The sequence below is a fragment of the Thalassobacillus devorans genome (assembly GCF_900176565.1).
Taxonomy (GTDB): domain Bacteria; phylum Bacillota; class Bacilli; order Bacillales; family Halobacillaceae; genus Thalassobacillus; species Thalassobacillus devorans_A.
This window is the reverse complement of the sequence record NZ_FXEH01000006.1, coordinates 1,149,748-1,206,730: the sequence shown is the minus strand read 5'-3', so window position 1 is coordinate 1,206,730 and position 56,983 is coordinate 1,149,748. Positions and strand designations below refer to the sequence as shown.

Genomic DNA, 56,983 nt, shown 5'->3' with positions numbered 1-56,983 from the left:
GACAAACTTGCGGCACACGACCGGATAGTTTGATCTGATTATGAAAAATTCTTCCCGCTCCTCTTCTTCCCGGGAACATTTCTACTTGATCAGTTATCCGGGCACCTGCAGAGTCGACAAGATAAAGCATCGGGATTTGCAATTTCAATGCCGTTTCCTGAATACGAATAATCTTCTCCACAGTCCTTGCTCCCCAGGACCCGGCTTTTACTGTCGAATCATTTGCCATGACGCATACTTTCTGGCCATTGATTTTCCCTATTCCGGTGACCACGCCATCTGATGGTAAGGAATCGTCCATGCAGTTGGCAAAGAATGCATCTTCAATATCCATTCCTTCATCAAATAATAGCGATAGCCGTTCCCGGACAAACATTTTTCCTTTTTCACTATTTTTTTGATGGTACTTGTCCGCTCCCCCCTGGGAAATCTTTTCTACACGCTCTTGCAATGTTTTATTTAATGACATGAAGCTGTCCCTCCTGTTCTATTCACCACGGTAGATAGGCTTTCTCTTTTCTTTGAAAGCTTGTAACCCTTCCAGACGATCCTTCGTAGGTATCGTGGTCTGGTAGCACTTCTTTTCAATTTGAAGTCCCGTTTCGATATCTGTCTGGAATCCCTCATGGATAGCCTTTTTTGCCTGTCTAAGTGCGATTGGTGCATTATTGGCGATCCGCTCAGCCATGGCTAATGATTCCCCCTGCAATATCGACGGGTCGTAAGCATATTCTACAAGACCGATTGCTCTCGCTGTTTCACACGTAATCGGTTTAGCAGTGAAAATCAATTCCTTCGCCTTTCCAAGTCCAATAAGCCTGGAAAGTCTTTGCGTTCCACCTGCTCCCGGAATAATCCCGAGCGATGTTTCCGTCAATCCCATCTTTGCACTGTTTGAACTAAGCCGGAGATCGCAGGCAAGCGCAAGCTCTAAACCTCCCCCAAAAGCTACTCCATTGATTACCGCAATCGTTGGTATATCCAGTCGTTCCACCCGATGGATGGTGTCACCGATCAGGCTGACCGTATCAACCACTTCCTGCTCTGTCATACCGGCACGCTCTTTCAGATCCGCACCGGCACAAAAAGCTTTACCGCCGCTTGCCGTAATCAGTAGACAGCGTGTGTTTTTATGCTTTTCCACTTCTGCCAGCGCCTCATTAATTTCATACAGCAATTGCTTGGATAAAGCATTGGCTGCATCTGGCCGGTTTAATGTTAATCTTTTGACATGATCAGCCGGCTCTTCCAGCTTCACTAATTCCCACATCGCTTAGCCTCCTTATGATGAACGGTTCATCACCTGCATTTGATGACTCGGCAATTCTTTTCCTAATTTCCTTTGGATGAAAGCAGCTGACTCGTGTAGTTTGTCCTGCTGGATCCCGGTTTCTACTCCCATTTGATGCAGCATATGGACAAGGTCATCTGTCGCAAGATTACCGGATGCTCCTTTTGCATACGGACAGCCGCCAAGACCGCCTAAAGCACCGTCAAACGTGGTTATGCCATGCTGCAGGGAAACCAGCACATTCGCTAACGCCATCCCTCGGGTGTTATGAAAGTGCATCGCTATCTGATCAAATGAAAAGTGCTGCTTCACTTCTTTTAAAACAAGATCTACATGTTTCGGGTCAGCAACTCCGATGGTATCTCCTAACGAAAGTTCATCAATCCCCATTTCAAATAACCGGTCACATACGCGGAGCACCTGCTCGACAGGTACGTGTCCATCGTATGGACACCCGAAAACAGTGGATACATAGCCGCGGACAGTTTTTCCGGCTTGTTTGGCTCCATCTACCACTTCTTGCAGGACGGGATATGTTTCCTCAATCGTTTTATTGATATTCTTTTTGTTGTGGGTTTCACTGCTGGACATGAAAATGGAAACTTCATCGATTTCCGTTTCGATCGCCCGCTCCAGTCCTTTTAAGTTCGGTACTAATGCAGCATAGGTAATCCCAGGATTCCGCTTGATAGCCTGTGCGACCTCTTTGGCATCAGCCAGCTGAGGAATCCATTTCGGATGGACGAAAGACGATATTTCGATATAGGACAGCCCTGCCTCAGACAGTTGATCTATCCATGCTACTTTATCTTCGGTTGCTATTTTATTAGTTTCATTTTGGAGGCCGTCCCTTGGACCGACCTCCTTGATGGTGACACTTTCCGGTAGTTGTAACATGCAAACAGCCCCTATTTATTCGATGATTGCGATGACATCGCCCTCATTGACGAAGTCCCCTTCGCTGACTTTCAATTCCTTGATGGTACCGTCTGCTTCTGCAGGGACCGGTATTTCCATTTTCATAGATTCCAGGATGACAATATCCTGACCATTGTTGATGGTATCTCCTTGCCCTGCTACTACTTTCCATACACTTCCTGCCATTGATGCTTTGATTTCTGTCATATCTGCTTCCTCCTCAGTTATTCGTTACTGCTGGTAAATAGTATTTCTCGACGAAAGATGTCTCTGTCGCTCCTTGTTTGAACTTATCATGTGCGATGACATCCCTCAGCATAGGAATATTTGTCTTTATCCCTTCGACCTGATAGTTTTCCAATGCTTCTTTCATGCGGAAAATCGCCTGGTCACGGTCTTCTCCATAAGCAATCAGCTTAGCTATCATCGGATCATAGAAAGGTGTAACCATCGAATTTCCTGCCACGGCGAGTTCGTGACGGATGCCTTCCCCTTTTGGAACCTCAAATTTCGTCAATTGTCCCGGCGAAGGAAAGAACCTGACAGGATCTTCTGCATAGATCCTTACTTCAATTGCATGACCATTCCGTTTCAGGTCATCCTGCCGGAAAGCTAACTCTTCTCCATAGGCTACTCTGAGCTGTTGTTCTACAAGATCAATTCCTGTGATTTCTTCGGTTACCGGATGTTCGACCTGCAGGCGGGTATTCATTTCCAAAAAGTAGAAGTTTTCCTCTCTATCTACCAAAAATTCAATCGTTCCAGCATTTTTATAGTGCAATGCCTGAACCGCCTGAATCGCTGTCTCTCCCATGTCCTTCCGGGTTGACTCGGATAAAAAAGGTGACGGAGCTTCTTCCACTACCTTTTGGTGCCTCCGCTGGATCGAGCATTCCCGCTCGAATAAATGAACAGCATTTCCATGGCCGTCCGCCAGCACCTGGATTTCAATATGCCGCGGATTCAAAATCTGCTTTTCTAAGAACATGGTGCCATTTCCGAAGAATGATTCCGCACGCTTGGAGTTTCCTTCAAATGCTTTTTCCAATTCGTCATCGCCATTGACCGCCTGCATGCCGATGCCGCCTCCCCCTGCAGCTGCTTTCAGCATGACCGGGTAACCGAATTCATTGGCGTACGCTTTCGCTTCCTCGACATCTGTCACTGCCTGATCGGTACCCGGGACGATCGGGACGCCTGCTTCTTTCATCGCTTGTCTTGCAGCTACTTTATCCCCCATGGTCGCCATCACATCTTCCGACGGGCCTATAAAAGTAAACCCGGCTTCCCTGCATCTTTTGGCAAACCCGGCATTTTCGCTCAACAGTCCATATCCCGGATGAATAGCTTCTGCGCCTGATTCTTTGGCAGCATGAAGTATATTATCAATGTTCAGGTATGATTCATTCACACGCGGTTTTCCAATTAAAAAACTTTCATCTGCTTCTTTTACATAAGTAGCTTGCTCGTCCGCTTCTGAGTATACAGCGACGGTTGCTATATTCATTTTCTTACATGTACGGATAATGCGAGCAGCTATTTCACCACGATTGGCAATTAGTACTTTTTTAAACACGGACTCTCCTCCTTCAGTTAAGATTTTGACTGTAATTTTTCCAATGCCGTTTCTCTCAGCTTAAACTTCTGGATTTTCCCACTTGCTGTCATTGGATACTCGTCAGTGAATTCGATATAACGAGGAATTTTATGTTTGGATATTTTCCCTTCACAGAATTCCCTGATATTACGTTCCGTCAGCGTCTTCCCTTCTTTCGGGATTATCCAGGCCATGATTTCCTCCCCATACTTACTGTCCGGGATACCTACTACCTGAACATCCAGCACATCGGGATGCTGATACAAAAACTCTTCTATTTCACGTGGGTAGACGTTTTCACCGCCACGGATGATCATGTCTTTGATTCGGCCGGTAATTTCAACATAGCCATCCTCATCCATGACACCAATATCACCAGTGTGAAGCCAGCCTTCTGTATCTATTGCCATCTGGGTTGCTTCTTCATTTTTATAATAGCCTTCCATGACGAGATAGCCGCGTGTACAGAGTTCACCTGGTACCCCTCGTTCCACTTCCTGGTTCATACTTGGATCGACGATTTTCACTTCCACATTCGGGTGAGCTTTTCCTACCGTACTGACACGCCGTTCGATCGTGTCATCTGTACGCGTCTGCGTAATAACCGGGGAAGACTCCGTCTGCCCATAAGCGATGGTTATCTCTTCTGCTCCCATTTTATTGATGACGTCCTTCATGACTTCCATTGGGCAGGAGGATCCCGCCATAATACCAGTTCGAAGCGAATCTGTGTTAAAGCTTTCAAAACGAGGGTGGTTCAATTCAGCAATGAACATCGTTGGTACCCCATGTAATGCCGTACATTGTTCACTCTCTACTGCATTCAGTACTTTTTCAGGGTCGAATTGCTCTAAAATAACCATCGTCGCTCCCTGGGTTACACAGGCAATCGTACTCATCACACAGCCGAAACAATGAAAGAAAGGTACCGGAATGCAAAGCCGGTCATCTTTTGTCATTTTCATTGCCTCAGCAACTTGTTTTCCATTATTGACGATATTGTAATGGGTGAGCATAACTCCCTTCGGAAAACCGGTGGTGCCAGAGGTATACTGCATGTTGATGACTTCATCATACGTCAGCATTGATTTTCTCTGTTTCAATGCTTCATCAGCTACGTCTTCCCCCATATCCATTAGCTCCTGCCATTTATAGCAGCCCTTATACTCTTTATCGCTCAGGACAATGACCCGCTTTAAATTCGGCAGTTTCGCACACTGAATATCTCCTTTCCCGGAGACTTCAAGCTCAGGGCAGACTTCTTTCAGAATATCGATATAGGATGCCCCGCGGAAGGATTCGGTCAGGATTAATGTCGTCGTATCTGACTGTTTTAGCAGATATTCCAGCTCCTGGGCGCGGTAATTGGTATTGACTGTTACTAATACAGCCCCCATCTTTCCAGTAGCAAATTGGGAGATCAGCCATTCCGGTTTGTTGTCAGCCCAAATAGCTACGTGTTCGCCCTTTTCGATGCCCATAGCCATAAATCCTTTAGCTGCTTTATCAGTCATTTCATCTAATTCTTTATATGTTTTACGAAGATTCAATTCTGGATAGACAAAAGCCTCATGATCCGGATGAGCCTGCGCCTTTTCTTCTAAAATTTCACCGACAGTTTGTTTCAATAAAGTCATACGGTTCCTCCTCGTAATTTTTTAGCAACCCAGCTGACGGGCAATGACCAGACGCTGGATTTCTGAAGTGCCTTCCCCGATTTCTAACAACTTCGCATCACGCAGGTAACGCTCTACTTCGTATTCACGCATATATCCATAGCCACCATGGATTTGAATAGCCTGGTTCGCTGATCGGAAAGCGGTTTCAGAAGCGAACAGCTTTGCATAGGCTGATTCCTTCGTGAACGGTTTGCCCTGATCTTTCAACCATGCGGCCTTCATTACCATATTCCTGGCAAGCTCCACTTCCATCGCCATATCAGCAAGTTTGAACTGGATGGCCTGGAAATTGGAGATTGTTTTTCCAAACTGTTTACGTTCTTTGGCATAAGCGAGTGCACGGTCAAGCGATGCCTGAGCGATACCCACGGCCAAGGCAGCTATAGAAATTCTGCCGCCATCGAGGGTATATAAAAACTGACCGAAGCCTTTTTCAGGGTCACCTAATATATTCTCCTTTGGAACCCTGACATCCTCCAAAATGATTTCACAAGTATTGGAAGCACGTACCCCCATTTTGTCATAGTTACTGTTAATCGTAAGTCCTGGGGTATCTGCTGGTACAATAAATGCCGAAATGACATTTTTGCCGTCCTCTCTCTTTCCCGAAACAGCGGTAACGGTAATGGAGCGCGCATAGCCGGCATTGGTAATCCAGCTTTTTTCCCCGTTGATAACATATTCATCGCCCTCGAGCTTAGCACGTGTTTGCGTACCACCCGCATCAGAACCGGCATTCGGTTCGGTAAGTCCAAAGGAAGCGAGTCCTTCACCTTTAGCAAGAGGAACCAAATATTCTTGCTTTTGCTCTTCTGTGCCAAAATAATAGATTGGGCTTGAACCGAGTGACACGGCTGCTGCATAACTAAGGCCGGTACCCCCGCAGACACGGCCGATTTCTTCTACTGCTAAGGCGTAAGTTACTGTATCGCCTCCGACCCCTCCGTATTCTTCCGGGAAAGGGATGCCAAGCAACCCGAGTTTCCCCATCTCTTTAAAAATATCTTCCGGAAATTCTGCTTTCACATCCAGATCAATCGCTCGTGGCTGAATGACATTCTCCGCAAAATCCCGTACCATTTTACGGGTCATTTCCTGTTCTTTTGTCAATTCAAAGTTCATAATGCTCCCCCTTATTATCCATTCTTTAGAGACCGACTGGTTGGTCTGTAATGCTCAAAAATTAATGTAAGCGGTTACTTTTTTTCGGTAAAAAAAGGGCGCTCAAGCATGTGGGACTGGAAATTTTCCTCGGAAACTACATTGGTAGTCAATATAGCATGAAGGATAATATCCACATAGACATCTGCGATTTCATCAATGGTATATTTCCCTTCTGGTGTATACCATTTATAAATCCAGTTGACCATTCCGAGGATTGCCATGCCGGTGATCTCCATTGGCAATTCTTTTCGGAAGTCGCCGGTTTCCTGGCCTTCTTCAATCACTTGAAAGACCATCTGCTTGAATGCATCGCGCTTACGTTTGATTTGCTCTTCATATTCAGGTTTTAAATAATTGCTTTCCTGGTAGAATACGGAGATGTGTGGTTTGTATAAGTCGAAAACTTTTACAAATGCTTTGATGATTGATTGAATCTTCTTGATGGGAGATTTGTGGATTTCATTTGCTGCATTCGCTTCTTTCAATACATATGTAATGAATGTGTCGTGAATGACGAACAACAGCTCATCTTTCGATTGGAAATGATGATAGAATCCACCTTTCGAAGTGTTAGAGGCTGCTACAATTTGGTTGACGGTCACTCCATGAAACCCTTTTTGCTCAAACAACTCAAGCGAGGTTCTAAGGATTGACTCCCTTAACCCTGCCATACATCATCCCCTTTCCCACTAGACATTTGTCACAATTTTATCACATTTTTCAGAAAACACAAAGACTTTTTGGCGAATAATATACAAAAACATCCAGGCTGCACGCCTGGATGTCAGTCAGGAATTTTGTTCTTCCGTTTCGAATGGCTTTTCGTATTCATTTTTAACCCAGGAGTCGATGACTTCCCCGCTTTGATCGGTATCGACAATATAGGAACCGTTGCTGTAGCGGTCATTTGCTTTGTATTGCATCGGGTTGATGGTTAAAACTTCTCCGTTTTCACTTTTCACTTGCAGCTCCTGGCCTGATTCAATCAGATGCATGTTGACGAGACGGTGTGGATTCTTTTTCAGCTCACGAAGCATGACAACGCCCCGTTTGGCGCGGGAGCTTTGCTCGAATTCTTTTAAGCGCATACGCTTCAATGCACCTCTATGGGTGATAATGACGATGGACGGATCGGACAAATCATCGAAAACCTGTCCTGAAACGACTTGTTCGCCTTCTTTCAAAGTAATCGCTTTGACGCCTGCAGCCCGCTGTCCTACTGTTTTCACTTCGCTTTCATGATACCAGAGGGCATAGCCTTTATCGGAAGCGATGAATATATCCGAATGGCCATCGGTTACGTGGACATCCGTCACCTCGTCCTCACCTTTTAAATTGATCGCCACAAGCGGTTTCGAATAACGCTGTGCTTCATACAGCGCCAGTTCACTCTTTTTGACCATTCCGTTCTTTGTAAAGAATAATAAACACTTATCTTCCTTGAAATCTCTTACCGGATAAGCAGCGACAATCTTCTCATCTTTGTTGATGGGAACGAGATTTGCGATATGCTGACCGAGATCCTTCCAGCGGATATCCGGAATTTCATGGACAGGTAAATAGAGATAATTTCCTTTGTTAGTGAACAAAAGAAGCTTATCCGTTGTATTGATTTCGATCAGCCGCAGCAGATGATCACCGTCTTTAATCGCAAAATCTTCCCCATTTGATGCAGCATAGGAACGAAGGCTTGTCCGTTTCACGTAGCCATCCCTGGTTACCGAGACGATGATATCTTCACTGGCCACCATGACTTCTAAGTTAATCTTCAACTCTTCGATTTCGGCCTCTATTTTAGTTCTGCGTTCATCATTATACTGCTTCTTTAACTTCTTCAGGTCGGATTTGACGACTTTTAATAATTTCCGTTCATCTGCCAGTATTTCTTCTAAGTATGCGATGCGTTCTCTTAGTTCAGCCGCTTCCTTTTCAAGTGCTGTGATATCAGTATTTGTAAGACGGTATAACTGAAGATTGACGATTGCTTCTGCCTGTTCTTCTGTGAAATCGTAAGCTTGAATCAATCGTTTTTTGGCATCCTGCTTGTCCTTGGAAGCACGGATCGTTGCAATCACCTCATCCAGAATCGAAATAGCTTTAATCAGACCTTCTACGATGTGGGCGCGTGCCTTCGCCTTCTTTAAATCGTAGTTGGACTGCCGAGTCACCACTTCTTTTTGATGGGCGATATACGATTCAAGGATCTGCTGTAAATTAAGCAGCGTTGGCGTGCGATCCTTAATTGCTACCATATTGAAATGATAGGTAATCTGCAAATCAGTATTTTTATAGAGATAATTCAAAACGCCTTCACTATTTGCTTCTTTTTTCAGTTCTATTACGATACGGAGTCCTGTACGGTCTGTTTCATCCCGCACCTCTGCAATCCCTTCCACTTTACGGTCGATACGCAGTTCGTCCATACGTTTGACTAGGTTAGCTTTATTAACTTCATAAGGGATTTCATCAATAACGATTTGTTCCTTATTTCCTTTGATGCTTTCAATATTTGCTCTCCCGCGTAAAATGACCTTACCTTTACCGGTTTCATACGCTTTTCTAATGCCTTCTTCCCCCTGGATGATTCCTCCTGTCGGGAAATCCGGCCCTTTCAGTTTAGTCATCAGTTCGCTAGTCGTCACATTCTGCTTTTCAATTTTCATGATGACAGCATCGATCACTTCACCGAGGTTATGGGGAGGAATATCTGTAGCATAACCTGCCGATATACCAGTTGAACCGTTGACCAAAAGGTTTGGAAATTTTGCAGGCAAAACGACAGGTTCATAGATGGTGTCATCAAAGTTAGGAATGAAATCTACTGTTTCCTTTTCGATATCCCGTAAAAGCTCAGAAGAAATGCTGGATAAACGGGCTTCTGTATAACGCATGGCAGCAGGAGGGTCTCCGTCGACGCTTCCGTTATTTCCATGCATTTCTACTAAGTGTTTCCGCACTTTCCATTCCTGACTCAGCCGTACCATCGCATCATAGACAGAGGTATCTCCATGGGGGTGATAATTACCGATTACTGTTCCTACTGTTTTCGCAGATTTCCGGAAAGCTTTATCATGTGTATTCTTTTCCTGATGCATCGCATACAGAATCCTCCGCTGCACAGGTTTCAACCCATCGCGGGCATCCGGCAGCGCCCGTTCCTGTATGATGTATTTACTATACCTTCCGAACCGGTCGCCAATGACCTCTTCTAAAGGTAAATCTAAGTAATTTTCCACTTCCGCCAAAAGAATATCCTCCTCTAGTTCTGAATTTTGTCATTTTCCAGGATGTTTGCTTCGTCTTCCAACCCAAATGCGACATGGGACTCAATCCATTTCCTCCGTGGCTCGACTTTATCTCCCATTAATGTCGTTACCCGTCGTTCGGCACGGGCGAGATCGTCAATCGTCACCCTGATCAGTGTACGTGTAGCCGGATCCATCGTCGTCTCCCATAGCTGATCGGCATTCATTTCACCGAGACCTTTGTAACGCTGAATAATATAGCCGCTCTTAAATTTTCTGACTGCTGCTTCCATGCCATCTTCATCCCAGGCATATTCTATTTGTTCTTTTTTCCCTTTCCCTTTGGAAACCTTATAAAGAGGCGGCAGGGCAATGAACACTTTGCCGGCTTCTACAAGCGGCCGCATATACCGGTAAAAGAAAGTCAGGAGCAATACCTGGATATGAGCTCCATCAGTATCTGCGTCCGTCATGATGACGATTTTATCGTAATTACAGTCTTCGAGATCAAAATCACCGCCGACCCCAGCTCCGATCGTATGGATGATTGTTGAAATCTCTTCGTTTTTAAATATATCGGCTATTTTCGCCTTTTCTGTATTGATTACCTTTCCCCTTAGGGGGAGGATGGCCTGGAATTTTCGGTCACGTCCTTGTTTAGCAGAGCCGCCTGCTGAATCACCTTCGACGAGGTAAAGTTCATTTTTCTTCGGATTCCTTGATTGAGCAGGTGTCAGTTTCCCACTGAGCATGGTTTCTTTCCGTTTCTTTTTCTTGCCTGACCTTGCATCTTCCCTGGCCTTTCTTGCTGCTTCACGAGCTTCCTTCGCTCTGATTGCCTTCTTGATCAGTAAAGATGCGATATCTGGATTTTCTTCCAGAAAGTACGACAACTTACTCGAAACGATAGCATCGACAGCCGACCTTGCTTCTGAGGTGCCGAGTTTACTTTTCGTCTGTCCCTCGAACTGTAATAGCTCCTCCGGAATCCGTGCTGAGACAATCGCTGTGAAACCTTCACGAATATCATTACCTTCCAGGTTCTTATCTTTTTCTTTCAACAGATTGGTCTTTCGCGCATGGTCATTGAAAATCCTCGTTATAGCCGTTTTTGCACCGGACTCATGCGTGCCTCCGTCCTTTGTCCGGACGTTGTTAACAAACGACAGCATGCTTTCAGCGAAGCCATCATTAAATTGAAAAGCAAAATCAATTTCAATGCCGTTTTGCTCCCCTTCGAAAGCGACTACCGGATGCAGGGTATCCTTTTCTTCATTCAGGTAACTGACAAAGGCTTTCAAGCCTTCTTCATACTGGTAGCTTTCTTCGATGTCTTTACGCGCATCAATCAGTTTAATTTCCACACCCTTAAGTAAAAAAGCTGCTTCTCTTAACCGTTCCGATAAAGTTTCAAAATTGTAGGTGGTAGTGGAAAAAATAGTAGAGTCCGGCTTGAAGGTAATAATCGTCCCGCTTTTTCTCGTTTTCTTCGTTTTATCAAGCGATGTGACCGGAACCCCTCCGTTTTCAAAACGCTGGACATAAGTCTGCCCATCCCGGTGGATGGTTACTTCCAGCCATTCTGACAGGGCATTGACCACCGAAGCCCCGACACCGTGCAAGCCACCACTTGTCTTGTAGCCCCCCTGGCCGAATTTTCCGCCGGCGTGAAGGACAGTCAAGATTACTTCCGGGGTAGGTTTCCCCATTTTATGCATGCCTGTTGGCATCCCTCGTCCTTCATCCTCGACTGACACACTGCCATCTTTATTCAAAGTGACGGTAATTCGGTTACCGAAACCGGCTAGCGCCTCATCGACAGCATTATCGACAATTTCATAAACCAAATGATGCAGTCCCCGATGGTCGGTGCTTCCGATATACATACCTGGACGTTTCCTGACAGCTTCCAATCCTTCCAATACTTGTATGGAGTCATCTGAATATTGCTGTGATTGTTTAACCAAAATGCCTACGTCTCCCTTCTGACTTACCTAACTGTTTCTATAATAGAACAAACGTTCGAACGTGTAAATAACTATACATATCTGCTTGTTCTATTTTAGCCTTTTTGACAAAAGACGCAAGTAACGTTTTCCATACTCAGTAAAAAATCCCTGTAAGTACAGGGATTTTTACTGGTCATTTAGCGGCTTCATTTCATAAGAACAGCATGGGCTACTTTTAAACACATATCCATCATGACGGTAAAATCATGTTTTTTCAAGTATGCATAAGCTTCCTCATCCTGGACTCCCTGCTGGGCCCAAAAAATCTTCGCATCCATTTGGACTGCTTCCTTTGCCAGGGAAGGAAGATGCTCCGACCGGCGAAAAACATTGATCATTTCAAACGGTTCTTTTACGTCAAGCAAGGAGTCATATGCTTGTTCCCCAAGCACCTGATCCACCATCGGATTTACAGGAATGATCCGGTAGCCTGCATCCTGCATTTCTTTGGCAATCTGATAAGAGGTGCGATATTCCTTATCAGAAAGACCGACAACAGCGATTGTTTTCGTATCTTTTAAAGCTTGAATGATCGTCTCATTATCGGGGTGTTGATATGCCATTATACAGCCTCCTTTACAATAATCCTTCTGCTTCCAGAAATTCTCTGGCTACTTCCTCAGGATCTACATCCTCTTCTTCTACTTTATAATTCATTTCCCGCATTTGATCGCCGGTAATCTTGCCACCCAGCCGGTTTAAGATTTCTTCCAGTTCAGGATACTTATCAAGCGTTTCCTGACGAAGCAGCGGTGCACCCTGGTATGGCGGAAAGAGGTTTTCATTATCTTCCAGTACTTTTAAGTTCAATCCTTCCACATAACTGTCTGTCGAGTAGGCATCAATGATGTCCACTTCTCCCTTTTCGATGGCACCTTCCCTTAAACCAGCATCCATCGTCCTGACTTCCCCAAATTCTAAATTATAAAGTTGTTTAATTCCCTGATAACCATCTTTTCTATCATTGAATTCAAGTGTGAAACCTGCTGTTACCTGGTCATCAATCGGTTTAAGGTCTGCTATCGTCTCTAGGTCGTATTGATCAGCAAACTCCTGCGTAGTAGCAATGGCGTAAGTATTGTTATATTGCATCGGTTCAAGATAAGCCATGTTATATTCTGATTTTAAACCATCAGCAGCTGATTGATAGACTTCCTGTTCATCTGTGCTTTCTGCTTCCCGATTTAATAAGCTCACTAAAGCGGTACCTGTAAATTCAGGGTAAATATCAATGCTGCCTTCCTGAAGCGCACTGAATACGACATCTGTCTTTCCGAGGTTTGGTACAAGCTCCACGGAGAGATCTGTCTCTTCTTCAATCATTAGCTTATACATATTGATCAGGATAGAAGGCTCCGCGCCAAGTTTTGCCCCGATTTTAATATCCGATTTGGCACCACCGCCAAAAGCAAGTGGTCCAACAGCAATCAATGCCGCTATCACAAGAAGACTGACGAGTGAACGGAAACCTGATTTGGCTGAAGTCCGTTCAAACATACGCAGGACCAAATCCAGTATGATCGCTAATAAAGCGGCAGGAATAGCCCCTAAAAGGATAAGGTTCAAATCTCCTCCCCGGTCTAAACCAAGCAGGATAATGTCCCCTAGACCGCCTGCTCCAATTAAAGCAGCAATCGTAGTAGTACCAACTATAAGAACCATCGATGTACGAATCCCGGCCATGATGACAGGCATTGCCAGCGGCAGTTCTACTCGTGATAAGCGACGGAACGAACTCATTCCCATTCCGGTCGCGGCTTCCTTTAGGGCGGGATCGACTTCTTTTATCCCGGTATAGGTGTTTCTTAATATTGGGAGCAGTCCATATGCTGTCAACGCAATAATTGCTGGTGTCTGGCCGATACCGAAGAAAGGTATCAGGAATGCTAAAACCGCCAGACTCGGAATTGTCTGCAAAATTGCTGTAAGCCCGATAATCGGTTCTGCTATCCGCTGGTTTCTAGTTAAAATTAAACCTAAAGGGAGCGAAATTAATGTCGCGATGACCAGGGCGACAATGGAAATTTGAAGGTGCTCCCAAATCGTCGGCCATAACACGTCCTGACGGCGCTCTAATACATCTAAGAATTCCCTCATGACCGTATCACCCCATTCTCTGTGGAAACGTGTTGTTTGAGGTGAAGAACGATTTCCCGATAGGAGAGGGTGCCAATTAACCGTTGGCCTTTAACTACTGGCAGCAACTCTTCTCGATGCTGTTCAAAAATATCAGCGGCTTTCTTTAGAGGAAGGTCATTCTCTAGGACAGGTAAGTCTACTTTTTCCGCTTGTTTGACACCACTCACATAATTCCCTGTAGCATCTTCCATGATATAGACGCCATAGGAATCGAATTTTCTCTGGTCGAATTCTGTTTCGGTGAGCACACGGCTGCCGCTTCTGTCGGCGATGACATCAACGGCAGACTGCCATGGCGATTTGCGATTTCCGATGAATTCTTTAACAAAATCATTCTTAGGTTCAAGTACCATGTTCTGAGGCGTATCTATCTGTACGATTTCCCCTTCTTTCATCAAACATACACGATCACCAAGAGCCAAAGCTTCGTCCATATCATGAGTGACGAACACAATCGTCTTTTTGATTTTCCTTTGCAACTCCCGGATGTCCTGTTGAAGCTTTTCACGGCTGATCGGGTCGAGCGCACTGAACGGCTCATCCATCAATATGATATCAGGGTCAGCGGCCAGAGCGCGTATGACTCCTACCCGCTGCTGCTGCCCACCTGATAATTCATCCGGCTTTCTTTTCCGGTAAGTCTCCGGCTCCAGTCCCACCATGTTCATCAATTCATCAATACGAGAGGATATATCTTTCTTTTTCCACTTTTTCATTTCAGGAACAATTGCGATATTTTCTTCAATGGTCATATGCGGAAATAAGGCAATCTGTTGTAGGACATAGCCAATATTCCAGCGCAGTTCATGGATATTGAATTCCTTGATATTCTTGTTATGTATGAAAATCGATCCTTCTGTCGGCTTGATCAGCCTGTTTATCATCTTCATCGTTGTCGTTTTACCGCAACCGCTTGGTCCGACTACCGTCAACAATTCTCCTTCTTTCACGGAGAATGTTACACCTCTTAATGCAGTCGTGCCATCGGGATACGTTTTGGTTACATTTTTAAACTCTATCATCTTTAATCCTCCACCAGACACATTTTGACTTAGTTATACCCATTTTACCTAAAAGGAAAACATCTTCATCTCCTGCCTGCTTAATCAGAAACTTCTTCTCTATTATAATAAAAATGGGGTTTGTCTCTAGACCTGATTGAATACTATTTGATTGTCAGAATGCATAAGATATAATATAAGAGCACCTGCCATGCATTGGACAAGTATTATCATAAATGAATTTTTTCATGGTCGTTGGACTCTTCCTCTTCTACCATTCTAGCGAACAAAACTGCAGAAGGGAAATAAGAGCATGATTTGATTATACTGACCAGACAATTTGCGTGGTAAAATAAGTAAGGAATAGGCAACAAAAAGGGGTTTTCGTATGGAATACATTATTTTAGCAATCATAGCGTATATTTTAGGATCTATTCCTTCTGGTCTGTTAGTAGGGAAGCTTGGCTACGGTATTGATATCAGAGAACATGGCAGCGGTAATCTCGGAGGCACCAATACTTTTCGGGTTCTTGGCAAGAAAGCCGGGCTATTTGTCACCATAGCGGATATTTTGAAAGGTACGCTTGCCACCGTGCTTGCTGTACTGTTTGTTCCAGACATCAATCCTCTGATTTTCGGTATTATAGCGGTAATCGGTCATATGTATCCGGTATTTGCAGGCTTTCGAGGTGGAAAAGCAGTGGCCACTTCCGGAGGAGTTATCCTTGGGGTGAATCCTCTCGTATTTGCTATCATGATCGCTACATTTTTCTTAATGCTTTACCTGACTAAATATGTATCCTTATCCTCTATGATCACAGGGATCGTATCCATGGCGGTTTCTTTTTTCTTAGGTGACATTGGCTTATTCATCGTTATCACTCTGCTTACATTGTTTGTGATCTATCGTCATCGGGAAAATATTAAACGGATCAGGAATAAGACAGAACCTAAAATTACATGGATGTAAAAAAGAAGCAGTTCAGACAAAGGTCTGAACTGCTTCTTTTTTATCAATAGCCATATTCCCAATCAATTTCTTCTTCTTTAAAACCGACCAGGGAAGGATAATTGATGCACTCTTTTTCCGATATATGTGTTTTTGCCATTCCTTCGATCCATGTGCGTTCGACCTCTTCTAACACGATGTATTTATTGTTTTCTAATATAACGGCTGTCCCTGTCATGGTAAGCCCTCCTTTATTGTTTGTCTCTATTATAATATTAACGGGTTAGAAAAAATATAAATATGTGAATAATTTCACATAAAATACAAAATTAAATCCCCTATTGCAAAGCTGAAAAGTCAGGAAACATATTTTAGCAGCCCAAAATATGATATTATTGAAAAGGAATAAGATAAAATCTTTAAGTGAACATGCAGTTTCCCAACTTAGCTCATAATAAGCATGTAATTGTATAATATTTTTCAGTTCATGTATACTTTGAACTATAGAAACACTGCTATGGCTTGAAAGGAGTCAAAGTTATGTCTCAAACAGAAATCAGGAATAAAAAACAATTACCTTCAAAAAAGGAACGACATAAATTATTCGGTTCAAGTGAGCCGGGGCCAAGAACAAAGCCTGTAGAAAAAGAACAAATGGTAGACTTACAAAATTCAAAACAGGACTTCCTGTTCAAAATCGATACCGTCGGAATTTCCAATGTTAAGCATCCCATTCGAATCCCGAGTAAATTGACACCGGAAATCCAGACAACTATCGGCACGTTTACATTTGGCTCATCTATCACCCAGGACAGCAAAGGGACAAACATGAGCCGCTTTACCCAGCAGCTGGACGAATACCATCAGGATGGTTTCGCTATCGATCTGACCACCTTGAAAAAATTCACGAAAGAAATGGCGGACAGGTTGAAGCAAGAGGATGCGGAAGTAGAAGTCTCCTTCCCTTGGTTCTTTGAACGAAAAGGACCGGCTTCCGACTTCGCCGGGATGAACCATGCTGACGCCGAAATGAAGGTTAAATACCACAAACAAATAGGGTATGATATCGAAGTTGGCTTGACTGCCGCTATTACAACCCTATGTCCATGTTCTAAAGAAATCAGTGAATACAGCGCCCATAACCAGCGAGGCTATGTGTCTATGTCTGTCCGGTTGACGGAAGATTTCAATGAACAGGAAAATGATTGGAAAACGGCATTGTTGGAAGCGGCAGAAAGTAATGCCAGCGCCCGAATCCACCCGGTTTTGAAGCGTCCGGATGAAAAAATGGTGACAGAACAGGCGTACGAAAATCCTCGCTTCGTAGAAGATGTCGTACGGCTGGTGGCAGCTGACTTATATGAATATGAGTTTGTGGAAAGCTTTAAAGTGACGTGCAGAAACGAAGAATCCATCCACTTGCATGATGCGATTGCCAGCCTGCACTATGATAAAAACGAGGAAAGAAACTAAGGCGGGTTAATATGAAATATATCTTCATCGGGCTGATACGCTTTTATCAAAAAGTGATCAGTCCCGTTAAGCCGCCAACTTGCCGCTTCTACCCCACCTGTTCCCAATACGGATTAGAAGCATTCCAACGGTTTGGCTTTTTAAAAGGGTTGTATTTGACTATAGTAAGGATCGTTAAATGTCAGCCATTCCATCCAGGTGGTTTTGACCCTGTACCAGAGAGGAAAAAGAAATAAAGCAGGCTGAATGATGACAGCCTGCTTTATTTCTTCTAATCAGCACCATTCAGAAGAAGCAATACATCGACCAAAGGAGTGGAGCGAATGGAAATCGAAGTAACCGAACAGGCAGCAAAATGGTATGAAGAAGAACTGGAAATCAGCAGTGGAGCAGCTATCCGTTTTCTTGTCCGCTATGGCGGTTCCGGCGGGCTGCAGCCTGGCTTTTCACTAGCAATCCAAATGGACGAACCAGAGGAACCAGCCGCTTCTACTCAAGTCAAGGGCATCACCTTTTTTGTAGAAGCTTCAGATGCCTGGTATTTTGATGATAAATCATTGAAGGTTGATTATAACTCCAAATGGGAAGAACCAGAATTTAATTATATTTAACTTTCAGTGGCAAATATGCTTTCGCATACAAGAAAGAGCACTTTCGCTTAGGAAAAGTGCTCTTTTGCTTTCACGAACTTGATTAAGTTTAAGCATCGGCCTACTCTTACATACTGAAGCATCGAAATAACGATTTTATTTAATGTTGAATCTTTTTAGTTGAGTATGAATGCCTTCGGCAGATAAGATTGTTGCCTGGACATCGCCAAATAAATCATAGTGGGGATATTGATCATCCTGGTGTATCCAGTTCGGCTGGAGGCCGTGTTTTGCTCCCCATCGTTTCAGTTTTTCGACATCCCGGCAGCCAACTTTAGTCACCGTGTCGCAACCCGGAAAACGATCGTCCAGCCAATAATGTGTCAAAAAAGCAATTTGTCCTTTACTTACTCGTTCTTTCCACTGCGTCAATTCTTCTCTGTCTACCCCAAACGCCATAGTTACCGCTCCAATGCTTTCGTATACGCTTCATGCCACTCCGGGAAGGAACGTCGAATGGATACCGGACGGAAGCTTCCTTCTTTTACAATCACATGCTTCGTAGTACCGGAAACGGCAAGTTCCTGGCTTTTATTGAAAATACGGTATCCATAGGTGATCCGGAGCCCATCGTAATCGTCCAGCCACGTTTCCACGTAGGCATCTTCCCCATAGCGGACCGGTTTTTTGAATTGAATATTCGCGTCTACCACAGGTGATACTACCCCCTGGTTTTCGATTTCATGGTACTTGAAACCTAATGCCTCTATAAAATCAGTCCGGCCCAGTTCAAACCAGACTAAATAATTAGCATGATAGACAACACCCATCTGATCTGTTTCCTGATACCTTACTCGTATCGGTGTCTCTGTTTTTGTCATCTTAAAAGTCCCCCTGTACTGTTTTCCATGCTTGTTCCATATCACTTTTGTTCAATAGATCCATGGCAGGATCCTCTTCGCCTTCAATCCGGAGTGCCTGGTATTGGATGGCTTCATTAATTAAGTTATTGACGAATCGTCCGTTCCCTTTCACATCTTCCTGCTGATAACGATCGGCAAGAAATTGCTCTACGGTATCATTCAGCCTGTATTGATAAGATGCAGCCTGGAATTTTGTCATAGCAAGCAATTCTTCCGGATTGTAATCAGGGAAATGAAAGTATTTTTTAAAACGGCTCGTCAATCCGGGGTTACTGTTTACCAACTGACGCATCTCATTTTGGTACCCTGCAAGAATAACCACGAGATTTTCATTATGTCGGGTCATTTCATCGACGAGGGTTTCAATTGCCTCTTTTCCAAAATCATCTCTCCCGCCGTTGTAAAGGGAATAGGCTTCATCGATGAATAAAACCCCTCCAAGCGCTTCTCTGACTTTTTTCTTCGTTTTGATTGCGGTCTGTCCAACATAACCAGCTACTAAATCGCTCCGGGAGACGACAACCATATGACCACGCTTCAGCAGTCCACACTGCTTTAAGATATCCGAATAAATAGCAGCAACCGTGGTTTTCCCTGTTCCAGGATTTCCAGTGAAAACAGAATGAAGCTGGATTGGTACATGCGGCAGGTTTTTATCTTTCCGTTCCTGCTGAACCCTTACAAAAGCAGAGAGTTTTTTTACTTCATCCTTTACATTACTAAGACCGATCAGTTCTTCCAGCCTCTCGTTAGGCGCTTCTTTTTCCCTGTCTGATTCATCCTCTATCTCGATGTCCTTTTTAGTGAGCCGCATATGATCAAGCCATCCCTGCTGATCGACTTCTGACTGAAACGCACTTTTGTTAAAAATGATTTTCAGTACAAGGTTTTTAACCGTTCGCGCGTTACCGAAGGATTCATCGACACGATGCTTGTCAATTAACGTTTCCAATTGTTTCAGTGCTCCATCGGTAAAGTAATAATCATTTTCGATCGCACTGATTTCAGCAATTTCCAATAACTCGCTCATTCCGTAGTCAGGCAGTTCAATATGGTTCTGTTCAGGGAAACGGCTCCGCAGTCCGGGATTCGACCATAGAAATTGACGCATCTCTTCTGGATATCCAGCAAGGATGACTGCAAACTTACCTCCATATTCTTTGCTGGTCATAGCGGAAACCAGGGTATCGATGACAGCCTGTCCATAATCATTGCCTGTTTGTCCTTCTCTGCTCAAACTGTATGCTTCATCGATGAACAAAACTCCTCCGGTTGCCTGTTTGACGTAGTTCATTGTATTTTCTTCACTTTGGCCTATATAGGCTCCGACAAGGTGTGACCGGTTTACCTCTACGACCTCTCTAGTCTCAAGCAGCCCCAGCTCATAATAGATATTTGCCAGGAGCCTGGCCAAGGTAGTTTTTCCGGTGCCTGGATTTCCCGTCATGATCATATGCAGACCGGGCTCATCTACCATTGTGAACCCAAGTCTCTTCCGCTGCTGTTGATATTTTAAATAATGATAATAGCGGTGAATATAACTTTTGACATCATGCAGTCCAATCATATTGTCCAAGGCTTCCAGGGGATCCTGCTGTTCGGAACGGGTTAAAAAATCGGGAAGCCTTTTGAACAGTTCTTCTCTATAATTACTGATTCTTCTTGTTTTTTCATTGATCGTACTGGCCGATAAGCGGATACGCCGGTTTTCTATCGACTCGATGGCTTCCTCTAATATTTCCTTCAGTTCGGTCAGATGAAAGTGAATTTCCTGATATAGTTTAAGGCGGCCGCTCGCAGCATCGACAATATCTTTTTCTACCAGTGCCTGGTCCCAGGACTTCAAAAGGTTTATGACCTGTTCATGGATCCTGTCCGCCTTTTTTACTTTTGCTGACTGATGATCTGTTTCGTGTATTGTCCAGTCATCAAAAGGCACTTCACGCAGGCTGTGATAGACCTTTAACACTTTTTTCGCTTCATTCAATTGGGATACTAAGGGGTGGTTTTGTTTCATCTCTTTAGCTTGTTCAATAAAAAAATCAGCCAGACGATCTTCCCCTGGGTGACGTTTAATCCGATGATAGGCAAGAGCAACATAAAGGTACGCTTGCATATCTGTTTTATCTTCTTGTGTTTCGTCCAGTAATTTTAAAGCCTCAGTTTCCGTAATTGGAGGTACTTGGTCGATTGAGTTCCATTGCTGCAATAGAGCTTTAATAGTTTCTGTGTCCATGAGCGCCCCTCCTTTTGTTTCATTGGTTTATTTTATCATACCTGGGTGGACTATGTAGACGCTCACGCCCATAACAAAACGTCCTTTCGTGTGAAAGGACGTTTGGCTTTATTGTTGGTTATGACGGGCTTCGTCTTTAATTTCATCTCGCATCGCATTAATGGATTCTTCACGGCGTTTATTCTTTTCTTCAATTGCCTGTTTCTCTTGTTCATTAGCCATTGGATATGCATCATGGGCATCTTCGATATTTTCAATTGTGTCCTGTACCATGTGCTGTAATTTTTCTACATTATCACTACGATCATCAGGGTTGGGATGGCGTTGATTGTTTTCCATGGTAAAACCTCCTATTTCTTCCCTTTGGTTTGAATAACTTTCGGTTCTTTATCTGTCTTAACTTCCATTTTCTTACCATTGTTAACTTCGGATTCCCTCGGCTGGGTACCCAAATGACTCGGGGTAAAAGCCTGAGCATGTTTTTTTGGATTGCTCATTACTTATTCCTCCTTTAGTACCATTCAGCAATAATATTTGCAAATGAGGCTCTTTTTATGCTTGAAATAAAAAAAGCAAGCCATTCCTCAAGGGATGGTTTGCTTCTTTCACATTAAGATGAACGTAATTTCTGATGATGACGTTCATCAATTTTCGTTTCAATTTTTGTAATCAGATCGTGGTCGGAAAGTATTTGCTTCCGGTTCTCTTTTACAAGATCCTGGAAACTGGGTTTACGCCTCTTTGCCATGGGAATCTCTCCTTTTATTAGCAAGGATTCCCTCATTCAGCAAAAATATACCTTATTTCAAATCATCTTTCATTTTTACCATGAAATCATAAGTCATGGGACCAACCTGGCGCGATTGCTGGACAGTTCCATCGGTACCAATGAAGTAGGTGGTCGGAATAGTGATCGCCTGATACTCCGAACTAACCTGGTTTCTTTTATCTAATGGTACCTGGAACGTATAGCCTTCCTGCTCTAAATACTTTTGTACATCATCTACACTCGTTTCTGTAGTGGTGACATTAACGGCAACTATTTCCACTTCATCGCCAAATTCTTCATGGAACTTTTGCATTTCAGGCATTTCTTCTTTGCAAGGCGGACACCATGTCGCCCAGAAATTAAGGAATACTTTCTTCCCCTTCAAATCGGATAAGCGAATGGTTTCACCGTCGACAGTTTCTAATTCGAAATCAGGTGCCTGCTCCCCTTCTTGTATTCCTTTTGGAGTATTAGGCGGCATCATTCCTGTTCCTTCCTGCGAGGTGTCACCAGAAACATCATATTCATTCGGGCCATTCGCTTCATCCTTACCGTTATCCGCAAAGCTATAGACAGCGTAACCAATCAATATCAGGAATAAAGCACTAACCACTATTCGCTTGATCATGGTGGAACACTTCCTTTTCCAAACTATGTATTGTAGAGGAATTTACTCTCCATTAACGATCATAAATATAGGCTTATCAAAAGTAAAGCTCCCTGTTTATAAGTGTAAGGGTAATTGGATCTGTATTTATGACCAGCAATTTCCTCCTAAATAAAAATCCGCATAACCGTTACCGGCTATGCGGATCGATGCTTATTTAAGTTAAGCTAGCTTGTTACGAAGTACCATTTGAAGAATACCGCCATGACGATAGTAGTCGATTTCTACTTCACTATCGAAACGTGCAACAACTTTGAATTCTTTCTTATTGCCTTCTTCGTCTACTGCCGTTACATCGACGAGGTCATGCGGCTTGACGTTTTCACCGATTTCCACGTTGAAAGTTTCGCGCCCAGTAAGACCAAGAGAATCAATGGTATCGCCATCCTGGAATTGCAATGGCAGCACACCCATCATTACAAGGTTGGAACGATGGATTCGTTCAAAGCTTTCCGCAATGACTGTCTTGATGCCAAGGAGATCTGTACCTTTGGCAGCCCAGTCGCGGGAGCTTCCCATACCATAATCTTTACCAGCAATGACGAGTAAGCCTGTACCATCCTGCTGATACTTCATGGCAGCTGTGTAGATCGGCATTACTTCTTCTGTCGGCCAGTAAGTAGTGAATCCACCTTCAGTGCCTGGAGCAAGCTCGTTACGGATACGGATATTGGCGAATGTTCCACGCATCATCACTTCATGGTTACCACGACGGGAACCATAAGAGTTGAAGTTACGAGGAGAAACACCTTTGTCCTGCAAATATTCACCTGCTGGCATGTCTTTCGGAATCGCACCCGCTGGTGAAATGTGGTCCGTCGTTACGGAATCACCGAATTTACCGATCGCTCTCAAGTTATTCAACGGCTTGACGGTGTCAGGATCGGCAGAAAGTCCTTCGAAGAATGGCGGGTTCTGGATGTAAGTTGACTCGCTGTCCCAATCGTACAACGGCTCATCCGTTGTATCGATTTCATTCCATTTTTCGTTGGAGTTAAAGACATTTTCGTATTCCTTTCGGAAGATTTCAGGAGTTACAACACTTGCAACTTCTTTTTTGACTTCTTCCTGGGATGGCCAGATATCATCGAAGAAGACATCGTTCCCATCCTTGTCTTTACCGAGCGGTTCGTTTCTCAGATCGATATCCACTGTACCAGCTAATGCATAAGCGACAACCAATGGTGGAGAAGCAAGGTAGTTCGCTTTTACAAGTGGATGGATACGTCCTTCAAAGTTACGGTTACCGGAAAGTACAGAAGATACGGTCAAGTCACTGCTTGCAATAGCTTCTTCGATTTCCGGCTTCAATGGACCGGAGTTACCGATACATGTTGTACAGCCATAACCAACCAGGTTGAAGCCAAGCTGGTTCAAAGGTTCCATCAAATTGGAATCTTCCAGGTAACGTGTAACTACTTTTGAACCTGGAGCCAGGGATGTTTTAACATAGTCAGGAACTTCCAAGCCTTTTTCAACTGCTTTCTTAGCAAGCAAACCGGCACCCAGCATAACATGCGGGTTGGAAGTATTCGTACAGGATGTGATGGCTGCGATCGCCAGCGCACCTGTCTTCATTGTTGTAGTCTTACCATTATCCAGGTCGAAAGTGACTTCCTTTTCGATTTCGTCTTTATCCAAACCGAAACCTTGTGGCCCGGTAGGTGCAGTCAACGCTTTGTTGAATGATTCCTTCATTTTAGAAAGTGGAATCAAGTCCTGTGGACGCTTAGGACCGGAAAGGTTCGGTTCCAGCTCGGAAAGGTCGATTTCGACAAGCTGTGTGAACTCTGGATCAGGCAATTCTGGAGAATACCATAGATCGTTTTCTTTGCAATACTTTTCGACGAGTTCAATGTGTTCCTCGCTGCGTCCAGTAAGGCGCAGGTAGTCGAGAGACTCCTTGTCAACAGGGAAGAAACCACAAGTTGCACCGTACTCAGGAGCCATATTTGAAATGGTTGCACGGTCAGCAAGCGGCATTTCCTGCAGGCCCGGTCCGAAGAATTCGACGAATTTACCAACAACTTTCTTCTCACGAAGGATCTGGGTTACTTTTAGTGCCAGGTCAGTTGCTGTAGTACCATTAGGGAAGCTGCCATTAAGCTTGACACCCACAACTTCCGGTGCAGGGAAGTAAGATGGTTGTCCCAACATTCCTGCTTCCGCTTCGATACCACCAACACCCCAGCCCAGGATACCCAGACCGTTGATCATTGTAGTATGTGAGTCGGTACCGACTAGTGTATCAGGATAAGTATCAGTTTCTCCTTTGTCGTTCTCTACAGCATGAACAACGTTAGCTAAGTACTCTAAGTTAACCTGGTGGACGATACCAGTTGCTGGTGGAACGGCACGGTAGTTATCAAATGCTTTTTGAGCCCAGTGAAGGAACTCGTAACGTTCCGCATTACGTTCAAACTCTAATTCCATGTTCACTTGTAACGCTTTTTCTGTTCCGTATGCATCTACCTGAACAGAGTGGTCAATAACAAGATCGACTGGAACTTCAGGGTTGATTTTATCCGGGCTTCCTCCCATATCAACCATCGCTTTTCTCAGTGAAGCAAGGTCGACTACAGCAGGTACACCTGTAAAGTCCTGAAGGATAACACGAGATGGTTTGAAAGGCACATCTTCCCCTTGTGCATCCTTGGTTCCCCATTTAGCCAGACTTTCCACATGCTCGTCTTTGATGACACGGCCATCATGTTGTCGAAGCAGGGATTCCAGCAGGATACGGATGGAGAAAGGCAATCGTGAAACTTTGCCCAGCCCAGCATCTTCTAATGCTTTCAGTTGGTAGTAGTTGTAAGTCTTACCGTTGAGTTCAAATTGCTTTTTTGCATTGTAAGCATTATTGCTTGCCATATTTTCCTCTTACCCCCTCAGTTGAAATTGAATAATGCAACTCAAGTTCGATTACACTATTCTTTAAATTCGATTTGTTACTTTTTTCAGAAAAAGTTCACAAATATGCATCTACCATTGTAAATGAAAACGATTTAGAAGTAAATTAAATTGGTCAATTTTTGTCACACTATGTATATAGGAGGAGGTGACGTAAAATGACAACACGAAAAGCCAATCATATACGCCCGGGAATGAATGCGGCAAAAGCCCAGGGCGGTGGTGCTGGTTACCAGGAGGAAACACCACGGGAGCCATTGACTGCAGAAGAAAGAATGTTTAATAAAAAGCGTAAGAAAAATCAATAAAACAGTAAAACAGACGCCCAAGGTCATGAGCGTCTGTTTCTTTATAACAATTGATTTCTGATTTTGTCCAGTTGCTGTTTGTAGGATTGCAATTGCTCTTCCTGATGTTCACTGGCAACTGTCAGTGCTTTTTCGACCTGTTGATAAGCCTGGTTCACTTCTTCTTTTAAATGTGCCAGTTCTGTGCCGTAATCGGCTTCATGGATCGACATTAAGACATCATCCGCTGTACGTTCCGCTTCGTGTACTTTATTGGATGCATGCTGGAAAGCTTCCTGTTTATTCTGATGATAACTCACAAAGACACCTCTTTTTTGTGTACTTTAAAAAAGTACTTGGCGACAAGCCAAGTTTTTCTAATCAATAGCATGCACCAGACAAATGTTTTCCATACATAACTCGATGGAAAATTCCAAATCCTAAACGAGAAAGGAGCTATGATCATGACAAATTCCAGAAAAGATAAACAACCTAATCAGCCCCTGAAAGGTTCGAAAAAAGTGAAAAACCATAATCATTCCCGACAAAAAAAGAACGCTTCTCATGACATGTAAGCATTAAGCTTATTCAACGCTTGTTTCACTAGCTCGATTTCCGGTGGTGTAATCGTCCGGAAATCGAGAAAATAACTTTCCTCCAGGAATCGGCCAATGACATGGGGAGGGTTTATACGCATAAATTTTTCTATAGATTCCGGACTCATATTCTTTGAAGTAATCTTAACCCCGAAGCTTGGCAGTTCCACCTCTGGCATGGTGCCTCCTCCGATTCTGGACGTGCATGCTTTCACTTGTATTGTCAGATGATTAAGGCCCTTCATCTCCTCGATGAAGTTTTCAGCATCCTTTTTTATTTCATCTGGTTGTTCTGTAATAGCCCGGTAAACATCGTTTCCTTGTCCAATATTATCCCGTCCATATTCCTGCAGCGTACTTTCAAGGGCAGCCAGCGTCATTTTATCCACCCTTAATACTCTGGCCAATTGATGTTTCTTCAGGATATCGATATATTGTTTTCTTCCGGCAATGATCCCTGCTTGCGGACCACCTAACAGTTTATCCCCACTGAAGGAGACGATGTCAGCTCCCTGGGCTATTATAGCGCCAACTACCGGTTCCTTCCCGATCATTTGTGCTTGATAATCGACAATGGACCCGCTTCCGAGGTCTTCATAGAAAATCAAATCTTTTTCTTTTGTAAGGGGCACAAGACTTGCGGTCGACTGTGATTCTGTGAATCCTTCCATATAAAAATTACTCGTATGGACTTTCATAATCATGGCTGTCTCTTCATCGATAGCTTCTTCGTAATCAGATAAATGGGTTTTATTCGTTGTACCTACTTCGACCAGCTGCGCATCACTTTCTTCCATTACTTTGGAAACGCGGAAGCTTCCTCCGATTTCCACCAGTTCCCCTCGGGAAACAATAACTTTTCTCCCCTTGGTTAACGCCCTTAATACTAAATAGACAGCGGCAGCATTATTATTGACTACCATCGCTGCCTCAGCACCTGTGATTTCTTTCAAACGGCGTTCCAGTATATCATGACGAGAACCACGTTTTCCTTTTTCCATATCATATTCCAGGTTAGAGTAGTTACCAGCCACTTCCACTACTCGAGCGACCGCCTTTTCACTTAACCTCGCTCTGCCGAGGTTGGTATGTAGTACTGTGCCGGCACCATTTATTACTTTATGTAAAGCTGGAAGCTCCCACTGTTTTGCGTAATGGCGTGTCTTTTTTATGATGATATTCTGAAAATCGGCCGGGTCGGGATGTTCACTTTGCAGTATATCCTGACGCAGGGATTCCACTGCTTTCTGAATCCACCTGGTCCATAGACGCTTTGTCGCTTGATGTTCCATACGAATGGCGATAAAATCATCCAGCTTTTGCAGTTCGTGTACAGGAGGTATTTGTCTTAACAAATCCTTCATACCTCTCCTCCTCTCTTATCCCTTATCAGTATAGCCATATTCCTGATAAAATTAAAATGACAGACAGAGTGGCAACATTTTCTCTTTCTGTTTCTTTCTATTATACTAAGTTAACAGGAGGTGGGATCATGAGCAAAGAAGAAATCATACGACTGACCGCATTGTCGACAAAAGCCGGCTGAGGATGCAAAATCGGTCCGCAAGACCTGTCGCACGTGCTGCGGCAAATCAATGCTCCTCAACCTAATGCTGATGTTCTGGTTGGCTCTGGAACAAATGATGATGCAGGTGTATATAAACTGACAAATGAAATAGCGATGATTCAATCGGTCGATTATTTCACTCCGATTGTAGATGACCCATATGATTTTGGCCAGATAGCCGCCGCTAATGCATTAAGCGACATTTATGCTATGGGAGGCGAAGTCAAAACAGGGCTCAATATCGTCGGATACCCGATTAAGAAGCTGGGGCCGGAACTTCTTGCCCAAATCCTACAAGGGGCCCAGGATAAAATGAATGAGGCCGGCGGCGATATCATTGGCGGCCATTCGATTGATGATCAGGAACCCAAATTCGGCATGGCAGTGACCGGTATTGCCCATCCGGAGAAAATATATCAAAACTCCACGGCACAACCAGGCGACGCCGTCGTTTTGACGAAGCCTATCGGGGTCGGGATCCACACCACGGCTATCAAACGAGATTTTCTCGAAGATGCCGAAAGAGACCGGGTTACAAAAACGATGGCCTCATTAAATAAAGCAGCTTCCGAACTTTTAGCGGGTTATCGCGTACATGCCGTCACTGATGTAACGGGCTTTGGATTATTAGGTCATAGCTATGAGATGGCTGCCGGAAGCGGTGTCAGTATCCATCTTTCCTATCATCAGGTTCCTCAGTTGAAAAGGACAATAGAGCTGGCCGAAATAGGTGTGATTCCTGGAGGTTCTAAAGCTAATCATGCCTGGCTTGACGGGCAGGTGAAATATCACCCGGAACTGACGGAAGTCCAACAGCTCATCTTATGTGATGCGATTACTTCTGGAGGGTTATTAATATCCATGCCAAAGGAAGATGCTGAATCGTATGTAGAAGCTTTCAACCGTATAGGGGATACGAAAGCTTCCATCATAGGTGAAGTGAAAGAGGCAGAAGATAAACGCATCGTAGTTCATCCATAATAAAGAGGCTGAGCTAAGGAAATAACTTTTTCCTAGTCAGCCTCTTATTTAGTCGATAATATTTCGGACGGCTGTTTCAGCCATTTTCTCCGATTATCTATGCGTAAGGTCATACCTCTCTCGTCAGCATTCTCAAGCAAAGGTACAAGGTATTTACGAGAGACTTGGAACACATCCTTTGCTTCCTTCAAAGAAAAGGCTTCTTCTGTCTCATGGTAGAGTTGTTCAAAACTCTTCCGTACCGGTTTGATGTGTACCAAATGTTTCCCATCGAGCTCCCACGCCAGATCTTGCTGTAAATAAAATAGCTTTAATTCTTGGACCCAACTATCCGGTACATCCATCTCCTCCCCGTACGCGTTCCACGTTTTTACCTCCAGGCCGTCCTGCCTCCATTGTTTCTCTAATGCACGAAAGCGCTCTGCCCATTCCTTTGGAAAACAGGGTGTGAAGGAAGGGAGAGCAAAGAATTGTCCGTAAGCTTCTAGTTCACCTTTCTTCAACCAGGAGTCCATCAGACGTTTTCCAATCGATTTATTTAATGGAAGCTGAGCAATCAGTTCCGCCTTATTTTTGCCAGCGCGAAGGGGGTATTGGTCGTGGTATTCTTTTAAACTGCCAGCTGTGTCACCTAATAGCCTGTCTACTTCCTCTCTCAGCATATAGCCGTTGCTGAGTGCGATGATTCGACCATCAGCAATATTGGTTTGCAGCACATCTTGTAATTGCTTCGGATCCATTGCGGTATCTTTCCATATCCCTTGTTCATCCATCCATTTCGTTTCGAGTAACAAATGGATTAATCGTTCTTCCGGCGTCGTTTTACTCTTCTCTTTGAGCATTTCAACGGTATTAACACCAAACCGATGCTTTTCAGCACCCGCTTCAATCACCATTCCACCTCCTACTGTTTCTACAGGGGTCGGACGGCGAAGAATGAAACGGTCACTTCTTTTGGCAACAACAGGTTCGTTAAGGCGAAGCTGACAAAATATTTCCTCGCTGCTTTCTGTCACCTCATTCCGGTCGAAGAAAACGATCTTACCGGTTGCCTGCGCAGTCCCAATATAAACATTTATGGGAGCACGCTGTTTAATGGGGGAAAGAAGGTGATCGACCAGTATGAGGCGTACATCAAGGGTGCGGGTAGTAATAAAAGCATCACTTTTCACCATGACGTCCCCTCGCTTAACCTCTTCTTTTCCGAGGCCTGTGATATTGACTGCAGCACGCTGGCCGGCAAAAGCCTGAGTAACGGGCGTATGATGAACCTGAATCTGACGGATTCTGGCTTGTTGATTTTGGGGCAGAAATAAAACACGATCTTCTGTACGCAGGTTCCCTTCAAAAATGGTCCCTCTAACGATGGTACCCTGTCCTTTTATCGTAAACGATTGATCCACCGGCATGCGAAAAGCGCCTGATGCGTCGCGCGTAGGCTGGTCGGAAAGTTTCTCTCCAATTAACTGCTCAAGCTCGTGGATACCTCTTCCGGAAAGACTATCCACGAATAATAATTCTGCGCGTTCGTAACTCTTCCCTTTCACGTAGGACCGGATATCCTCTTCGACCAGTTCTTCCATTTCTTCATCGATCAGATCAGCTTTGGTGACAACGAGAATTGCTTCTTCCACACCCAGGAGAGATAGAATGTCCATGTGCTCCCTTGTTTGTGGCATAATACCTTCATCGCCGGCAATGACAATGATGACCAGGTCTATGCCAGCAACACCGGCGATCATCTGCCTGATAAATTTTTCGTGCCCTGGTACATCAATAATCGATATATTCCAATCGTGATTCTGCAATTTTAAAGGAGCAAAACCGGGCTCAATGGAAATATTCCGTTCTTTTTCTTCTTTCAACCGGTCAGTATCCACTTCTGTCAATGCTTTCGTTAAAGCTGTTTTACCATGATCAATATGACCGGCCATGCCTATGGTATAAAAACGTTTATGCAAAAAAATCCCCCTTTTCCTCTGGAGAAAAATAAGAAAAACACGCTTGCATGGCAAACGTGTCATTCAGCTGGTAATACAAGCCGAAAAGTCGTTCCAATTGTTTCATTCGGATGAATTTCGAAAAAACCGTTGTGCTTGTCTAGGATTTGACTGCTGATCATCAGACCCAGCCCGGTTCCGTTCTTTTTCGTCGTAAAAAAGGGCTCAGTAATTTTTTGTCTGACATCCTCAGGTATTCCCGGCCCCTCGTCAACAATGTCAATATGAACACGTTTATCCTTCCGGGATACTTTTATTTCCAGCAGTCCGCCTTCCTGCATGGCTTCAATTGCGTTTTTAATGATATTGATGAATACTTGTTTGATTTGAGAACGATCACAAAAAATGAAAATTCCTTCAGGGATTTCCGTGCGGATGGTAATACTCTGCATTTTAGCCTGGGTATCCATTAATGTAATGACATCGCCGAGCATATCTTTCAATGACTCACTGGTCCGTTCATCAGTCATTGGTTTGGAAACAAACAGTAATTCAGACGTAACTGACTCCATTTTCTCAATTTCTTCGAGCATAATTTTATAATATTCTTCCTCTTTTCGGATTCCCGCCTGGAGCAGCTGAAGAAATCCTTTCAAAGAAGTGAGCGGGTTTCTGATTTCATGCGCAACACTTGCTGCCAACTGTCCGGCGACTGTCATTTTTTCCGCATGCATGATCTGCTCTTCCATCATATTTTGATCCGAAATATGTTGGGAAATGGTCAAAATATAAGTTTTACCATCTGCAGGATTGAGTTTTTTGGAGATGAGGGTCTTCATCAATATATAACGTCCACTTTTTTCCTTTACCAGTATGTTTGTCGTATGAGTCTGGTCAGGTTTCTGACCCAACAGACTCCGTATCTTATGATGATCTTTGATATGGATATACTCCCCTGCTTTGGAATCTACTACTTCTTCCACATGAAAACCAAGCCACTGGGTTACTGATTTGGAAATGAATTTAATATTGCCTTCCAAATCAAAAATCGTCACAAGATCATTACCGTTTTGTTCAATCCACGACTGAAAACAATCGGGTAGAGAGGAAAAATCATAGTATGTATAAGGAGTAAGATTTCCTTGCTGTTCAGATGAATCAAGGTCATGGTTACCCATTCTACCCGCTCCTTCCTTTCTATCTAAATATATAGTATCTTACTTGGAAAAGCTACTTCAAGTTGAAGGAACCTTTTTCATCTTATCTTTATAATAAAACGACAGTAAGAGAAAATGTAAAGGTTGTCTTTTCACGTGCCAGATTTTATAATTGCTTATGTTACCTTTTGAAATTCCTTGGGGCTGGTTGCTATGCTGGTGCAGGCCACAGTCTTCAAAACTGCTTGTGAGGCGCGTGCCGTCTCAGGTGGGTTCGATTCCCACACAGTCCCGCCAATAAGTTATACTTATCATACTATAATCTGACAAACAGGTAAAACTTTTGACCTATTATGTCATGATTGAAAGAAATGAATGTGGCTTTGTTTTGAATATATGATGAAATAGGTGGTTTTATGTCAGGAGGATTTGCATTATTTATCGTAGGCTGGGCAGTCATCATGATTGTATTGCTGGCTATCGGCGGATTCTTCATGTTCCGAAAGTTTTTGAAACGTCTTCCTAAGGAAGATGGAAAATCGGATATGGATTGGGAAGAATACTATTTAGAAGAAACTAAAGATATGTGGGGCGAACAGGAAAAGCAGCTGCTGGAAGAACTGGTTGCACCTGTCCCAGAACTTTTCCGTGACATCGCCCGTCAAAAAATTGCCAGTAAAATTGGCGAAACTGCTTTGAAGAAGAACAGAAGCAGAATTACAGAAGATGTCATCATCGAAGGTTACATCATAGCAACACCAAAAAGAGACCATAAATTTTTGATTAAGACACTGGAAGAAAAAAATATTGATCTTACGCCCTACCGGTATCTATTGCAAGAATAAAACGAAAGCCTGTCCTACGCGCTTGTTCGGGACAGGCTTTGTTATGCATTAGAGGAAAATCACCTACATATAAAGGAGGTTTTCACCTTGAATACGCGGCGAAAGCCTTCTCTTTTAATAGACTATCTCATTTTTGGTTAGTGACTTTTCAAGCTGCAGAAAGCGATACAACATGGCTAGTCTCCATGTCACAATCATGCCAAATGCTAATAGAAAGAACATTCCGCTTGTTTCCCCAAACGAAATCGTTTGACCGACCATTAATTTCAAGATGATACGAACTACTAATAAACCTATCAATATGAAGGCAAATGCCTTTGACTGCTTCAGGTAGATGTCCCCGTCTCTAATTTCAAATTTGGAAGTGATAATCAGAAAAATAGAGAATAAGGCACCGACACTGATTGCTTCCACTACTTGCAGCCATCCAACCCGGAAGACCGGGAACATAAACATGAAAGCTCCCGTACTCATAAATAACGGCGGTAAAATGATTTTCTTTACACTGGCAGGTCGCCGGGCAGCTCTCAAACGGATAAAAATCATTAAACTAGCCATGAATGCCGCCACAATGGTACTTGCAATCAACCAGAACATGTTTTCATCCACTCATTTCCTTGCATCGATCTCTTCAGCATGTCTATTGCTGAAAGACTCCTTATGCGGTTTCATCCTTTCGATCCTGTGCAATCGTCAAGATAATGGTCATCGTAACTCCTATAACAGTCAAATAAACACCTAAATCAAACAATAAGGCAGTCGCAAGTTCTGTTTTTCCCAGGACTGGCAGTTGGAAATAAGCAAAGGTCTGACTTAAGAATGGGTGCCCGAAAATAAAGGACCCGACTCCTGTTCCAACAGCAATCAACAGGCCGATGGGAATGACAACTCGAAAATTGATCGGAATGATTTTAGCAACTGATTCCATCCCATAAGCCATGTACATCAATACAATAGCCGCAGATGTCATCAATCCTCCGATAAAGCCGCCTCCAGGCTTATTATGACCGGCAAAAAACAGATAGACAGAGAAGCCGAACAAGATGAAGGCAATCAACGTGGTGGTTGTTCTAAGTATCAAATCATTCGTTTTAATCATCATGTAGTAACTCCTTTATGACGTAGATAATGTCAATTTTAATATAGAATATTTGTAAAATCCATAGTTAAGGTTTAACGCTCCGATAGTCATCATAACATAAAGCGAACTTTCCTTCCCCCTTTCTAATTCTTTCTTTTATCGTAAGTTGCATCATTGTGGTGATTTTATATTGTCAAGGTGTACTTTTGAAAATTTCATGTTAAAAAATTGAAATTTGTGTGAAAATATTCTATAGTTAAAGTAATGAGACAAAGGTTCGTTATTACTATCAACGGGGGTGCACTATGGTAAGGACTGCATTTTCTCTTGTGATGAGCGTAATTTTTTTGATTGTCCAGTCCATGATTGTAATGGCTTTTAAAGGTTATGAGATGATTCATTTTGACAATTATTCCTTGCTTGCCTCAGTCCTGGCGGTCAATTTCTTTTTGAGCTTCTCCATTTTGACAAATATTAAATACTGGATCAATGGCCGTTATGAAAATTCCGATTATCCAGTAGATAACTAGTAAAAAAACCTTCTTTCCTTATATGAAAGAAGGTTTTTTAATTTTGGTTATTTTGTCTGCTGATTGTTCATCGCACGCATCATCTGGTTGATTTTTTTCTGCGATGGTTTTTGTCCCATTTGCATCATCAACGTACGCAGCATTTGCTCATTGATAGGAGGGTTCTTCTTCAAATAGTTCATCATATATTTTCTTGCAATGAAAAACCCGAGGGCTACACCGCCGATCAAAGCCAGGATGGCAATGACGATGACCCATACAATACCCAAGCTCATTCTCCGTCTTCCTCCTTCATGTTGTCTCTTATACAGTATAACAGTATAGTAAAATGGGCATGAGAATACAATAGCACGTCTTTTAGAAAAACTGCTATTTTCTCATAGTTCTTTTTTCAGTTCTCCCTGCTTATAATAGCATTTCTTTCCTTTGTGGGGAAATCCATCCATACTGCCGATTGGCATACTCTGCAATAAAAAAACAGTGATCAATCATTCGCAGCTTGTGAAAAAGCAGTTGTTCAGCATCCATCAAACTATCACACTGTATAAGACACATTTCATTTGTTATCTCTATTATACCATGGGTTTCAACCCATTTTGTCATTTTTTCCTCTTCCAGAAACTCTTTTGGATCGAAACCTGCATCTTCTTTCAGTAAATGTATCAATGTACTATCTGGAAATGACTTCGTAATGAATTGAAACTGCATTCTATATAAATCTATATGAGAATTATTGTGATACTCTTGAAAAAAGCGGAACAATAACTCTGTTTTATAATAATATTCTTTTGAGATTTCCTCTTTTACTGCATAGACATAGTAAAGGTGCATCCACTAACCCCTCCTGTTTGAGGGATATTATAGCGGTTGTACCACGATAAATCTGTCAAATGCTGAAAAAGAAACCATCGAGTTTTGTCGAATGTATTATTAGTTGCATGCAAGAATAAAAAAGGCTGTCTCTAACCGGAGAGACAGCCTTTTTTTGCATGTCAACTTCTCGCTTGATTCATCCGTTTACTTGAACAGTTTTTCTGTTTCTTTCACTACGTTATCAACGGTGAAACCATATTCTTTCATCACGGTTTCCCCGGGCGCGGAAGCACCAAAGGTATCGATGCCGATCACGGTACCTTCCAGGCCTACATAGCGTTCCCATCCGAAGGAAGCAGCCATTTCAATCGCAACCCGTTTGGTGACAGCTTTTGGCAGGACACTTTCTTTATATTCATCAGACTGTGCCCGGAACCGATCGAACGAAGGCATACTTACAACACTTACATCGTAGCCTTTTTCCTTCAATTCTGTTTGTGCCTGTACAGCAAGCTGCACTTCAGAACCTGTCGCTAATAACAGCGCATCAGGTGTTTCTTTTTCAGATGGGCTTATTACATAAGCACCTTTCTTAACCCCTTCATAGGCATGATCAGCAGTACCAGGCAAGGTTGGTAGTCCCTGGCGCGTCAAGACGAGTGCTGTTGGAGTTGTTTTGGATTCCAAAGCCACTCTCCATGCTGCACTGGACTCATTCCCATCAGCCGGGCGAATCACAGAAAGGTTCGGCATAGCTCTAAGGGATGGTAACTGTTCGATTGGTTCGTGCGTTGGTCCATCTTCCCCTACAGCAATGGAATCATGGGTGAACACATAGTTCACCGGCAAGTTCATAAGTGCAGACAGACGGATTGCTGGACGCATGTAGTCGCTGAAGACGAAGAAAGTACCTGCGTATACTTTTAAGCCGCCATGCAGCGCCATACCGTTAAGCGCAGCTGCCATAGCGAATTCCCGTACCCCGAACCAGACATTACGGCCGGCATAATTGTTTTTAGAGAAGTCATCTTCCCCTTTGACAGCAGTTTTATTGGAACCGGCAAGGTCTGCACTACCGCCGAAGAAATATGGAATTGCTTCCGATAAAGCATTGATAGCCTCCCCTGATGAAGCACGGGTTGCCAATTTATCTTCTTCTGTATAAGTTGGAAGAGATTTGTCCCAACCTTCTGGAAGGTCACCATTTACTGCTTTTTCGAATTCTGCACCCAATTCAGGGTTGGCTTTTTTATACTCTTCGAGCAGATCGTTCCATTCAGATTGTTTCTTTTCCCCATTCTTTTGGATCTTTTCCCGGAAATCCTGATAAACTTCTTCCGGTACATGGAAGGCTTCATCATGGCTCCACTTATAATGTTCTTTCGCTGCGTTAGCTTCTTCTTCCCCTAATGGAGCACCATGGGAATCCGCTTTACCAGACTTGTTTGGAGAACCATAGCCAATGACAGTCTTCACTTCGATCATTGTCGGTTGATCCGTATTAGCTTTTGCTTCTTTAATCGCTTCACTGATTGCTTTCGTATCATTACCGTCCTCGACACGGATCACTTGCCATCCGTATGCTTTATAGCGCTCTTCTACGCTTTCAGAGAAAGCACGGTTCAAGTCACCGTCAAGGGAGATGTCGTTGGAATCATATAAAACGACAAGCTTGCCAAGTCCGAGGTGGCCTGCAAGTGAAGCAGATTCCTGGGAAACTCCTTCCATCAAGTCACCATCACTGCAGATACAATACGTATAATGATCGACAACTTTATGGTCGTCCGTATTATACTTGGCGGCAAGATGAGCTTCAGCCATCGCCATTCCAGTAGACATAGAAATACCCTGCCCTAATGGTCCTGTAGTCGCTTCAACACCGTCAGTATGTCCAAACTCAGGATGACCTGGTGTTTTGGAGTCCCATTGACGGAAGCTTTTCAAATCATCAATAGTTACATTGTAACCAGAAAGATGAAGCAAGCTGTAAAGCAGCATGGAGCCGTGACCTGCTGATAAAACGAAACGGTCGCGGTTGAACCAATTGGAATTTTTAGGATTATGGTTCATATATTCTGTCCAAAGTGTATAAGCCATTGGCGCTGCCCCCATAGGCATACCAGGGTGGCCGGAGTTGGCTTTTTCTACGGCATCGATGGTCAATGTCCGTATTGTGTTGATAGATGTCTGTTCAATTGTGTTTGACATGGAATAATCCCCTTTCTCGCTCTGCATTATGTACCATCTATAATCCTATAATGAAAATGGCATATAGACAAGCGTTGTCACCTGATTTTAAGATTTACTTTTGAAGTTTTCCCAGAGAAAGGAATATTAAACAGATACAAAGCTTATTTGAAGAGGGTTTTATATAATGGAGACCATAAAAAAAGCCGTACTTTTCAAGTACGACTGTTTTTATGCTTCTTTTCGTTACGCTGCATTCGCTTTACTTTTTCCGGTGTAACGTCATTTCCTTCTGGATCAACGACCTTCATACTTTTCAGTTGGTTTTTGAAAGACTTACGGACATTGCCAAGGTATTCTTGACGTAATTGCTGCTGTTCGTCTTTCTCTGCTTTCGTAAGGGATTCTTTTTTTGATTTGTTGGCTAATTCGTTTATACGATTAATCTTTTCTTTTGATAACATGCGTACACACTCCTTTTTGTGAGCCCTTAATTAAGAAAAGCCTGTTCTGTTCCCTCAAATACTTATAAAGGAATAAGTAGCTAAACTTCTCTCTAAGTGCTAAAAAGACAAGTGTCCTATGACCCTTGTCTTCTATATAATATTAACTTTTATGTTCTTCTTTTTCAAGCGAGATGTATTCACGGTAACGCCGGTGGACAGTCGCTTTGGAAACATCATAACCAAGCCCGCGCAAGGTGGCGGCAATTTCTTCGAAGGTCAACTTATTGGATCTTAGCCGGACGACTTCCTCTATCGGAAATTCAATCCTCTCCCTTCCTCTTGCGAGATGCTGGTTGGAAAGATTTTCACCAGGATTATATCCTCTTTCCATCGCTTTGTTCATACCACGCTTTATTTTCAGGTTATGAATTTTACGCTGGTACTCTTCTACGATGCCGACAATCTGGAGCACCATAGAGTCGGATTCAGACAGCTGCAACTCTCCGTGATGTGAGAGAGACAAGACATGCACGTTCATTTTTTGAAGCTGATGGAACAGCGCAATCTTTGTATTGCCTCGGCCTAAGCGTGTTTCATCCTGAATCAATAATCCTTCAGCCTGTCCATCCGAAAACCGGTCAAGCATTTGGAATACACCCTCACGTTCAATTTCATATCCGCTTGCTTGTTCTTTTATTACGTCAACTACTTCCATATCTTTCTGTGCGGCCATTGCAAGCAGTTCTGACTCCTGCCTGGCTAATGACGTGACCTGTGCTTCTTTTTCTGTACTGACCCTGCAATAGATAATTACGTTCATTTCTGCGATCCTCTCTGCTTGTTAATACGGATAATAAACTATAGACCCACTATCAGCTGCTGATCGTCATAGCAGCATATAAGAATGCCAGACTCAAAATGAAAAGAATAATATAGGTCATGTCCAACTTAGATAGTTTATCAAACATTTTAACCCCTCCATACAGAACTTTTGTTCGCATTTGCTAATTTCATTATATACGAACAATTGTTCTTGTCAAGAAAAACTCGAACGAATGTTTGTATTGTGGAAATCAGCATGGTACAATGTGGTTAATAAAAACATATGTACGAGGTGTGCTTATATGAGTAAATTATCGAAGCGGCAACAGGAAATATTGAAATTCATAAAAGAAGAAGTACTGGCAAAAGGTTATCCACCTTCTGTACGCGAAATCGGACAGGCTGTTGGACTGGCCTCCAGTTCCACTGTCCACGGCCACCTTGCAAGGTTAGAGAAAAAAGGTTTTATCCGAAGGGACCCAACAAAGCCTCGCGCAATTGAAGTGTTAGAACTAGAAGAAGAACAAAATATCCCAAGAAGCGAAGCCGCCTATGCACCGGTAATCGGTAAAGTAACGGCCGGCTTTCCTATTACAGCAATTGAAAATATCGAAGAATATGTGCCGCTGCCGGAAAACCTGGCCGGCGGAGAAGAAAATACGTTCGTCCTTGTAGTCGAAGGAGAAAGTATGATTGAAGCTGGTATATTAGATGGAGATATGGTTATCGTGAAACAGACGCCAACCGCTCAAAATGGCGAAATTGTCGTTGCGATGACAGAAGACGAGGAAGCTACGGTCAAACGTTTTTTCAAAGAAAAAAACCATATCCGTCTGCAGCCTGAAAATGCCACGATGGATCCGATCATTCTCCAGGATGTATCTATCCTTGGTAAAGTAGTGGGATTATACCGGGTGATCCATTAGTACCCCCTCCCTTATTATAAGTGTCAATAATAAATGAGGTTAAAAGGACAACCACCGAATACTAATAGCGGTGATTGTCCTTTTTGTTTTGTATTAAATACTGAATGATTTACCGTACAGGAATACCAAACCCTATAACCCTAGAATAATTATAAGAAACGCTAATTTTGAACTGGAGCCCATAATATGGACAGTTATTTTCACTAACATTAATACATTTTTAAATCAAATCCCAATTAAGAGGAGATCCTTTTTTTACGTCTCGTATAATTTTTTTCCCTAAAAGAACATCGTAATATTTGGGGGGAAGACCATAACCGGGTCTAATAATTTTCATGTTTTCTTTTGTTAAACGGTCTCCTTTCTTTAAGTTTTTTACAATATATAAAGAACGACGATACTGTTTTGAAGACTTTTCTGCTTCTGTTACACCATATGCGACCTTTCCTAGAGCTTCCCACGCCCTTCTGGTTTCAGTTACCAAAGCGGACATCTCCTCCGGCTCTAGTGAAAATGCTGCATCTACTCCTCCTTCGCTGCGTGATAACGTGAAATGTTTTTCGATAACTGTACCTCCCAAGGCTACGCTTGCTACAGCTACTCCATTTCCCATCGTGTGATCAGACAAACCGGTAGGGCATTGAAACAATTCTTTCATATGCGGAATAGTGAGAATATTGGAGTCTTTAGGAGAAGCCGGATAGTTGCTGGTGCATTTCAATAAAATCAGTTCCTCACAGCCTGCTGCACGGGCAGCAGCTACTGAATCTTCTATTTCAGCAACTGAACACATCCCCGTAGAAAGGATGATGGGCTTACCTGTTTTTGCAACTTTTCTGATTAACGGCAAATCAGTGTTCTCAAAGGAGGCTATTTTGTAGCAAGGAACATTAAAGGATTCTAGAAAATCTACAGCACTCTCATCAAATGGAGTGCTGAAAGCAGTCAGTCCTAATTCTTTACAGCGTTCAAAGATAACCTTGTGCCAATCCCACGGAGTATATGCTTCCTGATACAGCTCATAGAGTGTTTTATTTCTCCACAGGCTTTTTGAATCTTTGACAGTGAAATCATCTTTTTTTTCATTTAAAGTCATTGTATCTGGAGTGTAAGTTTGAAGTTTGACAGCATCAACCCCAGCATTTGCTGCAGCTTCTACGATTTTCAAGGCACGGGACAAGGACTGGTTATGGTTCCCCGACATTTCCGCAATAATAAAGGGATAATGATCCCTGCCTATTATTTTCCCATCAATAATAATATCGCTCATCAATTACCCCTTTCTTGGATGTTAACTAGTCCAGTTCTTACTTTCTGCCATTTGTCATTGAATAAGGCCATCCGAATCACATCTTTAAATTGATTGTCTTTCCAGACATGCTGGGCTAAAACTCCTTCCTGTTCAAAGCCTAACTTTTTGTGATATCGGATACTCCCTGAATTGGAATCGATAACTTCAGCACACACTTTGTTCATCCCGGACTCCTGGAAAATTTTGTCCAATGCCAAAACACCCATGATTGTACCTGCTCCCTTCGGAGCTTTTTCTTCCCCAATATAAAAGCCCCAAAAACACCGTGAATGCTCCTTGTTTATATCAGAAAAACTGACTAACCCTAATGGTGAATTCACATCATATAATACCCACACTAAATCACTGGAGCTTTTATTTACTTTATGGAACCATCGTATATGCTCTTCCCATGTAATATTATGGTTTGTATACATGAGAGATTTGATCCTTTCTGAGTTTCTCCATTCAAAGATAGTCTTCAAGTTGTCAAAAGTTAATGGCTTCAAAAAAAATTTATTATTCATCTCTGCTTCCCCCAAGCAACTGCCGGACTGCTAATCCACTTTCAAAGTCTTTCATTATCTCTTTTGAACTCTTAATCATTTTCTGCAAGACACATGGATTTTCCATCAACTTTTTAACAGCTCTTGCAATATCTTTTTCATCTACAGCCTCACTTGTTCCTAAATGGTAAACAGCACCTAATTTTGATAAACCATACAATATTTCGGATTGATTTTCAGCCGTTTCAATTGTTATTGCAGGTAAGGATAAATAACACCGCTCCCATGTGGTGCTTCCTCCTGCACCAATTGACAAGTCGGCTTTTGCCATCAATTCCGCTATATAGTCTATTTGATAATGCAGCCGGAAATTTGGATTGTCAGCACAGATAGATTTAATAGAAACATAGTCCAGATTGGATTTTCCAATGACGACATCAATGATACATTTAGTATTGTTAAGACATTGGACAGCTTTAAGAGCTTTCAATGTTTCTTTAGTAGGATCGCTCCCACCGAAAGATATCAGGATTCGAGTTACTGACCCATCTCTTTCCCTTTGACGGACAAACTTAAATTCTTCTCTAAGAAGAAAATATTTAGGACCCAACAGCATGATAGTTTGAGGGCCTACCAGATGCTCATATCGTTTCTGTGAATTTGGATAGAAGTTCTGATCTAAAAGAATCTTACAGTTATGGGGGCGATCTGCAAGATCATCTATTACCATTATTTGATTTGCGTATGGTTTTGTGAACTGTTCCCACTTCTCATCAATTGCATAGTGGTCAGTGACCAGCCAATCTATCTGCTTCTTTCTGATGAAATTAATGGTTTGCATTGCATCTAGTTTCCAGTTCGCTCTAAACCATTGAAAATAATGTTTCTGGTCTGTACTTTGCAAAGAAGGGAGCGTCCTTAGCCCATATCCCCGATTTTCAATAAACCCGGTCAAATCACCAGGGAGTCTCCGGCAAACGAAAGTAACTTCTGCGCCATTAAGCTGAAGCTGCTCTGCCAATACAAGACATCTCATGACATGGCCGGTGCCAATCCACCTCGATGAGTCAACTCTGAAGCATACATTCATTCATTTTCCTCTTCACTCTTTTTTTGTAAAATGTGAGCATTTATTTTCTGCCATTCCGGATGTTTTTCTAGTAATTCTAAAATATTTTCTAACGTAAAGTAAGGGTTCCTGGGATATAATGCCTCCAAGATTTTTTTAACCAATAAAAAATCTTCCGTAGTATCCACAGTCCAACGATGATTGCTTTCGTCCCGGCTATAGGTAACATTTGTCAGACTGAATATATCGGGATGATCGATCATGTATTTAGTTACATGTTCTCGTTCATTTGGTTTCTTTGCTCCATTATGAGCTGCTTCTAAAGCTTTATATGAAAAAATTTCTGTATCCATTCCCCTTGGAAAGGTTCGTTTCAACGTATTTGAGACATATTGAAATGGATGATCATCTTTGAGTGATAAATATTTATTTACAACGTTATCGATTTGAAACGGATCAATCAACGGACAATCGGCCGTAAGACGGATTACTGCTTCTGCCTTTACCGATAAAGCAGCTCTATAATACCGCTGTAATACGTCTGTTTCTGAACCCCGATAATAAGTGACTCCATTTTTTTTACACCAGCTTACGATCGGATCATCTTTGGCTGTATCAGTTGTAGCGATAACGATTTGATCAGTAAATAACGACCGTTTAACACGTTCAAGATGATAGGCTAATAAAGGACGATTCAGTACTTCTTTAAGCACCTTTCCGGGCAATCTTGTGGATCCCATCCTCGCCTGAACGATTGCAGCTACTTTCATATAACACCTCACATAACAGTGTAATAAGAGATCACTTTTTTCACACCATCAATGACATCCTCTACATCTTTTATAGACATTTTAGGAAACAAAGGAAGGGTAAGTATGGTACCGTAGGCTTCTTCAGCATTGGGACAGATCCCTTTCCTATAGCCTAACTGCTGATAATATGGATGCCAGTATACGGGAATATAATGTACATTAACGCCAATATTCTCCTTTTGTAATGCCTTGAATATTTCAGCACGGTCTGCGGATAAAACAGCTGGATCTAGTCGGAGGATATATAAATGCCAACTTGAATTACCATCTTTATTTTGAAAAGGGGTAATGACACCATCTATTTTATCGAACGCCTCCGAATATCTGGAAGCATATTCCCTTCTTTTTTTCAAAAAGCCGGGCAGTTTACCCAGTTGGCTCAAACCTAATGCAGATTGAAAATCCGTAATCCTGTAGTTAAAACCCAGTCTTTGAATCTCATAAAACCAAGGTCCTGGATTATTTTCCAACTTATCGGGGTCACGCACAATTCCATGGTTCCTGAACAGTAATAATTTCTCATAATAGTCTTTATTATCAGTGGTAACCATTCCTCCTTCTCCAGTTGTTATGTGTTTAACCGGATGGAAGCTGAATATTGTCATATCACACATAGATCCGACCATCTTTCCTTTGTATGAGGCTCCTAATGCATGGGCTGCGTCACTAATTACAACTAGCCCAAATTCTTTGGCAATTTCCAATACCTCCTCATATTCGATTGGCTGTCCGGTAAAATCAACAGTAATAATAGCTTTAGTATTTTCATTGATAGACTCTCTGATTGAGGAAGGAGAAATATTACAGGTAGCGGAATCAACATCTGCAAATACCGGTTTGCCACCAACATAAAGGATACAGTTAGCACTGGCCGCGAAAGTTAATGGGGTAGTTATCACTTCGTCATTTTCACCTATTCCGGCTGCAAAACAGGAAGCGTGTAATGCTGCTGTCCCACTAGAAAAAGCTACGGCATACTTAGCACCTACATAATCAGCCATAGCTTCTTCAAAATTAGAGACAGCGGGTCCAGTTGTAAGCCAGTCACTTTTTAATATACGGATAACCGCTTCAATATCCTGATCATCAATCCATTGACCTCCATAAGCTAAATAAGAATCTCTAACAGGTCTTCCACCATATAAAGCCAGCTTAGCTTTTTGCATTTCCTCCCCCCCCATTATTTACAAAAGATCGGTTGTTTTTATCCATTTTTCCGTCTGGGTCAACCCTTCAGCCAAACTGTACTTAGGCTCCCAGCCCAACAATTTTTTTGCTTTACTGAAATCGCACACTAGTTTCGGTATCTCACTTTGAGGATGAATATGTGGGACATGCTTTATTAATTTTCTATCTTTAACAATCAGTTCAGCTAATTTATTTATACTTATATCCTTCCCAATCCCTGCGTTTAGAATTTCTCCATCTGCTTTTTCCGAATAGCCTGCCTCCACCACAAAACGGGCACAATCTTCCACATACAACAAATCTCTTGTCTGGCTGCCATCGCCATATATAGAGAGCGGCAGTCCTTCTAGTGTGTTTTTCAAAAATATCGCTACAACTCCCCCTTCTCCTCCCGTTTTTTGATAAGGGCCATACGTATTGAACGGACGAAGAACAGTGACAGGGAGATCGTAGGCATGATAATACGACAGAACTATATTCTCTGCCGCAATCTTTGAGCCAGCATAAGGAGAGGCAGGCTTAATTTGTGCTGTTTCTCTGATTCCACCTTCATTGTGAGCCCGATCATACACCATGCATGTACTCATAAAGACAAGTTTGGTTTTCTGCTCCCTGCATTTTTCCAGAATATTGAACGTCCCAACAACATCATTAAGAAATGTGGTATGAGGATCATCAATGCTATCCTGAACGTTGATGCTGGCTGCTAGGTGGTAACAAATATCAAACTTATTGGCAAATAGTTCTGTTATCAGCTTTGAGTCTTTGATATCCCCATGAATAAATTGTTTAAAATTTGGATTATCCTTTAAGGTTTTGAGGTTTTCCTCTCTCCCATTCGATAAGTCATCCAGGACCCAAACAAAGTGTCCATCTTCCAATAACCTCGCTACAACCCATCGCCCGATAAACCCGGCGCCACCAGTTACAAGAATATTCATGACCCTCACCCTTTCATGTTGCTTCTCAAAACATCCTATTACCGCTTTAACCAATATATGCTCTCCACATATATTCTAGCTTGTCAGCCTATTAATTAATTTCCGCAGTCTTTTCCCCGACAAAGCCGGAAGAGGGTATGCGTAAGAAAGAAAATCCTTAGTAACTTTTTGGGCCTTCCTTATCATTTGCTCCTTGCCAAAATACTTGATGACAATGTCGCCCAGTTGGTTTGCGTCATTCTGTGATAACTCTCCCAGTCGATTGTAGTACCCGGCAGAACCTGGAAAGTCCATATTCAAGATAAAAACAGGCTTGCCTGCAAGCATTGCTTCTAACCCAACGGTGGAAGGATAAGAAACGGCTCCATCTACATTAGGGAGTATATCGTACAAATCTACATTCAAAAGTGAGTGAACTGGTGGAAATTCTTTGGAGAGGGGGTGGGGTCTTTTATTAGGGTAATCTTTAATTAAGATGTTAATATCCAGCTTTTTTGAAATTTTTTTTATAAACAATCGCCAGCTGTCAATATCTTTATTTCCTCTTACAATTATCAGGAGATTCTTTTTATTTGGGGCTAAACCGAATTTTTCATTAAACTGTAATCGAGAGAACCGGGGCTTTTCAAAAGCCTGATCGAACCTCGGATGACCAATAACCTCTACTGTCTCGTCAGCTGCACCCTTTTCTTTATACCAATCCACCTCAAACTGGCCATAAACAGCATCCACAGTAGCGACTTTGGGGAGATAGCCATGTTCACTTGAGATGATTCCATGCTGCATACATATAGTGGGTATGCCTTTTTCAGCTGCTACCAGCGCTAAGGTACGACATTCTGGGTAGTGAGTCGAAGGAACAACTATACATGAAACAGGGAAAAGTTCCAGTAGATTAGCAGATTCTTCTATCCGGTTAACAATCTTGGATAATTGTAGAAAAAAAACTTTTTTAAAACTTTCTTGGCTATATAGGGGATGATTATGATGTTTCTTTATAATGGAATTTGCTTTTCTTGTTAGATTTTCTACCGCTTTCCTGGTATCAACAGAAAACTCCGAAAAATACTTGACAGATGGTATGCTTCCTGCTGCCTTTGCTTTCTTATTGTCCTTCATCCTCTTTGCTCCATTACCATCCCGATCATTAATCACTCTGATGTTTTGATAGCTTTTTGCTTTTGTACGCCTCTTCATTTTCCTTCTATTTCCACCTTCATATAAGCGCATAACTTGGGAAGAATTAAAATACTTTATGAAGGTCTTTTGCGGTAATTTAAGCAGATTGTATACATCATGAAATATCACTATTCCATTTTTATTTCGTTCCAAAGGTTCATTAGTATGTGACTGTACAAACTCATTAAATACTATTTGGATTTCTCTATTTTCTGTTATACTTCTGGGCAGCTTTGCGGTAAATGCTTGATTATACAAGCTATCCCATAGCTTTTCATTTCCTTTTAACAGACTTCTAAAATGATATAAATAAGGTATTGAAAAACCTTTGTACTTTATATCTTCGAAGTCATTTAAAAAATTAATATATAGTGACCAGTAATTTTTTGAAAAAATGTCCATTTTATCTCCATACTTTCCATTTATTAAGTTAGATTTGCTTCTCTGAGCAATCTTCTTAGTTGTTCTTTTGAAATGGCATCTTGCTCTTTTGAGCTATAAGTTCCTGGGGTAATTTTTTTCGAACCGGCGTAAAAAACATCATTTCTTGCCCCTTCCACTATAATGTACATGTCTTTTAATTCTATAGCTGATAACGACTCATCATAAGTCATCAATTCTTCATACATTTTTTCACCAGGTCTTAATCCCATCACTTCTATACCAATTTCTTTTTCCTCAATCCCGTATTTCTTGCATGTTTCCTCAATCAGTACAGATGCAAGATCATCCAATTTAATCACAGGCATTTTCAAAACAAAGACTTCTCCGCCCTTCGCTTCTTTCAGTGCTTTAATTGTCAATGATGTTGCTTGTTCCAATGTCATCATAAACCGTGTCATATTTCTATCGGTTAGTGTGATATTTTTTTCGTTTTGAATTTGCTTTTGGAAAAGTGGGATAACCGACCCTCTGGAACCCATTACATTTCCGAACCGTACACTTGCAAATATTGGATTAGTTACTGCTTTATTAAGTTCGACAGAAGTAATTAGTCTTTCCCCAATCAGTTTAGTTGCACCATATGTGTTGGTTGGTGAAATTGCTTTATCTGAACTTGTGAAGAGCACTTTTTTTACTTTTTGTTCAATAGCAGTATTTATAACATTAGTAGTGCCATAAATATTTGTTTTCACAGCTTCATAAGGATTAAATTCACATGCAGTTACCTGTTTCATTGCGGCAAGGTGAAATACATAGTCAATCCCATTCATTGTGTTTTTTAGAACTTGGTAATCTCTTACATCTCCTAGAATAAATTCCAGCTTATTATTATCTCCTAATTCCTTCTGCATCTGATATTGTTTAAATTCATCACGGCTAAAAACCCTAATCAAACTTGGCTCCTCCATGAGAATGTGACGGACTAAACTTTCACCTATAGTTCCAGTACCACCGATAATTAATATTTTCTTATCTTTGAAAAACACCATCATTTCCTCTTTTCCTATATGAATGATTAAGAACTTTTTCAGTAATACCATTTATATTCACCATTTTGCACTTAGTGAATATAATAGACTTTCACCTATCAAATTGGTCAATTGTCATAAAAACTAAAAAGGAAGCTATGCCTGCTTTGTTCAGCCTAGCTTCCTTTTTGTTTCAAACTTTCCTCAATTTTCAGGAAAAACATATATTACATGGAACGTATAGAATATAAATTTTCACCTATGGGGGTTACAGAAAGAACAGTATCCTGATTTTCTATCTCATCTATTTTATTAAAAAATGATTGTATTTCCTGTTTTGATAGAAACGGGAATAGATGTTCAAGTTTTTTGTTTGGTTTTACATTGAATGAATGGTTGAAACGAGGGATTGGTTTCGTGGGAGTAAGGGATATTCCATCCATTATTTTAAGAATTGAATGATAAGAAAACTGGCCACTATCTTTTAAATAATAGCTTGACAGCAATTTATTCGCAGTGTCCTTATGCTTCTGGTTGAAATATTCATGGGAATTACTCCTATTTAAAATGGATTCAATGATTGATATTACATCGTTTATTTTGACTGCCTTGATCCCCAATTCGTTCGGAAGTTTCATGTCCATAACTTTAAAAGTCACAGGTATATAAGTTACAATTGGTTTTTCGAGCAAATAAGCTTCAATACTTGATGTACAATCATTGTGAACAATTGCCTTTGCAGCCATTAACCATTTGATAATGTTTCCTTCAAAAATCACATTGACATTATTTAACATAGAAAACGCTTCCTCATAAGGGTCAGTGTTTTCAGCAGGATGAGGTCTAACAATAATTTGATGATGTGGAAAAGCAACTGCCAGTCCCTTCACCATCTCAATAAAAGAGATGTATAATTGTTTAATATATAAAAGGAAAGGGTTGGAGTCATCTTCTCTCTTCCCCTGACTTCCATTATAAAGAGGAAACCTCGTATTAACTAAAATAAAGGCACCATATTTTTCTTTAATCCGATCAGCATCCTGGAGGTATAAGTTATGAAATTTCGGATGTAATAAATCAAACCTGGGATTCCCTACAATATGGCATTTTTTTTTCTGGCTTGGATAAGCGTTTCCTATCACTTCGCACTGATTATGTCCCCAACAAAATTCTTTTGTTATCATTTTGAGGACCTCTTTTTGCATTCTGGTATTTAAATACCTGTCAGAATCCGGGAAAATCAAACCTTCTTCATCGAGTTCAACCACTTCGTGTCCATTAGTTACTGCTTGTTTGATCACTTTCTTTCTGTAGCCTCTGGAATATCCTTTCGAATAAAATATCCCCTCAGGAAATTCGGCCGCTGCTAATTCTACCATTCTCTGCTCGCCTAAAATCACATGGTATCCTTTTTTAATTGCATAGTAAGCCAGAAGTAATTTAGCATCCAATTCTCTCGCTTTTACTTCAACAGGTAAATATAACCATCTTTCACCCACAGTAGAACCTCCCTCAATTGCTCTCCTGCTAAACAATATTTTCGAAAGCCGGGAATAAGTTTATTCTTCCTGCTCTTTTACATCTACTGTTTCTTCATTATGCTCCATTGCTTCGCTCTCTAGCTTTTTGATCTTTTCCGATAATGTATCTATTTTATTTTCAAGTATTCGGATGAGCGTATCTTGGGGATCCTCTGTTTTCGATGTATCAAATGAATCCTCTAATAAAGTTTTTATATGACTATCTAAAAAAGAAATCATATCATAAGGGTCTGCTTCTTCGAAAATATCCAAAAATTCAGTTTGGACCTTAGCATCTTTTAATTTCTCCACTTGGTTTGACAAAGTAAAATTCTCTTCTTTTAATTGTTCTATTATTTCTTCTTTACTTTTTAGTTTCTTCTCAAAGTCTGATCTTTCTTCTGCTAATAAATTGTCCCGATGTGCAGCGATTTCCTGGTTTTCTTTTTCTAATTGTTCCTTTTCGGTATTTAACACAGAATGGGCCTTTCTGATCTTATCAATTTTTTTTTGGAAAGAGTCTATTTCTTTTGTATGTTTTTCCTGAAGTTCACATATTTCCTTTTTAAATTGGTCAATATTTGTATTTTGCTCCTTATTTTGGTGCTCCAATTCCTTGATTGTATTTTCTAACTTTATTATCTTCTTATGTCTTGTTTCATTCTCTTCGCTTAAGTCAGCAGCCTGCTTACGTAAGTTTTCTTTTACTACCTGGAATTCTTTTGTGCTTTCATTTAAGTTCTCATTTAATTCCTGATTTGTTTTTTGCAGTTGAATAATTTCATTTCGGCTTCTTGAATGAGAAGATTTTAGATCAATTATTTCATTTCGTAATTTTTTCTCCTTGGATATTAACTGTTTGTTGCATATTTCCTCATAAACTAACTTTTCCTCTAAGGACTCCAGTTTCACATTCAGTTTCTCTTCATTATATCTGCTGCTTTTTAACTGAGATGCTATATTGCTAATTTTCTTGTTCATTTCCTTCTTGGTTTGGCTTAATTGATTAGTAACCCTTTCATTTTCCTCTAATAACTCAATATTTTGTTCTTTAAGGGTCGTAAGCAGGGAGTAATGGTAATTTTCCTGATAATCCTTTACTTTCTCTTTATATTTTGCAAGCTCAGCTTTATAGTAAATTATCATTTGTTGGAGTTGGATAGGATCTGTCATCGTTTTCTTTTTCATTCGTCAGCCTCCTTAGGAACATACTGATTAACTCTGGGCTATGGTATCTATATGTGCAACTAAGCTAAACGTTCCTTGGATATATGCAGATTCCTTCTTGTTTGTCGCCATGTATTTATGGCAAAAGCCCTTACATTTTAATCCTTAAAAACGTTAGAGTTTCAATAAAGTACAAAAAAAAGAACTGCCCGGAACAGTTCCTAACGTGCCTAACACTTATTCTTTCAAAGATTTAATAATATCTTCATAGGCTGCCTTAGTTTCTGTGATTATTTGATCTAACCGTGCACTTACAGTTTCATTTTGGAAAAGGTCATCTTTTTTCGTTTCCGTTTTAAAAGGAGAAGAATGCCCCTGCATTAACATATATATAAGAATCAATTGAAAAATATCACCATCAAGATATAAAAAACTATTGTTTTTACGACTATTGTTTTTTATATCATTTAAATGATTTTTTAAATAGTACCTAATTAACTGATGAACAAGCACTTCATTTTCTCTATCATGATATTCATTTGTCATCGTTCTCCCCCTCTGAGACCTTACCACTGAAATTTATTTGATTAAACGCATTGATTCCACCTTGTATTTCATCTCCATAGATGTATCCCATTATTCCTCCGGTATAGGAAGAGCCTGCTTCCCATTTCAACTGAAAATTTGAAAAAACGAGTGTCTCTGACGGCTCAAGACTCTGAATTTCTACAGGTTTCAACCAGAATTCTTCTCTATCTTCCGGACCATTGATGCGTTCCCAGGCATTGGATAATTTCAGCTTTTGTTTTGAATCCTTATAAACATACTTTCCCGAAAAAGTGAATGGAGCCGTGTTAGAAACTTTAATACATATATATGGGTTGGAAAGGGACCGACTTCCTGCATTCAAAATATGAAAGTTGCCAATACATATATTTTCGCCATTACTTTTATGCTGGATGTTAAAGGAATAAGTAAAATACCCGATGATTTGCATAGTATTTAATTCTCTTGCTTTTTCTGCCATATGTTTGATTTCCTTTAAGTATGAAGTATTTAATGATTGCCACTCATCGAGCTTATCAAGAATTTTTGACCCCTTTTTTCTCATTGAGCCACCTCCACAAAAAAATAAAGAGAGGAAAATTAATTCCTCTCTTTATAGCTATGCTGAGTGATCAGCCATTATCACCGTCATCCCCGTTCGGGAAAATAACAGGACACTGTGGCGGCATGGTTGGTGCAGGGCATGGTGGGATAGGAAGCATATCTCTTGGTGCACAGAAATCAGCGACAAGTTCAAGAGTTACTTCAAATGTTGATTGAATGCTTTGGCATAGACGAACGGATACTGTAATATCAGTTAGTTCATCCACCTCTGTTCCATTTTCAACACAGATAGCTGTACATACGAAGCAGTCTAAATCTGTAAACGTTACATCAACGTCTGTACCCTCAGGAGCACATAGGATTACCTGTTCACATCGTGTAAAGGACACCGTACCTACCTCAATAGTGGCTCCACCAAGTTCCGGTAACAATTCAACAAAGACGGTAACGTCAAAGTTCTTCTGAATATTTACCAGTTGCAATGTTACCGTTGTGCCATCAATGACAAATTCCTGATCTTCACGACCCAGAACAACAATCGGGTCCACCTCAGCTGGAGCTACTTCACAAGTAACACCATTGTCAACGATGTCGTCACACTCGATTGGATCTCCTGTGGGACCAATTGGGAGTTCCAAATCACCTAAAGTCAAATCGAACGTTGTCTCATTAATTACCCAGTCATACACTTTCTCGGTATTAATGCATAGGAGCTCTTGGCCCCCGGTCAAATTTTTCGCTTGCATAATGCAAACTACACCTCCGAATAAGATATTTTGTTTTCATTCATAGCATATGAATGAAAGCTAAAAGCGGTATAGTGAAAGCGCGGAATTAGAAAACCTTTTGCGATATATGCAAATATCCAAATGAAAAGCTAATTATTTTTGCTAAACTTGTTGGCATCTACATAAAATGAATTAATGGAGGAATAAAAGTAACAATGTAACCGGACATTTGTCACGTATCGAAGGTTCATCAATAGTATATTAATGTGCTGCAAAAGGGTGATGAGTGATGTATAAATACAAGTTATATAGCACCGATGACATTGAGCGATTGAAACATCAGCTTATGGTGTATGAACAAACCCTTAATGTAGTAAAAAAAGGGGAAGCTGTGGACGATTATCTTCTAATCAAGCACGAGTTTAATGAAACTCATTCAAAACTTATTAGATTAGAAGGAGAAATGAAAAGTATGGAAGATAAATACCAGAGGCAATTAGCCAATTTTGAGGAGAGGGAAGAAAATTTTGCTGATTATATGCAAAATGTCAATAATATGATGAGCCAGTTGAAAGAAGATATCAGTAAAGTAATAGATAAAGTTGATCAGCTTAATATTAATGAATTGATTGAGAAAATAAATACAGTTATTTATTCTCAAAACAGTCATTTCAGGGAAAGCATTAGAGAAATCGACCGACTAAAAGACGATATAGCACAAATTCAGGACCAAGTCGTCATTAACCAGGAGAATAATCAAAAAGCTCACAATCCAAGAAAATCGGAGTACCGTCAGCTGCAAAACATGCTCCAATCTTACAGGAATGTAGAGCAGCTATCTCAATCATTCAGCAGGCAAAATTCCAGCTTCACAAGAACCAGCAGCCAAAAACATCAGTCCAATATACCTTCGACAGGTGGGCAAAACACCTTATCAAGGGGAAAATCTAAGAGAAGAACTTTTCAGCAATCTCAGAATGAATTAAATAAAAATATCATATATTCCAAACAACAAGGAAAAAAAAAAGCTAACCAATCATCCAGAACACAAGAGAAACAGCGCTCTGCTGTAAATCAAACAGAAAATACTTCCACAGAAACCCAATGTAAGCTTTCTAAACAGAAACAAGCACAAAAATCACAGGATTCCAGTGAAAACCCTAATAAAAATAATGAGTTAAATAGCATACATGTTGATCCAAAAGCTATATCGCCAAAGAAAAACGACACAACGGAACAGGAAATGAAACTTAGTGACAAAAAGCAAACACAAACAGAAACAAACGAGGAGACCCAACCTAAAAGCCAAAAGAAAATTGAGTTTTCATCTCTGTTCTCAATTTTCCAAAAAAAGGATTGACATGATTATGAATAAAATTACACTTTCAAACACTATCTATAATCAGCTTGTTGAACACGGTAAATCTTGTTTACCTTATGAAGCTTGCGGCCTTTTGGCAGGAAACAAGGATGATATAACCTCTATATGGCCATTGGAAAATGAATGGAAGTCAGACAGACGTTTTTTTGTAAGCGAGAAGATAGTCGCACAAACCCTCAATGAAATTAAAGCAAGGAATGAACTGGTAATCGCAGTTTATCACTCACACCCGACAACAGCACCTGTTCCCTCAAGGTTTGACCTCATCAACCATCCGGATGAGAAGGTAAAGATGGTTATTGTTTCCTATAAAAATGCACAGCCTTCCATCAAAACTTACGTTATCAATAAGGAAAATTATAAGGAATGCCCTTTTTTAATAAGAACATAATAAAAGCCCGTACTTAATAGTGATTCCCGAGTACAATATATTATCAATTAAAGGAGTTGATTTTTTTGAAAAGAAAGACTTCCAAAGGAAAAAAAGTTTACCAAAATAGATTTTTCAAAGCGACAGATGAGCCAATCGTAATGGATGCTTCATCAGTTAAAAAAAGGCCTGTGAGTAGAGGCGGCTGTTGTGGTAAAAAGAAAAAGATTTAGACTCTTACTATCTTTTCCGAATAAGATAGATATTGGTACGGTTTTATAATAAATTATATAGAAGATGTCTAAAAGATTTCTAAAGCAAAGAGGCTGGTACAAAACCAGCAAGTACGAAAAAGGTCGATTCTTGATACGACCTTTTTTTGTTTTCTGTTTTTATAGCCTGTCTCTTTTTTTAGATTTTAGGAACAATGGTTAGAGATAGGCATATAATATTTTAACTCCGAGTCACATCCTTATTAGTGACCTGAAGTTAGACAAAACTTCAGTAATGTTGATCCACATTTTTGCATGTTAAATTTCTTTCTGCTCCTTTCCATAAAAGACCACTCTTCTATAAAGAGTGCGTCTTTTATGATTTCTTATGTTATAAAATCTCTTTCATCCCTCTATATAACCCGACGTTAATCTGTACCACGTGCCTTTTTTAACTAAAACTACATATCAGTCTAACCAGGTTGTCTTACCATTCATATAATGAAGAGAAGTCTTAAAAGGAGGCTAATGATATGAAAAAAGTAATTATTGACCCTGGCCATGGCGGGAATGACCCTGGGGCAACTTACAAAAGTTATGAGGAGAAGCAATTTAATCTTTCAATCGCTTTAAAGGTGAGAGATTACCTGCTCAAAAACTACGAAGCGGATATAGTAATGACAAGAACCAGGGATATAACGGTTTCATTAGAAGAAAGAACCCGATTGGCTAATTCCGAGAATGCCGATTTCTTCCTATCTATTCACAACAATGCTGCTGGGGGAACTGGTTTTGAGAGTTATATTTTTAGCGGTACTGTCCCTCCGGCCACTAAAGCCCATCAGAACATTATTCATGATAAGATCTTAGATTCCGTGGAATCAAAATATGGTATTAATGATAGGGGGAAAAAGCGAGCCAATTTTCATGTGCTAAGGGAGACAAAGATGTCTGCATTATTATTAGAGGTTCTATTTCTTGATAATCCTGACGACCTTGCGCATTTAACCAATCCTGAATTTATTCAAGATGTTTCTATAGCCATTGCGGAAGGAGTTAAGGAAGCTTTTGATTTACCGGCTAAAACTGTACCTGGTGTTCTTTATAAGGTCATTGCTGGTTCTTTTAAAAACCGTTCCAATGCAGAAAACCGAGTTCAGTACCTAGCGACTCACAACATTGATTCTTTTATCGTGCCTACTACCATATCGGGTGAGCAATATTATAGAGTGCAAGCTGGAGCTTATTCTCAAAGAGAAAATGCAGAACAGCAAGTACAGAAATTGAAAAGCATCGGAATTACAGACGCTTTCATTCTGACAGAAGGCGAAGTGCCTTCCCCACCTCCATCAACCCCGGAAGAGCGTTTTACCATCCAAGGAGATATTCATTTAAACCCTTGTCAGTTAGAGGAATTTGTAAAAACGATTAATCCGGACGCTCCAGATCTTGGAGCCTACTATATGGAATATGGTGAAGTTTATGGAATAAGAGCAGATGTGGCGTATGCGCAGGCTATTCACGAAACGGATTACTTCCGTTTTACAGGTGTAGTAGACGATAAACAAAACAACTTTGCCGGAATTGGAGCCACTGGCCCAGACAATCCAGGAGCAAGTTTCGCTACCCCTGCAGAAGGTGTCCATGCTCATATCCAGCACTTATATGCTTATGCATCCTCAGAACCGATTCCAAATGGATATCCTAAAGTCGATCCAAGATTTGACCTAGTCAACAGAGGAAGCGCAACTACTTGGACACAGCTTAACGGAAAATGGGCAGTTCCAGGAAACAATTATGGCCAAAGTATTATAAGTATTTTTAGACGAAATATAAACCATGCTCTTGAACAAATTGATGCACAGCAAGCAGAATTGCAAGAGGTGTTAAACGATTTATAAGTGAATTCATTAACAGGAAAGGCCAGAACTCCTTAGTTCTGGCCTTTCCTATTAATGAAAGATATTCTGTGAAAGCTATATCAACAATAAAATATCTACTAATGCATAGCTTTCCATTGATTTAACTTTTGGATTGATGTGCTGTCCATTTGGTTTAATTTATTATTAAATTCTTCCTTTGCCGATTGATACAATTCTATATCCAGGCTATTTAATTCAGCTATGGTTTTAATGATGGATTTGGGTACAACATTCTTTTTTGGGCGTTTCCTGTTAGTATTTATTTTATCTACTTTGGAAATATCAAAGTTAAAATGCTCTTTTAATAAAAACAGTGATTCATTATACATATCTGTAAAACCAACAACCGGGAAATAGTTCTTAAGATTTTCTTTAGCCTTCTTTATATCTGAAGGATTACCGCCTGATAAATAACGGGTAGCAAGATTTACTGTTCT

61 protein-coding genes and 1 tRNA gene (2 of these 62 running past the window's edge) are annotated in these 56,983 nt (G+C 41.4%); 15 read left to right on the top strand and 47 right to left on the bottom strand.

The window, feature by feature from the left end; translation table 11 throughout:
* The 13 genes from B9Y67_RS16980 to B9Y67_RS16920 all read right to left on the bottom strand — a co-directional run.
* Window positions 1-469: the 5' portion of an acyl-CoA carboxylase subunit beta gene (locus tag B9Y67_RS16980; protein WP_085508546.1), read on the bottom strand. The gene continues 1,061 nt to the left of window position 1, outside the view; 469 of the gene's 1,530 nt are visible here — the first part of the coding sequence; the start codon lies at window positions 467-469; its stop codon lies beyond the left edge, outside the window.
* 18 nt (window positions 470-487) lie between these two features.
* Window positions 488-1,270 (bottom strand): enoyl-CoA hydratase, encoded by a 783-nt coding sequence (locus B9Y67_RS16975; protein ID WP_085508544.1) that lies wholly within the window; start codon window positions 1,268-1,270, stop codon window positions 488-490.
* A 12-nt stretch (window positions 1,271-1,282) separates the two neighbouring features.
* The gene (locus B9Y67_RS16970; RefSeq protein ID WP_085508542.1) at window positions 1,283-2,188 is read right to left on the bottom strand and encodes a hydroxymethylglutaryl-CoA lyase; all 906 of its coding nucleotides are present in this window, start codon (window positions 2,186-2,188) and stop codon (window positions 1,283-1,285) included.
* A gap of 15 nt (window positions 2,189-2,203) precedes the next feature.
* Entirely contained in the window at window positions 2,204-2,416 is a 213-nt protein-coding gene (locus B9Y67_RS16965; protein ID WP_062446054.1) for an acetyl-CoA carboxylase biotin carboxyl carrier protein subunit, read from the bottom strand.
* Window positions 2,417-2,429: 13 nt separating this feature from the next.
* Window positions 2,430-3,785, bottom strand: coding sequence for an acetyl-CoA carboxylase biotin carboxylase subunit (locus B9Y67_RS16960; protein WP_085508540.1), 1,356 nt, complete (start codon window positions 3,783-3,785; stop codon window positions 2,430-2,432).
* Window positions 3,786-3,802: 17 nt separating this feature from the next.
* Window positions 3,803-5,443: an AMP-binding protein gene (locus B9Y67_RS16955; RefSeq protein WP_085508537.1), complete on the bottom strand. Its 1,641-nt coding sequence runs from the start codon at window positions 5,441-5,443 to the stop codon at window positions 3,803-3,805.
* A 21-nt stretch (window positions 5,444-5,464) separates the two neighbouring features.
* Window positions 5,465-6,607: an acyl-CoA dehydrogenase gene (locus tag B9Y67_RS16950; protein ID WP_085508535.1), complete on the bottom strand. Its 1,143-nt coding sequence runs from the start codon at window positions 6,605-6,607 to the stop codon at window positions 5,465-5,467.
* A gap of 74 nt (window positions 6,608-6,681) precedes the next feature.
* Window positions 6,682-7,320 (bottom strand): TetR/AcrR family transcriptional regulator, encoded by a 639-nt coding sequence (locus tag B9Y67_RS16945; protein WP_085508533.1) that lies wholly within the window; start codon window positions 7,318-7,320, stop codon window positions 6,682-6,684.
* 117 nt (window positions 7,321-7,437) lie between these two features.
* Window positions 7,438-9,894 carry a DNA topoisomerase IV subunit A gene (gene parC / locus B9Y67_RS16940; protein WP_085508532.1) on the bottom strand — a complete coding sequence of 819 codons (2,457 nt, stop codon included), beginning with the start codon at window positions 9,892-9,894 and terminating at the stop codon, window positions 7,438-7,440.
* A 14-nt stretch (window positions 9,895-9,908) separates the two neighbouring features.
* Window positions 9,909-11,861 carry a DNA topoisomerase IV subunit B gene (parE, locus tag B9Y67_RS16935; RefSeq protein WP_085508530.1) on the bottom strand — a complete coding sequence of 651 codons (1,953 nt, stop codon included), beginning with the start codon at window positions 11,859-11,861 and terminating at the stop codon, window positions 9,909-9,911.
* 188 nt (window positions 11,862-12,049) lie between these two features.
* A complete protein-coding gene (locus B9Y67_RS16930; RefSeq protein ID WP_085508527.1) occupies window positions 12,050-12,466 on the bottom strand; it encodes a CoA-binding protein in 417 nt (138 codons plus the stop codon).
* 13 nt (window positions 12,467-12,479) lie between these two features.
* On the bottom strand, window positions 12,480-14,000 hold the full coding sequence (locus tag B9Y67_RS16925) for an ABC transporter permease/substrate-binding protein (protein WP_085508525.1): 1,521 nt from the start codon (window positions 13,998-14,000) through the stop codon (window positions 12,480-12,482).
* Complete coding sequence (locus B9Y67_RS16920) at window positions 13,997-15,064, bottom strand: ABC transporter ATP-binding protein (RefSeq protein ID WP_085508523.1); 1,068 nt, start codon at window positions 15,062-15,064, stop codon at window positions 13,997-13,999. Before B9Y67_RS16920 ends, B9Y67_RS16925 begins: the two co-directional genes overlap by 4 nt.
* A gap of 367 nt (window positions 15,065-15,431) precedes the next feature.
* Here B9Y67_RS16920 and plsY point away from each other — a divergent pair, with 367 nt between their 5' ends.
* Complete coding sequence (plsY, locus tag B9Y67_RS16915) at window positions 15,432-16,013, top strand: glycerol-3-phosphate 1-O-acyltransferase PlsY (RefSeq protein WP_085508522.1); 582 nt, start codon at window positions 15,432-15,434, stop codon at window positions 16,011-16,013.
* Window positions 16,014-16,056: 43 nt separating this feature from the next.
* Here plsY and B9Y67_RS20785 read toward each other — a convergent pair whose 3' ends face one another.
* On the bottom strand, window positions 16,057-16,230 hold the full coding sequence (locus B9Y67_RS20785; RefSeq protein ID WP_176224039.1) for a hypothetical protein: 174 nt from the start codon (window positions 16,228-16,230) through the stop codon (window positions 16,057-16,059).
* 302 nt (window positions 16,231-16,532) lie between these two features.
* Here B9Y67_RS20785 and folE2 point away from each other — a divergent pair, with 302 nt between their 5' ends.
* From folE2 to B9Y67_RS16900, 3 genes are all read left to right on the top strand, one after another.
* Entirely contained in the window at window positions 16,533-17,465 is a 933-nt protein-coding gene (gene folE2, locus B9Y67_RS16910) for a GTP cyclohydrolase FolE2 (protein WP_085508520.1), read from the top strand.
* An 11-nt stretch (window positions 17,466-17,476) separates the two neighbouring features.
* Complete coding sequence (gene yidD / locus B9Y67_RS16905; protein ID WP_085508518.1) at window positions 17,477-17,701, top strand: membrane protein insertion efficiency factor YidD; 225 nt, start codon at window positions 17,477-17,479, stop codon at window positions 17,699-17,701.
* An 87-nt stretch (window positions 17,702-17,788) separates the two neighbouring features.
* Window positions 17,789-18,076 (top strand): HesB/YadR/YfhF family protein, encoded by a 288-nt coding sequence (locus B9Y67_RS16900; RefSeq protein WP_085508516.1) that lies wholly within the window; start codon window positions 17,789-17,791, stop codon window positions 18,074-18,076.
* A gap of 135 nt (window positions 18,077-18,211) precedes the next feature.
* Here the strand turns inward: B9Y67_RS16900 and B9Y67_RS16895 are convergent, their stop codons facing one another.
* The 8 genes from B9Y67_RS16895 to acnA all read right to left on the bottom strand — a co-directional run bounded on the left by B9Y67_RS16895 (window position 18,212) and on the right by acnA (window position 25,521).
* On the bottom strand, window positions 18,212-18,514 hold the full coding sequence (locus B9Y67_RS16895) for a hypothetical protein (protein ID WP_085508514.1): 303 nt from the start codon (window positions 18,512-18,514) through the stop codon (window positions 18,212-18,214).
* A 2-nt stretch (window positions 18,515-18,516) separates the two neighbouring features.
* On the bottom strand, window positions 18,517-18,936 hold the full coding sequence (locus B9Y67_RS16890; protein ID WP_085508512.1) for an acyl-CoA thioesterase: 420 nt from the start codon (window positions 18,934-18,936) through the stop codon (window positions 18,517-18,519).
* Window position 18,937: 1 nt separating this feature from the next.
* Window positions 18,938-21,214, bottom strand: coding sequence for an AAA family ATPase (locus B9Y67_RS16885; RefSeq protein ID WP_085508510.1), 2,277 nt, complete (start codon window positions 21,212-21,214; stop codon window positions 18,938-18,940).
* A gap of 108 nt (window positions 21,215-21,322) precedes the next feature.
* Window positions 21,323-21,553 carry a small acid-soluble spore protein Tlp gene (tlp, locus tag B9Y67_RS16880; RefSeq protein ID WP_085508508.1) on the bottom strand — a complete coding sequence of 77 codons (231 nt, stop codon included), beginning with the start codon at window positions 21,551-21,553 and terminating at the stop codon, window positions 21,323-21,325.
* A gap of 11 nt (window positions 21,554-21,564) precedes the next feature.
* Entirely contained in the window at window positions 21,565-21,711 is a 147-nt protein-coding gene (locus tag B9Y67_RS16875; RefSeq protein WP_062446020.1) for an acid-soluble spore protein N, read from the bottom strand.
* 113 nt (window positions 21,712-21,824) lie between these two features.
* On the bottom strand, window positions 21,825-21,962 hold the full coding sequence (locus B9Y67_RS16870; protein WP_139823835.1) for an FbpB family small basic protein: 138 nt from the start codon (window positions 21,960-21,962) through the stop codon (window positions 21,825-21,827).
* 52 nt (window positions 21,963-22,014) lie between these two features.
* A complete protein-coding gene (locus B9Y67_RS16865) occupies window positions 22,015-22,611 on the bottom strand; it encodes a redoxin domain-containing protein (protein ID WP_085508504.1) in 597 nt (198 codons plus the stop codon).
* Between the two features lie 201 nt (window positions 22,612-22,812).
* On the bottom strand, window positions 22,813-25,521 hold the full coding sequence (gene acnA, locus B9Y67_RS16860; RefSeq protein ID WP_085508501.1) for an aconitate hydratase AcnA: 2,709 nt from the start codon (window positions 25,519-25,521) through the stop codon (window positions 22,813-22,815).
* Window positions 25,522-25,718: 197 nt separating this feature from the next.
* Between acnA and sspO the strand changes: the two genes are divergently transcribed.
* Window positions 25,719-25,868: a small acid-soluble spore protein O gene (sspO, locus tag B9Y67_RS16855; RefSeq protein ID WP_085508500.1), complete on the top strand. Its 150-nt coding sequence runs from the start codon at window positions 25,719-25,721 to the stop codon at window positions 25,866-25,868.
* A 41-nt stretch (window positions 25,869-25,909) separates the two neighbouring features.
* Here the strand turns inward: sspO and B9Y67_RS16850 are convergent, their stop codons facing one another.
* Entirely contained in the window at window positions 25,910-26,167 is a 258-nt protein-coding gene (locus tag B9Y67_RS16850; protein ID WP_085508498.1) for a hypothetical protein, read from the bottom strand.
* 144 nt (window positions 26,168-26,311) lie between these two features.
* On the opposite strand from B9Y67_RS16850, the gene B9Y67_RS16845 reads away from it, so the two are divergent.
* Window positions 26,312-26,422, top strand: a complete 111-nt coding sequence (locus tag B9Y67_RS16845) for a small acid-soluble spore protein P (protein WP_441007561.1) — start codon at window positions 26,312-26,314, stop codon at window positions 26,420-26,422.
* Here the strand turns inward: B9Y67_RS16845 and selA are convergent.
* The gene (gene selA, locus B9Y67_RS16840) at window positions 26,410-27,807 is read right to left on the bottom strand and encodes an L-seryl-tRNA(Sec) selenium transferase (RefSeq protein ID WP_085508494.1); all 1,398 of its coding nucleotides are present in this window, start codon (window positions 27,805-27,807) and stop codon (window positions 26,410-26,412) included. The genes B9Y67_RS16845 and selA overlap by 13 nt on opposite strands.
* Window positions 27,808-27,935: 128 nt before the next feature.
* Between selA and selD the strand changes: the two genes are divergently transcribed.
* Window positions 27,936-28,991 carry a selenide, water dikinase SelD gene (gene selD, locus B9Y67_RS16835; RefSeq protein ID WP_085508492.1) on the top strand — a complete coding sequence of 352 codons (1,056 nt, stop codon included), beginning with the start codon at window positions 27,936-27,938 and terminating at the stop codon, window positions 28,989-28,991.
* 44 nt (window positions 28,992-29,035) lie between these two features.
* Here selD and selB read toward each other — a convergent pair whose 3' ends face one another.
* Together selB and B9Y67_RS16825 are read right to left on the bottom strand one after the other, a co-directional pair.
* Window positions 29,036-30,952 carry a selenocysteine-specific translation elongation factor gene (selB, locus tag B9Y67_RS16830; protein ID WP_176224038.1) on the bottom strand — a complete coding sequence of 639 codons (1,917 nt, stop codon included), beginning with the start codon at window positions 30,950-30,952 and terminating at the stop codon, window positions 29,036-29,038.
* Between the two features lie 59 nt (window positions 30,953-31,011).
* Complete coding sequence (locus B9Y67_RS16825) at window positions 31,012-32,109, bottom strand: ATP-binding protein (protein ID WP_085508488.1); 1,098 nt, start codon at window positions 32,107-32,109, stop codon at window positions 31,012-31,014.
* Window positions 32,110-32,288: 179 nt separating this feature from the next.
* On the opposite strand from B9Y67_RS16825, the gene B9Y67_RS20780 reads away from it, so the two are divergent.
* Together B9Y67_RS20780 and B9Y67_RS16820 are read left to right on the top strand one after the other, a co-directional pair.
* Window positions 32,289-32,385, top strand: a tRNA-Sec gene (locus tag B9Y67_RS20780).
* A 119-nt stretch (window positions 32,386-32,504) separates the two neighbouring features.
* The gene (locus B9Y67_RS16820) at window positions 32,505-32,933 is read left to right on the top strand and encodes a DUF2621 family protein (RefSeq protein WP_085508486.1); all 429 of its coding nucleotides are present in this window, start codon (window positions 32,505-32,507) and stop codon (window positions 32,931-32,933) included.
* A gap of 114 nt (window positions 32,934-33,047) precedes the next feature.
* Here the strand turns inward: B9Y67_RS16820 and B9Y67_RS16815 are convergent, their stop codons facing one another.
* Together B9Y67_RS16815 and B9Y67_RS16810 are read right to left on the bottom strand one after the other, a co-directional pair.
* The gene (locus B9Y67_RS16815; protein WP_085508485.1) at window positions 33,048-33,530 is read right to left on the bottom strand and encodes a CcdC family protein; all 483 of its coding nucleotides are present in this window, start codon (window positions 33,528-33,530) and stop codon (window positions 33,048-33,050) included.
* A gap of 61 nt (window positions 33,531-33,591) precedes the next feature.
* Window positions 33,592-34,032: a Na(+)/H(+) antiporter subunit B gene (locus B9Y67_RS16810; protein WP_085509227.1), complete on the bottom strand. Its 441-nt coding sequence runs from the start codon at window positions 34,030-34,032 to the stop codon at window positions 33,592-33,594.
* A 314-nt stretch (window positions 34,033-34,346) separates the two neighbouring features.
* On the opposite strand from B9Y67_RS16810, the gene B9Y67_RS16805 reads away from it, so the two are divergent.
* Window positions 34,347-34,544, top strand: a complete 198-nt coding sequence (locus B9Y67_RS16805; RefSeq protein WP_139823834.1) for a hypothetical protein — start codon at window positions 34,347-34,349, stop codon at window positions 34,542-34,544.
* A gap of 47 nt (window positions 34,545-34,591) precedes the next feature.
* Here B9Y67_RS16805 and B9Y67_RS16800 read toward each other — a convergent pair whose 3' ends face one another.
* The 5 genes from B9Y67_RS16800 to B9Y67_RS16780 all read right to left on the bottom strand — a co-directional run bounded on the left by B9Y67_RS16800 (window position 34,592) and on the right by B9Y67_RS16780 (window position 38,810).
* Window positions 34,592-34,819, bottom strand: a complete 228-nt coding sequence (locus B9Y67_RS16800) for a YneF family protein (protein WP_062446004.1) — start codon at window positions 34,817-34,819, stop codon at window positions 34,592-34,594.
* A gap of 130 nt (window positions 34,820-34,949) precedes the next feature.
* Entirely contained in the window at window positions 34,950-35,375 is a 426-nt protein-coding gene (sirA, locus tag B9Y67_RS16795; protein WP_085508479.1) for a sporulation inhibitor of replication protein SirA, read from the bottom strand.
* Between the two features lie 186 nt (window positions 35,376-35,561).
* Window positions 35,562-37,565 carry a transketolase gene (gene tkt, locus B9Y67_RS16790; RefSeq protein WP_085508477.1) on the bottom strand — a complete coding sequence of 668 codons (2,004 nt, stop codon included), beginning with the start codon at window positions 37,563-37,565 and terminating at the stop codon, window positions 35,562-35,564.
* A 194-nt stretch (window positions 37,566-37,759) separates the two neighbouring features.
* A complete protein-coding gene (locus B9Y67_RS16785) occupies window positions 37,760-38,008 on the bottom strand; it encodes a DUF896 domain-containing protein (protein ID WP_085508475.1) in 249 nt (82 codons plus the stop codon).
* A gap of 142 nt (window positions 38,009-38,150) precedes the next feature.
* Window positions 38,151-38,810, bottom strand: a complete 660-nt coding sequence (locus B9Y67_RS16780) for a YneB family resolvase-like protein (RefSeq protein WP_085508473.1) — start codon at window positions 38,808-38,810, stop codon at window positions 38,151-38,153.
* A gap of 304 nt (window positions 38,811-39,114) precedes the next feature.
* Between B9Y67_RS16780 and lexA the strand changes: the two genes are divergently transcribed.
* Entirely contained in the window at window positions 39,115-39,738 is a 624-nt protein-coding gene (gene lexA, locus B9Y67_RS16775; protein WP_085508471.1) for a transcriptional repressor LexA, read from the top strand.
* A 220-nt stretch (window positions 39,739-39,958) separates the two neighbouring features.
* On the opposite strand, the gene pseI is transcribed toward lexA, so the two are convergent.
* The 13 genes from pseI to B9Y67_RS16710 form a co-directional block, all read right to left on the bottom strand.
* Window positions 39,959-41,008, bottom strand: a complete 1,050-nt coding sequence (gene pseI, locus B9Y67_RS16770; protein ID WP_085508469.1) for a pseudaminic acid synthase — start codon at window positions 41,006-41,008, stop codon at window positions 39,959-39,961.
* Window positions 41,008-41,556, bottom strand: a complete 549-nt coding sequence (gene pseH / locus B9Y67_RS16765) for a UDP-4-amino-4,6-dideoxy-N-acetyl-beta-L-altrosamine N-acetyltransferase (protein WP_062444506.1) — start codon at window positions 41,554-41,556, stop codon at window positions 41,008-41,010. The genes pseI and pseH overlap by 1 nt, the downstream gene beginning before the upstream one ends.
* Complete coding sequence (gene pseG / locus B9Y67_RS16760) at window positions 41,549-42,625, bottom strand: UDP-2,4-diacetamido-2,4,6-trideoxy-beta-L-altropyranose hydrolase (RefSeq protein WP_085508466.1); 1,077 nt, start codon at window positions 42,623-42,625, stop codon at window positions 41,549-41,551. Before pseG ends, pseH begins: the two co-directional genes overlap by 8 nt.
* A complete protein-coding gene (locus B9Y67_RS16755; protein WP_085508464.1) occupies window positions 42,622-43,374 on the bottom strand; it encodes a cytidylyltransferase domain-containing protein in 753 nt (250 codons plus the stop codon). Before B9Y67_RS16755 ends, pseG begins: the two co-directional genes overlap by 4 nt.
* 8 nt (window positions 43,375-43,382) lie before the next feature.
* On the bottom strand, window positions 43,383-44,582 hold the full coding sequence (gene pseC / locus B9Y67_RS16750; protein ID WP_085508462.1) for a UDP-4-amino-4,6-dideoxy-N-acetyl-beta-L-altrosamine transaminase: 1,200 nt from the start codon (window positions 44,580-44,582) through the stop codon (window positions 43,383-43,385).
* Window positions 44,583-44,600: 18 nt separating this feature from the next.
* Window positions 44,601-45,545 carry a dTDP-glucose 4,6-dehydratase gene (locus B9Y67_RS16745; RefSeq protein ID WP_085509226.1) on the bottom strand — a complete coding sequence of 315 codons (945 nt, stop codon included), beginning with the start codon at window positions 45,543-45,545 and terminating at the stop codon, window positions 44,601-44,603.
* Between the two features lie 75 nt (window positions 45,546-45,620).
* Window positions 45,621-47,126 (bottom strand): glycosyltransferase family protein, encoded by a 1,506-nt coding sequence (locus B9Y67_RS16740; protein ID WP_085508460.1) that lies wholly within the window; start codon window positions 47,124-47,126, stop codon window positions 45,621-45,623.
* A gap of 23 nt (window positions 47,127-47,149) precedes the next feature.
* On the bottom strand, window positions 47,150-48,154 hold the full coding sequence (locus B9Y67_RS16735) for an SDR family NAD(P)-dependent oxidoreductase (RefSeq protein WP_085509225.1): 1,005 nt from the start codon (window positions 48,152-48,154) through the stop codon (window positions 47,150-47,152).
* Between the two features lie 209 nt (window positions 48,155-48,363).
* Window positions 48,364-49,635 (bottom strand): surface carbohydrate biosynthesis protein, encoded by a 1,272-nt coding sequence (locus tag B9Y67_RS16730; protein WP_176224037.1) that lies wholly within the window; start codon window positions 49,633-49,635, stop codon window positions 48,364-48,366.
* 60 nt (window positions 49,636-49,695) lie between these two features.
* On the bottom strand, window positions 49,696-50,844 hold the full coding sequence (locus tag B9Y67_RS16725) for a coiled-coil domain-containing protein (protein ID WP_085508456.1): 1,149 nt from the start codon (window positions 50,842-50,844) through the stop codon (window positions 49,696-49,698).
* A gap of 216 nt (window positions 50,845-51,060) precedes the next feature.
* Complete coding sequence (locus B9Y67_RS16720) at window positions 51,061-51,369, bottom strand: hypothetical protein (RefSeq protein ID WP_085508453.1); 309 nt, start codon at window positions 51,367-51,369, stop codon at window positions 51,061-51,063.
* Window positions 51,359-51,934, bottom strand: a complete 576-nt coding sequence (locus B9Y67_RS16715; protein WP_085508450.1) for a hypothetical protein — start codon at window positions 51,932-51,934, stop codon at window positions 51,359-51,361. Before B9Y67_RS16715 ends, B9Y67_RS16720 begins: the two co-directional genes overlap by 11 nt.
* Before the next feature lie 67 nt (window positions 51,935-52,001).
* The gene (locus B9Y67_RS16710) at window positions 52,002-52,679 is read right to left on the bottom strand and encodes a BMQ_0737 family morphogenetic spore coat protein (protein ID WP_085508448.1); all 678 of its coding nucleotides are present in this window, start codon (window positions 52,677-52,679) and stop codon (window positions 52,002-52,004) included.
* 271 nt (window positions 52,680-52,950) lie between these two features.
* Between B9Y67_RS16710 and B9Y67_RS16705 the strand changes: the two genes are divergently transcribed.
* The 4 genes from B9Y67_RS16705 to B9Y67_RS16695 all read left to right on the top strand — a co-directional run bounded on the left by B9Y67_RS16705 (window position 52,951) and on the right by B9Y67_RS16695 (window position 56,525).
* Window positions 52,951-54,021 (top strand): hypothetical protein, encoded by a 1,071-nt coding sequence (locus B9Y67_RS16705; protein ID WP_085508445.1) that lies wholly within the window; start codon window positions 52,951-52,953, stop codon window positions 54,019-54,021.
* 7 nt (window positions 54,022-54,028) lie between these two features.
* Window positions 54,029-54,433 (top strand): M67 family metallopeptidase, encoded by a 405-nt coding sequence (locus tag B9Y67_RS16700; RefSeq protein ID WP_176224036.1) that lies wholly within the window; start codon window positions 54,029-54,031, stop codon window positions 54,431-54,433.
* A 65-nt stretch (window positions 54,434-54,498) separates the two neighbouring features.
* A complete protein-coding gene (locus B9Y67_RS20775; protein WP_176224035.1) occupies window positions 54,499-54,645 on the top strand; it encodes a hypothetical protein in 147 nt (48 codons plus the stop codon).
* A 512-nt stretch (window positions 54,646-55,157) separates the two neighbouring features.
* Window positions 55,158-56,525: an N-acetylmuramoyl-L-alanine amidase gene (locus B9Y67_RS16695; RefSeq protein ID WP_085508440.1), complete on the top strand. Its 1,368-nt coding sequence runs from the start codon at window positions 55,158-55,160 to the stop codon at window positions 56,523-56,525.
* 98 nt (window positions 56,526-56,623) lie between these two features.
* On the opposite strand, the gene B9Y67_RS16690 is transcribed toward B9Y67_RS16695, so the two are convergent.
* Window positions 56,624-56,983: the 3' portion of a sulfotransferase family 2 domain-containing protein gene (locus tag B9Y67_RS16690; protein ID WP_139823833.1), read on the bottom strand. It continues 354 nt past the right edge of the window; 360 of the gene's 714 nt are visible here — the last part of the coding sequence; its start codon lies beyond the right edge, outside the window — the gene reads right to left on this strand; it ends in the stop codon at window positions 56,624-56,626.

What these genes read in the sequence shown, in the direction of transcription:
- B9Y67_RS16975 (WP_085508544.1), bottom strand. Translation starts at nt 1,270, where the DNA reads ATGTGGGAATTAGTGAAGCTGGAAGAGCCGGCTGATCATGTCAAAAGA.
- B9Y67_RS16970 (WP_085508542.1), bottom strand. Translation starts at nt 2,188, where the DNA reads ATGTTACAACTACCGGAAAGTGTCACCATCAAGGAGGTCGGTCCAAGG.
- B9Y67_RS16965 (WP_062446054.1), bottom strand. Translation starts at nt 2,416, where the DNA reads ATGACAGAAATCAAAGCATCAATGGCAGGAAGTGTATGGAAAGTAGTA.
- B9Y67_RS16955 (WP_085508537.1), bottom strand. Translation starts at nt 5,443, where the DNA reads ATGACTTTATTGAAACAAACTGTCGGTGAAATTTTAGAAGAAAAGGCG.
- B9Y67_RS16950 (WP_085508535.1), bottom strand. Translation starts at nt 6,607, where the DNA reads ATGAACTTTGAATTGACAAAAGAACAGGAAATGACCCGTAAAATGGTA.
- B9Y67_RS16945 (WP_085508533.1), bottom strand. Translation starts at nt 7,320, where the DNA reads ATGGCAGGGTTAAGGGAGTCAATCCTTAGAACCTCGCTTGAGTTGTTT.
- B9Y67_RS16930 (WP_085508527.1), bottom strand. Translation starts at nt 12,466, where the DNA reads ATGGCATATCAACACCCCGATAATGAGACGATCATTCAAGCTTTAAAA.
- B9Y67_RS16925 (WP_085508525.1), bottom strand. Translation starts at nt 14,000, where the DNA reads ATGAGGGAATTCTTAGATGTATTAGAGCGCCGTCAGGACGTGTTATGG.
- B9Y67_RS16920 (WP_085508523.1), bottom strand. Translation starts at nt 15,064, where the DNA reads ATGATAGAGTTTAAAAATGTAACCAAAACGTATCCCGATGGCACGACT.
- plsY (WP_085508522.1), top strand. Translation starts at nt 15,432, where the DNA reads ATGGAATACATTATTTTAGCAATCATAGCGTATATTTTAGGATCTATT.
- B9Y67_RS20785 (WP_176224039.1), bottom strand. Translation starts at nt 16,230, where the DNA reads ATGACAGGGACAGCCGTTATATTAGAAAACAATAAATACATCGTGTTA.
- folE2 (WP_085508520.1), top strand. Translation starts at nt 16,533, where the DNA reads ATGTCTCAAACAGAAATCAGGAATAAAAAACAATTACCTTCAAAAAAG.
- yidD (WP_085508518.1), top strand. Translation starts at nt 17,477, where the DNA reads ATGAAATATATCTTCATCGGGCTGATACGCTTTTATCAAAAAGTGATC.
- B9Y67_RS16900 (WP_085508516.1), top strand. Translation starts at nt 17,789, where the DNA reads ATGGAAATCGAAGTAACCGAACAGGCAGCAAAATGGTATGAAGAAGAA.
- B9Y67_RS16895 (WP_085508514.1), bottom strand. Translation starts at nt 18,514, where the DNA reads ATGGCGTTTGGGGTAGACAGAGAAGAATTGACGCAGTGGAAAGAACGA.
- B9Y67_RS16890 (WP_085508512.1), bottom strand. Translation starts at nt 18,936, where the DNA reads ATGACAAAAACAGAGACACCGATACGAGTAAGGTATCAGGAAACAGAT.
- B9Y67_RS16885 (WP_085508510.1), bottom strand. Translation starts at nt 21,214, where the DNA reads ATGGACACAGAAACTATTAAAGCTCTATTGCAGCAATGGAACTCAATC.
- tlp (WP_085508508.1), bottom strand. Translation starts at nt 21,553, where the DNA reads ATGGAAAACAATCAACGCCATCCCAACCCTGATGATCGTAGTGATAAT.
- B9Y67_RS16875 (WP_062446020.1), bottom strand. Translation starts at nt 21,711, where the DNA reads ATGAGCAATCCAAAAAAACATGCTCAGGCTTTTACCCCGAGTCATTTG.
- B9Y67_RS16870 (WP_139823835.1), bottom strand. Translation starts at nt 21,962, where the DNA reads ATGGCAAAGAGGCGTAAACCCAGTTTCCAGGATCTTGTAAAAGAGAAC.
- B9Y67_RS16865 (WP_085508504.1), bottom strand. Translation starts at nt 22,611, where the DNA reads ATGATCAAGCGAATAGTGGTTAGTGCTTTATTCCTGATATTGATTGGT.
- acnA (WP_085508501.1), bottom strand. Translation starts at nt 25,521, where the DNA reads ATGGCAAGCAATAATGCTTACAATGCAAAAAAGCAATTTGAACTCAAC.
- sspO (WP_085508500.1), top strand. Translation starts at nt 25,719, where the DNA reads ATGACAACACGAAAAGCCAATCATATACGCCCGGGAATGAATGCGGCA.
- B9Y67_RS16845 (WP_441007561.1), top strand. Translation starts at nt 26,312, where the DNA reads ATGACAAATTCCAGAAAAGATAAACAACCTAATCAGCCCCTGAAAGGT.
- selA (WP_085508494.1), bottom strand. Translation starts at nt 27,807, where the DNA reads ATGAAGGATTTGTTAAGACAAATACCTCCTGTACACGAACTGCAAAAG.
- B9Y67_RS16825 (WP_085508488.1), bottom strand. Translation starts at nt 32,109, where the DNA reads ATGGGTAACCATGACCTTGATTCATCTGAACAGCAAGGAAATCTTACT.
- B9Y67_RS16820 (WP_085508486.1), top strand. Translation starts at nt 32,505, where the DNA reads ATGTCAGGAGGATTTGCATTATTTATCGTAGGCTGGGCAGTCATCATG.
- B9Y67_RS16815 (WP_085508485.1), bottom strand. Translation starts at nt 33,530, where the DNA reads ATGTTCTGGTTGATTGCAAGTACCATTGTGGCGGCATTCATGGCTAGT.
- B9Y67_RS16810 (WP_085509227.1), bottom strand. Translation starts at nt 34,032, where the DNA reads ATGATTAAAACGAATGATTTGATACTTAGAACAACCACCACGTTGATT.
- B9Y67_RS16805 (WP_139823834.1), top strand. Translation starts at nt 34,347, where the DNA reads ATGAGCGTAATTTTTTTGATTGTCCAGTCCATGATTGTAATGGCTTTT.
- B9Y67_RS16800 (WP_062446004.1), bottom strand. Translation starts at nt 34,819, where the DNA reads ATGAGCTTGGGTATTGTATGGGTCATCGTCATTGCCATCCTGGCTTTG.
- sirA (WP_085508479.1), bottom strand. Translation starts at nt 35,375, where the DNA reads ATGCACCTTTACTATGTCTATGCAGTAAAAGAGGAAATCTCAAAAGAA.
- tkt (WP_085508477.1), bottom strand. Translation starts at nt 37,565, where the DNA reads ATGTCAAACACAATTGAACAGACATCTATCAACACAATACGGACATTG.
- B9Y67_RS16785 (WP_085508475.1), bottom strand. Translation starts at nt 38,008, where the DNA reads ATGTTATCAAAAGAAAAGATTAATCGTATAAACGAATTAGCCAACAAA.
- B9Y67_RS16780 (WP_085508473.1), bottom strand. Translation starts at nt 38,810, where the DNA reads ATGAACGTAATTATCTATTGCAGGGTCAGTACAGAAAAAGAAGCACAG.
- lexA (WP_085508471.1), top strand. Translation starts at nt 39,115, where the DNA reads ATGAGTAAATTATCGAAGCGGCAACAGGAAATATTGAAATTCATAAAA.
- pseI (WP_085508469.1), bottom strand. Translation starts at nt 41,008, where the DNA reads ATGAGCGATATTATTATTGATGGGAAAATAATAGGCAGGGATCATTAT.
- pseH (WP_062444506.1), bottom strand. Translation starts at nt 41,556, where the DNA reads ATGAATAATAAATTTTTTTTGAAGCCATTAACTTTTGACAACTTGAAG.
- pseG (WP_085508466.1), bottom strand. Translation starts at nt 42,625, where the DNA reads ATGAATGTATGCTTCAGAGTTGACTCATCGAGGTGGATTGGCACCGGC.
- B9Y67_RS16755 (WP_085508464.1), bottom strand. Translation starts at nt 43,374, where the DNA reads ATGAAAGTAGCTGCAATCGTTCAGGCGAGGATGGGATCCACAAGATTG.
- pseC (WP_085508462.1), bottom strand. Translation starts at nt 44,582, where the DNA reads ATGCAAAAAGCTAAGCTGGCTTTATATGGTGGAAGACCTGTTAGAGAT.
- B9Y67_RS16745 (WP_085509226.1), bottom strand. Translation starts at nt 45,545, where the DNA reads ATGAATATTCTTGTAACTGGTGGCGCCGGGTTTATCGGGCGATGGGTT.
- B9Y67_RS16740 (WP_085508460.1), bottom strand. Translation starts at nt 47,126, where the DNA reads ATGGACATTTTTTCAAAAAATTACTGGTCACTATATATTAATTTTTTA.
- B9Y67_RS16725 (WP_085508456.1), bottom strand. Translation starts at nt 50,844, where the DNA reads ATGAAAAAGAAAACGATGACAGATCCTATCCAACTCCAACAAATGATA.
- B9Y67_RS16720 (WP_085508453.1), bottom strand. Translation starts at nt 51,369, where the DNA reads ATGACAAATGAATATCATGATAGAGAAAATGAAGTGCTTGTTCATCAG.
- B9Y67_RS16715 (WP_085508450.1), bottom strand. Translation starts at nt 51,934, where the DNA reads ATGAGAAAAAAGGGGTCAAAAATTCTTGATAAGCTCGATGAGTGGCAA.
- B9Y67_RS16710 (WP_085508448.1), bottom strand. Translation starts at nt 52,679, where the DNA reads ATGCAAGCGAAAAATTTGACCGGGGGCCAAGAGCTCCTATGCATTAAT.
- B9Y67_RS16705 (WP_085508445.1), top strand. Translation starts at nt 52,951, where the DNA reads ATGTATAAATACAAGTTATATAGCACCGATGACATTGAGCGATTGAAA.
- B9Y67_RS16700 (WP_176224036.1), top strand. Translation starts at nt 54,029, where the DNA reads ATGAATAAAATTACACTTTCAAACACTATCTATAATCAGCTTGTTGAA.
- B9Y67_RS16695 (WP_085508440.1), top strand. Translation starts at nt 55,158, where the DNA reads ATGAAAAAAGTAATTATTGACCCTGGCCATGGCGGGAATGACCCTGGG.